Below are 57,671 nucleotides of genomic sequence, written 5' to 3' on the forward strand. Positions count from 1 at the left end.
ACGTGTCCGAACGTTAGTCCAAGCATATCTTGTACAACTAAAACCTGTCCATCTGTATCTGCACCCGCACCTATACCAATGACAGGAATATGCGGAAATTTTTCTGAAACTTCTTTACCAACTTGAGCAGGTACACACTCTAATAAAATAATCGCAGTACCTGCATCAACTAAAATTTGACATTCTTCAATTAAACGATCTGCAGCTTCACGTGTTTTCGCTTGTACTTTATACCCACCAAGCACATGAACCGACTGCGGTGTAAGCCCTAAATGCATACATACAGGTACACCATTACGTGTTAATGACTGTACTGTATCTGCTAGCCAAGCACCACCCTCAATTTTTATCATTTGGGCACCAGCTTGCATGACTTTCTTTGCATTTTTTAAAGCATCTTCTTTTGTGGCATATGCCATAAAAGGAAGGTCAGCCATAATAAAAGCATGCTGATTCGTACGACGGACACAAGCTGTATGGTAAGCAATATCATCAGTTTCAACAGGAATTGTAGAATCGTGACCTTGCATTGTCATGCCTAACGAGTCACCAATTAATATCGTATCAATCTCTGCAATTTCCATTGCTTTTGCCATACTTGCATCATAACAAGTTAAGCAAGAAAACTTACGGCCTTCTTTTTTAAAACGGCGTAAATCGCTTAAGCTAATCATTCTATCTCCTCACAACGAACAGCATATACTTTATAAAAGATATCGTTGTTTACTTTACCCACCAAGATGAGAGAGCAATAGGTTTAAGTGTACTATTTTTCACGACATCTAATTCTGATATACGCTGATTGTGCACTTTTATACTTTCATTTAAATCTAATAACGGTATAAGAACAAAATCTCGTTCTAACAGACCAATATGTGGAATCGTCAATCGTTCATCTGAAAAATGAACATCATCGTATAGCAAGAGATCTAAATCTAATGTTCTTTCACCCCAACGACGTAAGCGGACTCTTCCAGATTCATTTTCAATATGCTGTAGAACATCTAACAGTGCCAAAGGTTCTAGATCTGTCATCAATTCAAGTACAGCATTAAGATAATCTGGCTGATCTTGAGGTCCCATAGGAGGGGTTGAATATAACTGCGATATTCTTATATCCCCATATGCATGTAACTTAGCAACGGCTTCACTTAAAATCTCTTTTGAATCGCCTAAGTTACTTCCTAAACCAATATAGGTGGTTATCATTGCGTAGGCCCGAACACAACATGCTTCAGGTCACGTTGCACACGCTTACGCTTTAAGATTGGGTGTCGTTCATCAATTTCTATATTAGACGACGTATTTACTGCAGTTGTATTACCTTGAGAAGATGTTGCCACTCTTTTCGCTTTTGCACGTCTTGCACGACGTGAATTATTCTCTTGCTCAACAACCAATGGCTCTATAACAGAAGATTCAGTAGATACAGGAACTTCTTCGGCAACATCAGAAGATACCTTACGGCGTTTCTTCACACGTTGACGATTATACTTTGCTATTGCTGACTCTTTCTCATCTGTTGACATGTTCTGGTATATATCCCACCAGTAACCCATATCCTCAGTATTCACATCACCAGACTTCTCACGTAACAATAGAAAATCGAAACCGGCACGGAATCTTGCATGACTTGCCAAAGATTCAATCTGCTGAGGTTTAGGGTTCAATAATCTTGTTTGCATTTCCCAAACTTCACGAATAAAAGTTTCAGCGAATCGTGGAATAACAGTGCGGGTACATTGTCTTTTTAGAATATCGAGGCCAGCTTGAGCACGTGCTTCAGCAGGTACTAAACCTTTGTTTAAATAGAACTGTGTACGCTCTAAAAAGTTTTCCCATAACAATACAGCATAGAAAAATGCTGGATTAATGGTTTTTCCAACCTGTATTCTTTGGTCTGTATTCTTCGCTGCAAGCGTAATAAATGGCGTTAAATTCGGCTTAATGTCTGCAAAAAGTTGTTTCCACACACCAAAGTCAATTAATAACGGTAAAATACGTTGTAACTGCCCCATCGTAAATAATTTTTGGGATTCATCATAAAGTCGATGTGGAGAAACATCTCTAAGTAACATTGCCGTTTCAGCATTAAAAACATTTAAAATCTCTTCAGAAATCTTAAAGTCAAGTTTTGCTGCAAAACGTAAAGTACGCAACATGCGAACAGGATCTTCTTCAAAGCGTTTTGCTGGATCGCCAAGTAAACGCAGTGTTTTACTTTTTATGTCGGCAATGGCATTGCAAAAGTCTAAAACAATCCCTTTTCTTGGCTGATAATACATGGCATTAATTGAAAAATCTCTTCGAGCAAAGTCTTGCTCAATGGTTCCCCAATTATTATCTCGTAGTATCATTCCCTGAGCACTAGTCACCTCTTTTTTAGGAGGTGCACGAAAAGTAGCTACTTCAATAAGGTCTCGTCCAATATAAACATGTGCGAGTTCAAATCGACGACCAATAATCCGACAACGACGACCAAAAACTGCTTTTACCTGTGCTGGTGTTGCATTGGTCACCGCATCGAAGTCTTTAGGATTTAATCCAAGCATTAAATCACGAACACCACCACCAACGATGTATGCTTCGTAACCAGCCTTACTGAGAGCATCAATCACTTCAATGATTGAAGGGGGTAATTTCTTAATGGATAAACCATATTTTGACGCGCGTAAAGTGTGCAAAAGACGCTCTCTCCTACGTCTGTAATGAATATTTTAATAACTGTTGCCCATAATTGAGCATTGCCCTTTTCAAGGACAATTTGCAGTATCTTATACTAAGCGAGAAACACTGTGAAACACTTTTACATAACATTTTTCACAAAAAACCTATCTATGAATATTTGTTTTCAAAATCATATTATTGATTTTATTTATTTTCTATGACCTTTGCTTGTTCCCACAACTCATCCATTTCTTTTAAAGTCATCTCGTCCATACTTTTATTTTGTGCGGTTGCATGTTCTTCAATAAACGCAAATCGATTCCGAAATTTAGATGTTGTCAACAATAAAGACATTTCACTTGAAAGATTAAGCTTCCTTCCTACATTAATAAGTGCAAATAGACAGTCTCCAAACTCAGCCTGAATATCCGCTTGTTGTTGACGACGTATCGCTTCTTTAAGCTCATTTAACTCTTCATCGACCTTTAAAAATGCATCATCTATATTCTCAAAATCAAAGCCCACGGAAGCTGCTCTCTCTTGAATTTCTTGTGCTTGCTGTAGCGATGGGCCATGCTTTACATCTGAAAGCTTTGAAGAAGAAATATTGTTATCAGACTTTTCTTGTTTTTTTATAGTCTGCCATAACAGCCTTACCTCCTCCTCTGAAAGATGATCAAATTTTTCCTTTTGAAAGACATGAGGATGCCGACGAATTAACTTTTGTGTCAACGTATCTACGACAGCATTAAAATCAAACTCGCCTTGCTCAGAATACATTTGCGATTGAAAAACAACTTGTAGAAGTAGATCGCCCAGTTCACTTTTAATATTCTCTATATTTCCTGAGCGAACAGCATCTTCTACTTCATAAGCTTCTTCAATTGCATATTTTGTGAGACTCTTTGGAGTTTGTTTTTTATCCCATGGGCATTCTTGACGCAATACGCTCATCACTTCAAGCAACTGATTTAAAGGCATAACTCTCTCAAATAAAGAGCCAGAAAAGACTGGCTCGTTTAACTAATTTCCTTGTACAAGACGACGCGCGCTAATAATACCTGGTTGCTGTTCCAATCTCGCTAAAAGTCGAGACAACTGAGCAAGACCTTTTACCTCAATAAGCAACTTCATATTCGCAATACCATCGTTTTCTGAAACAGTATTTACTTGGCGAATATTAATTTGGTCAGCAAAAATAACTTGCGTCAGATCTCTGAGTAATCCTCTTCGATCATAAGCTTCTACGACAATTTGAATACTTTGACCACGTGTCGGCTGTAACTCCCAGTCAGCATCTACAGCACGTTCTGGTTCTTGAGTAATCATACGGTTGTAATCAGGGCAACCCTTTTTATGAATACTTACACCACGGTTCAACGTGATATAGCCACAAATCATCTCACCATGAACAGGTTGGCAACACTGTGCGACGTGTAGCTCTACATTATCTAAACCATCGATTAAAATACCATGAGCCGAAAGTGTATGACTCGCACGTGGATTCAGTGCAGGTTTTAAAATCAACTCTGGCTCATCTTGGTCTAGATTCATATGTCTATTCACCTGATTCATCAGGCCATGAAGACTAATATCACCACTCACTAAACCAATAAGAATGTCATCTCCGCACTTGACATTAAAGTGTGAGCAATATTCATTTAGATCAATACTTTTCGGATGAATCGCAAGACGTTGTAATTCTTTCGTGAGTAATTCTCGTCCCACTTCCAGATTTTTGCTACGATCCTGTTGTCTAAACCAATGACGTAATTTATCTCTTGCACGTGAAGTTCGAATATATCCAAGAGAGCTCACCAACCAATCTCGATTGGGATCACGATCTTTTTTTGTTAAGATCTCGACTTGCTCACCTGTTTTCAAAGTATAGGTTAGCGGCACATACCTTTGATTCACACGTGCTGCATAGCAATGATTTCCAACTTCAGTATGAACATGATATGCAAAATCTAGTACTGTTGAGCCGCGTGGTAGCTCTTTAATATCACCATCGCGACTAAACACATAAATCTTTTCAAAGTCTTCAAAATCTTGAATTTTCTCAAAGTCATCATCTTCTTCATCTTTTGCATGTGCACTTGCTTCATTACGCTCTTGGTAATGTTCAAGTACTGCACGTAATGAATGTAAACGATGGTTAAAAGAGAAGTCTGTTGCTTTGCCACCTTCTTTGTAATTAAAGTGAGAACATACACCTAGCTCTGCTTCTTCATGCATCTCATGCGTACGTACTTGTATTTCCAAAGACTTATTTTCTGCAATAACTGCAGTATGTAATGAGCGATAACCATTTGCTTTAGGGTTAGTAATATAATCATCAAATTGATGTGGAATATGCCTCCAAATCTGATGAACAATTCCTAAAACGTGATAGCACTCTGGAACCGTATTTACCAGCACACGTAATGCACGAATATCATATAGTTGGTCGAAACTAAGGTTTTTACTCTTCATTTTTCGATAAATCGAATAAATATGTTTAACACGACCACTAATATCAGCAGTTATATTAATTTTTCCGAGTTCACCTTTAAGTTGCTCAACTACAGATTCAATGTAATGTTCTCGCTCTAGACGTTTTTCATTAAGTAGCTTTGCAATTTCTTTGTACCGATCAGGTGCAAGGTAACGGAATGCAAGATCCTCTAATTCCCATTTTAGTTGAGCAATCCCCAACCTATGTGCGAGAGGTGAATAAATAGTCAAAATCTCTCGAGCAACACGTTCTTGGCGCTCTTTCGGAGAGTTTGCAAGCTCACGCAACTCAAATGTACGTTCTGCAAGTTTAATCAATACCACACGCACATCTTCGGTCACAGAAATAAGCATTTTATAAATGCCAGTGAGATGTTCTCGCTTATTGTTATTAAAATGGTCTTCTAAACGTTTATTTTTTTCAATCAGGTCTGACAATTTACCCATCGCCAGTGTACCCTGAACAAGCTCTAAAACTTCTTGTCCATAGTATTCGGTGACTTCCTCTAAAGAGGTTAAGCCTTCACGTACACTTCGATACAACATCGCAGCAATGAGTGTTGCTTCATCTACATAAAGATGCGCCAAGATATCTGCAATACCAATACCTGTAGTAAAAGTATTATTTCTCCCCGGCTTCTCTATTTTTAAGCCTTTATCTAACGTGCGATGTGCAACTTCTTCGAGTTGAATTAGCTCTGCATCTGTTTGCTGCCTCACACGATTTAACCACTCGGCTAAATCCTGCTGTTGTAAGGCATGCTCTACAGCCGTTTCTTCTGACAACTGAGTGAGTCTCTCAGGTAACTGCTCACGTACCGTGACCATACCCATCTCCTATAATTATGTTATTCACTTTCGTTGCAACGCTGTTCTATTTTTTCAAAAAGAGTAATTGATTCAACATGACTGGTATGCATAAACATATCCATTACTCCTGCTTTTCTTAATTGGTAACCATGTTGTACCAAAATGCCAGTATCCCTTGCCAAAGTTGCAGGGTCACATGAAATATATACAATTCTTTTTGCAGAAAAATTTGCAATATAATGCATCACTTGCTCAGCACCCGCACGAGGAGGATCTATTAATAATGCATCAAAGCCTTCTTTCGCCCAAGATTGTTGTGAGAAATCTTTGGTTAAATCCTGTGAGTAAAAGTGAGCATGTGTAATCTCATTTAACTGTGCATTTCTTTGACCACGCTTGACCATGTCTTCACTTCCTTCAACAGCCACTACTTTGCCTGTATCACCAACACATCGCGCCAAAGGTAAAGAAAAGTTCCCCAAACCACAAAATAAATCTAACACATGCTCACCTTGCTTTAGGTCAAGCAATTTACATGCCAATGAAATCATTTTCTGATTTACCTCAGCATTTACTTGCGTAAAGTCTGTAGGTAGAAATTCTAATTTCAAATTGAATTCGGGCAGTGTATAGAATAACCCAGTTTCATCTTTTTTATTTGTATAAACTTCATGAGCCGTTTCAGGCCCCTGAGGTTGTAAATAAAGCTTCCAACCCTTTTTCTCTGTAAACGTTATTAATTTAGAGAGATCAGATGAAGACACATTGGCAGTATGACGAACCAACAAAGCAATGCGTTTATCACCCATACTTAATTCAATATGTCCGATATGGTTTTTTGCATCTAACCCTTGCAATACTGCTCTTATTTCAGGAAGTGCTGTATTCAATTCTATATTTAAAACAGGACAATGATTAATATTAACCAAACGATTACTTTGTCGCTCTCGAAAACCCATCATCAGCTTTTTCGGTTTATCTAAATAGCGAATACCGACACGTGCGCGACGACGATAATCTTCTCGGCTACCTCGAATAGAAGATAGCCACTCCACAGGCTCCACACCAGCAAAGTGTTGAAAATGAGATTGCAATACATCTCGTTTAAAACGGATCTGCTCGTTTGCTTCCATATGTTGCAAACTACAACCACCACATACTTTAAAGTGATCACAAATTGGTAAGACACGATGCTTAGAGGGTGCCCCAATCACATCAATCGTATCGCCTTCTTCAAATCGCTTACTTTGCCGAGTAATATTAACACTCACTCTTTCATTCGGTAATGCAAATTGAATAAAGACTTTTTTTCCTTGTTTATCTGCTGGATGCTCAGCATGATTTGTATAATGAGCTATTCCTCGTCCTTCATGCGACAATGATTCGACATCAAACGTATACTGAGATGCGAATACCTTGTTCAAACGGGGTTTGGCAATATTTTTCAAAACTGAACCTAATTATTTAAGGAAAAATGTTGAACTGAAAGTCGTACTTTGTGCACTATGTTCCCAGTCCTTTAAAAATTGCTGATGTTTGGATAAATTGGTCAGATATTCTATGGTTTGTTGCACTGCTTTCAAATGGTCAATTGATGACAATTGTCCTTTTAATAAGCTCCATCGCAAATAAATTAGCCACGTATTTAGAACATCGCCTTCACAGTATGCCTCTAGCTGATCCCAAGCATTTTTTTGAATATATGAAGAAATATGCTCACTTATTTTTTCACGCTTTCCAGGCAATCCTAAAAATTGAGCAACATCATCTAATTTCTGAAAATTTCGACCATTAAATACAGCCATCACATCCATTAAATCGACATGTTGATGGTGGTATCTATTCTGATAATTACTAAAACGACGTTGCTGATTCAACTCACCTTGATCAAACAAATTTGGTGCAGATAAACCATGATATAAAGCACGATAAGAAATCACGGGTAAGTCAAACTGTAGACCATTCCAGCTTACTAAGACTGGACGACGTTTTTGAAAAATAGATAAAAATTTCTGTAAAATTTCTGTTTCAGTATTGTCATTCTGACTAAAAGAAAAGAGTCGAAAACCTTTTTCATCTACCCATAAACCAGAGATACAGACAATTTCATGCAAAGGTAATCTTTGAAAATCTGTACCTGATTCCTGACGACGCAATTTTGTTAAAGCGTGTCCAACATCTTCTTCAGATAAACCTTCTAAACCATGAAGGTGTGCACCTGCTTTTAAGTCAGTTACTGTTTCAATATCAAATACAAGAACAGGTAAACGCATTTTTTTCCCTATTGCTTATCTTGAACTGAAAATAAACCAGTCGACAAATAACGATCTCCACGATCACATACAATACATACAATCACAGCATCTGGATTCTCTTTCGCAATTTGTAATGCTGCCCAGACCGAACCACCGGACGATGTACCTGCAAAAATGCCTTCTGTTTTGGCCAATTGACGCATGGTCACTTCTGCATTGTCTTGCGCAATGTCTATAACACGATCTACACGTTCATGCTCAAAAATTGTAGGTAAATATGCTTCTGGCCAGCGACGAATACCTGCAATGCTTGCGCCCTCTTCTGGTTGTAATCCAATAATTTGAATATCTGGATTTTTTTCTTTTAAATACTTAGATACGCCCATAATGGTTCCAGTTGTTCCCATAGAGCTCACAAAGTGTGTCACCTGACCACCTGTTTGTTGCCAAATTTCTGGCCCAGTCGTGAGATAGTGCGCTTGAACATTGTCTGGATTACCAAATTGGTTTAATACAAACCCCTGTCCTTCTTCTTGCATTTTTAAAGCAAGATCGCGTGCGCCTTCCATTCCTTGTTGCTGAGTTACTTCAATTAATTCAGCACCATATGCTAGCATGGCATCTTTACGCTCTTGGCTCATATTGTCTGGCATAATAAGCTTAATGCGATAACCACGCATAGCAGCGACCATTGCAAGAGCAATACCTGTATTTCCACTGGTGGCTTCTATTAATGTATCCCCAGGCTGAATATCCCCTCGTTTTTCTGCTTGTATAATCATATTATAAGCAGGACGATCTTTTACAGAACCTGCAGGATTATTCCCTTCAAGCTTAGCAAGTACAATTGCCTTGGTATCTTTTCCAAGTCGTTGTAGCCTAACTAAAGGGGTCTTTCCAACAGAATGATCTAATAAAAAATCGTCAGAAAAAAAGTCTGGAATATTGTCACTCATAGTATGTACCTGTTTTTAGGTGTGCTTATTGTATGAAAAAAATAATCATCCTGCACTCATTTCACTGTTTTTTCTACAAAGAATACACGCGACCCGCCTATTAAAAGCATGGTAAGATTCTGATCAAGAAGAATCGTTTATTTTCGATTATGGCGCAATTAAGAAAAAACCTATTACAACGCTTACAGCTAAACCATGCCTATGGGCAATTGGTCGCATTTATTTTTATTCCAATTTCAGTACTTGTTTTTGTAGGAACAACCCTTGTTGTTAACGAAACGCGTGTTGCTGCAAAAAGCCAACAGCAGTATGCAGCAATTGCGACCTTATCACGCTATCAACATACAGCCAAACTACTTTCAACAGCAATTGATACTTCACCAAATATTACACCACGTGCAGAAAATATTTTACAAAGCGTTTTAAACGAGCAATATGTGCAGCGCGTTGCCATTATAGACAGCGACAACCATATTAAACTCAACATTGGTCAGCGTAGATATTTACCATGGCCCACAGTGAACGATTCTGCCAGATTTATTGGCCCTATATCGTATAATCACAATACGGTCTATGGCAGTAAAATTATGACCAATAGTAAAGGGATTAGCACATGGTTGCTCATTGAATTAGATGACCAACCTTTAGCATTGGCACATTATCGTATTCTGACTGTATTGGCCATTACAGGTTTTATTACACTTCTTTTACTCATGATGTGTTTAAACTTTTATTCTAGACGATGGATTGCACCCCTCTACGAAATTCGAATGCAATTACAACGATTAAGTGCAGATAATTTAGATCAGCCTATTACACTCAATAGCAGTGGTGAACTAAAACTATTACAGCGCGATATCGAAAATACCTTACAAAGATTGCACCATAGCTTTTTAGAGCTTAAAGACCATACTGAACAAACTGAAGATGATTTACGTCGAACGTTAGATACGCTTGAAGTCCAAAATATTACTTATAGACAAGCACGTGACCAAGCGATATCAGCCAATCAATCAAAATCTGTTTTTCTTGCCAATATCAGCCATGAATTAAGAACGCCTTTAAATAGTATTGATGGCTTTATCCACCTCATGCTCAGACAAGACAATCTTACTAATGATCAGAACCTATATTTACAAACTATACGAAAGTCATCTGCACATTTACTTGCATTGATTAACGATGTTTTAGATTTCTCAAAAATTGATGCGGGCAAACTTGAGCTTGAGACAGCACAGTTTAATCTTGAAGAAACCATCTTCGATGTCATGGATATGTTATCTCCTTTGGCCGCTCAGAAAAATATTAATATGGCATTCTACTTCGCGCATGACCTACCACAGTACGTCATTGGCGATACATTACGCTTTAAACAAATTTTGACGAATCTCATTTCAAATGCAATTAAATTTACCCCTGAGGGTGAAATTATTGTCCGTACTCGTCTGGAAAATAAAAACCATCAGCATTGTCAAATTTACTTTAGCGTACAAGACAGTGGTATTGGGGTAAGTGAACAAGATCGAAAAAAATTATTTGATTCTTTTTCACAGGTGGATGCATCCATTACTCGTCAATTTGGTGGTACAGGCTTAGGGCTTGCAATCTCAAAACAGCTTGTACAAATGATGCATGGTCATATTGGTTTTGAAGACAATCAAGATCGCACGCCAACGGAAAAAGGCTCCACATTTTGGTTTAACATTCAATTCGATTTAGACCAACGTACGCAACACATTCAAAAAGAAAATTTAAGTCATGTAAAAGTTCTATCTTTTATTTCCCATGCAGCCACAGCAAATATTCTTCGACATTATTTAGAAAATTACAACGTCCAACATACAGAGAGTACCTCTCTGTTAGACTTGTTTAACCGCTTAAATCAACTCACCAATCACGATGACACTTGGGTTATTGTCGATCATGCAGGTGATACGCACACATTACTTCAAGAAATTCGTATGCGTTATCAAGGTCATTTAGCCGTCTATGGCTATCAAATGGCTCTAGAACCCAATACATTAAGTCAGTTTCATGCAACTCCACTTTATCAACCTCTGAGTAGACACGCCCTACTTCAGCTACTTAAAAACCAAATCCAAGTAGAAGAGGAGCATGTCAGCAAAACCTTCAATGGTGAAGGTTTACACGTCCTAGCAGTAGATGACCATTTACCTAATCTTATTGTTTTAGAAGCATTACTGGCAGAGCTAAAAGTAAAAACTACCAAAGCACTGAGCGGACAAGAAGCTCTCCGACTGATTCAAAATAATATTGAACAAAAACAACAACCGTTTGATTTAATCTTTATGGATATTCAAATGCCTGTAATGTCTGGGGTAGATACAACTCGTGCAATTCGTTCATTAGAATCTACTTTGAATAAGAGTAAAGAGTTTCCAATTATTGCACTTACAGCACATGCACTTTCAGATGAAAAACAAAACTTACTTACTGTCGGTATGAACGACTATGTAACCAAGCCAATTCAGATAGAGCAGCTTGTACAAATTCTCACTACATGGACAAATAGCCGATTTGAAAACAACCAAACTCCGTTACACAATGAGTTTTCTACCACAATGGATAGCAATATTCTGGACTGGGCACAAAGTGTTAAACTTGCGGCAAATAAGGAGGAATTGGCTGTAGATTTACTTAAAATGCTTACAGAAAGTTTTGACGCTGAAGTTGAGGAAATGCAACAACTCATTGAGCTCGAAGACTTCCCTCAATTAGAGCATGTACTACACCGACTCTATGGGGCTACGCGCTATGTCGGCACACCTAAACTCCAAGAAATTACTGGAGATTTTGAGCAATTTATTTCAACTTTGCGTAAAGAGAAACGGCGGGCAGATCAAAGTTTCATTCAAGAAACTCTTCTACGCTTTAATGAGCTTAAAAAGGTCATTCAACATACACGTGAAGCTGCTCAGAAAAAATTGAGTCAGTACCTTAACCTATAAGAAAATAATTTATATTTAATTAAAAAGCAGTTAGTTACAGGATACTTTCATACAATATTTGAATTGTGTGCGCAAAAACGCTATATTACATACTGAGTAATTGTCAGGAATTATTGACTTCTATGAATTTAGAACCATCGCCCAGCGCTTCTAATTCTCAAGAAAGCGCGATGAATGCGCAAAACGAAAATGTAGCACGCTGTTTAGCCATCGTTCACGAAGCACTCGAAGATGTAAAAGCAAAAGATATCATCGAGTTAGACGTTAGCGAAATTAGTAATGTTGCAGATGCAATTGTCATTGCAAGCGGTACATCAACACGTCATGTCAAAGCACTTGCAGATAACGTTGCAGATGAAGCACGTCAAGCAGGCTTTAGACCTATTGGTGTAGAGGGTGAACTCGATGCTGAATGGGTTCTTATCGACCTTGGCTACGTTGTGGTACATGTGATGCTTCCAACAGCACGTAAGTTCTACGATCTAGAAAGTCTATGGCGTGCCACTCCTGAAAGAGCACTTGCATAAAATCCTTTATGTAAATGATAAAAAGCGACAGAATATGTCGCTTTTTTTATCTTTCTAAAATCTATAACGGAAGTTGAAATTAACTTGGCGGTCATCACCTAAAGCCACAATATTACTGTTTACCCCCCCAGCATAATATTCTTTATTAAAAATGTTCTTTGCATTTAAACTTGCTTGCCAACGTGTTGTGTTATATCCAACTTCCGCATCCCACAGTGCATACCCCGGAACAGTATACGCATATTTATAGCTAGTCTTTTCAGACTCTGCACGCACACCTGCACCAATATACCAACCTGACAGCATTTCACCCAAAAACTCGTAACGCGTAGAGAAATTAAATGCTTGTTTAGAGACGTTGTTTAATCGCTTACCAATATAGCTTGTAATTTCATCATTTACGATTTTAGCGGTAGGCGTATAGGTATAGTTTGCCGAAACAAGCCAATTTGGGCGAATTTTTGCTACAATTTCGGTTTCTACGCCTTTTGAGTTTTGTTTCCCTGTTTGATAATTTACACCATCTGCATCGGAAGAAACGACATTAAAACGAGTAAGATCAAACCATGCTAAACTTGCCTGAATTCGCTGAGATGGTGATTGAATTTTAAAACCAACCTCATATTGGTTTGCCTTTTCTGGTTCAAAAATTTTTCCATTTTCATCAACATCAGTAACTGGTAAAAATGATGTTGAATAGCTCATGTAAGGAGAAATAATATGATGAATATCATATAAAACTCCTATGTTTCCTGAAAATGCATGACTATTTTTACTGTTATCTGACTGATCATAATGACTTAAAGCCGATACTGTGGCCCAGTCATGGCGTACCCCCAAATCTAAATTTAGATTTTCAGTCAAATCTATACGATCTTTTAAATAAGTGCCGACTGTTTTTAATGTAGTTTTCACACTGTCGCTACGCAAAGTTTTTTTAGAACACCAATCATTTCCTAAGTAGTTAGGACGATAAATATTAAAGTTTCCTGCTACGGTACAGGTATAATTCCATATATCACGTGTATCATGAATTGCATCTACACCTACCATCACATGATGGTGGGTCGCCCCCATATCAAATGTTTTAGATAAATTATTATCCACACTAAAATTTAGATCTTTATATAGTTGATCTCTGCCCGAACGTTTAATGGTCTGACTATTTAAACTTGAACTATTTGCAAAAATAACTTGTCCATCTAAGCGTGTTTTCTGAAGTGCGAAATTTTGTTTAAACTCCCATCCTTCATTAAAACGATGTGCAAAATTATATCCAACACGATATACATCTGAAATATAAGGGTCTTGATCTGGCTCTCCAATGAATAAACTACGGTTAAGCTGACCATATGAGTTTGTTAAAAGACTACCGTATACAGGTATGCCTTGTTGCCTCATATACTCTTTATGACTATAACTTGCTATTACAGATAAATCGGTTTGATCGCCTAAATCGAAGGTGTAAGTTGGCGAGATATAAAAATTTTTAAAATAAACATTATCTGTAGAATCATTTTGATCTGAATATGAAGTATTCAAACGCCATGCAGCTTTACTACTTTCATTTAAAGTATGGTTTGTATCGAATATGATTTGGCGTAGATCTTGAGAGCCATAGCGTAATTCAACTGTATTAAAGTTATCCTGTATTGCTCGTTTTGTTACAAGATTTACTAAACCACCCGGTGCACTCAAACCAAAATCCATTGAGCTTGGTCCTTTAATTACCTCTACCCGTTCTAACCCTGTAATATCTACTGGAGAATCGCTTGCTTGTGCTTGCCTAAGTCCATCTATATAAATTGCATCTGAAGCAAGTTGCCCACGAATAATAAAGTCATCTGCACCTCGTCGTCCAAGAGGTGCCGAGATCACACCTGAAACGCCATTGAGTGCATCTGTTAAATTCATGGCTTGTTTCTGCTCAATCTGTTTTTTACTTACCACACTGACAGATCTTGCGGTTTTAAATAAAGTTTGATGTGTTTTAAAACTTTCTATTGTTTTTACAATATCAGGATCATCATTTGAGTTAACCAAAATAGTAGGTAACACAGCCTCGTTGGCAAAAGTTGTTTGTAATATAGAGAACAGAGAGACAGATAAAGCAGTTCTTACAAAATGAGTCAATATTTTCATAAAAATGGAAATTAAGCAGAAGTCTAAGCGAGTGGATATTAACGATAATAAGAATTTTTCTCAATAAAAAAATATTACATTTTATTTTAATAAAATATTATTTAACATATAGTTATCTTTATATAAAAAAATAAGGCACATCTAAAATGTGCCCTATTTCAGTATAATACGACTTAATGACCAGAACCATTAATTGACTTTGTCATATCTTCAACAACTTTTTTTGCATCACCAAAAATCATCATTGTTTTTTCATCATAAAACAAATCATTATCTAGTCCAGCATAACCTGTTGCCATAGAGCGCTTAATCACCATAATAGTACGTGCTTTATAAGCTTCCAAAATTGGCATACCATAGATTGGAGAGCCTGGATTATCTTTTGCAGCAGGGTTTACAACGTCATTCGCACCAATCACTAAAACAACATCTGTAGCAGGAAAATCTGAGTTAATTTCATCCATCTCTAAGATATCTTCATAAGGTACATCAGCTTCTGCAAGCAATACGTTCATATGTCCCGGCATACGACCTGCAACTGGATGAATTGCAAAACGCACTTTTACGCCTTCTTCTTTAAGTAACATCGCAAGCTCTTTCACTGCATTTTGTGCACGCCCTTGTGCCATACCATAACCTGGCACAATTACAACACTGTCTGCATTTGACATAAGAAAGCCTGCATCATCTGCCGAACCAGAACGATAGTTTCTTTCTACTTGTTCACCTGAAGCCACCGCAGCCGCTGTAGTTGCTGAACCGCCAAATAATACATTGAGAATGCTACGATTCATTGCTTTACACATAATGTAAGACAAAATTGCACCAGAAGAACCGACCAATGAGCCCGCAACAATGAGCATGTTGTTTTCAAGTGTAAAGCCAATTCCTGCAGCCGCCCACCCTGAAAAAGAGTTAAGTAATGAAACAACAACTGGCATGTCGCCCCCACCCACAGGTGCAATCCATACCCAACCGAATGCAAGTGCAAAAGCTGTCATAAGCCAAAAAGCAGCCATATTTCCTGTAGTGAAGAAATAACCACCACAAATAATCATGACAATAAATAAAATAGCTTGTAATGGTTTAACCCAACTACCCGCAATAGTTTTTGCCCATTTTTTCGCAGCCAACTTACCATAAGCAAATAATGATGCAGTAAATGTAATTGCACCAACAAAGCAACCCACAAATAGTTCAAAGAAATGTACTTTGCTCATGTGTGGTTGCTCTACACCTGAACTTTGTAAAGCAGTTGTATTTTGCGCAAATAGGTCAACCAAATGGTTATTATGTAAAATTGCAGCAACTGCAATTAATACAGCAGATAATCCAACTAATGAGTGCATTAAAGCAACAGTTTCAGGCATTTGCGTCATAGGAACAGTACGGGCACGTGCAACACCTACAACAGCACCAAGTGCCATTGGTACTAAAATAAGCCATACAACAACATGATCTGCCACAAAAAATGTGGTTAAAACAGCAATTGCCATGGCTACCATACCATAGCGGTTACCTTGAATAGCTGTTTTAGGGCTAGATAGTCCACGTAGTGTCAAAATGAATAAAATTGCCCCAACAAGGTATAACCAACCAGAATATTCTCTTATTAATTCCACTGTTTATACCTCTTCTTTCTTTTTCTGCTTTGGTTTAAACATTTCAAGCATTCTTGCTGTTACTGCGAAACCACCAAAAATATTAATACTTGCTAAAAAGACTGCTATTGCACCCAGTACACTCACAACATTTATGCTCTGAAATGCAACATTTCCTTCAATACCCAACATTGGCAAACCTACGGTCTGCAACATAGCACCCACAATGACAATAGAAGAAAGCGCGTTAGTAACTGCCATTAAAGGTGTATGCAAAGCTGGTGTTACACCCCATACAACGTAATAACCAACAAATACAGCCAAGACAAAAATTGTTATAGTTTCAATCATTTTTTTCGCTCCTTAGCTACGCTTTAACAACAGCTCACCATCATGGGTAACGAGCAGTGCTTTTTGAATTTCATCATCTAAAGTAATATTTAACTTCTTATTTTCATCAAATAATGTACTTACGAAGTTATAAACATTACGTGCGTACAGTGCTGAAGCTTCTGTTGCTACAGTAGATGGAATATTCGGAATACCCAAAATTTGTACTCCATTTTCTGTAACGACTGTTTCATTCTCTACAGAACCTTCAACATTCCCTCCTGTTTCTACTGCCATATCTAAAATGACAGACCCAGGTTTCATTTTTTTCACAGTTTCAGCTTTAATTAGCCTTGGTGCATTTCGCCCTGGTAATAGTGCTGTAGTAATTACAATATCTGCCTGACTCACAGCCTTATCTACAATAGCTGCTTGATCTTTAATATATTGCTCACCTGGCATCCAACCATAACCATTTTTCGCAGCATCTGCTGCACGTTGCTGTTCTTCCTCAGACATAGGCACGTCTAACCATTTACCACCCAAAGACTGCACTTGCTCTTTCGCCGTTGGACGTAAATCGGTTGCTTCAACCACAGCACCTAAACGTTTCGCAGTAGCAATTGCCTGTAAGCCTGCAACACCTACTCCCATAATGACTACTTTTGCAGGTTTTACTGTACCCGCTGCAGTCATTAACATTGGGAATAGTCCTTGGTAAGCATTTGCTGCTAACAGAACAGACTTATAACCAGCAAGGTTAGCCTGAGATGAAAGTACATCCATATTTTGTGCACGTGACAAGGTTCTAGGGAGTAACTCAAGTGCAAATGCGGAAATCTTATGTTGAGCAAAGGCATCTAACTCAGGATTACGAAACGGATCAAACATTGCGACAACAACACTACCCTGTTGAACCTTTTGAATTTCATCAGCCACGGGCGCACGCACTTTAAGAATAATTTCACTTCCCGTATATGCATCTTCGGTAATCTTCGCACCAACAGTTTCATATGCTGAGTCGATATATGCCGATTTAATACCAGCACCACGCTCAATGACCACATTATGACCATTACTGATTAATTTTTTTACGGTTTCAGGCGTAGCAGCTACGCGGTTCTCACCTGCTACTGTTTCAGTTGGTATTCCAATCTGCATGAGTATTCCCCAAGCCAAGGTCGTTATTAAACAATACGAAAGTAGTTTTCGTACGATATGTCACTCTGATTTTATGTAATCGAGAAAGAAATACTACCCATTATTTATTTAATAAATGAACAATATTTCCAAGTTGACATTTTTATACAGCCTTAAAAGCGATAAAATATTAAGGTTTGACTGCAAAAAATAATGGTTTTCCTACCTACTGCACAATTAGCCTTTTGTCTTAGCCAATGTTTATTATTCTTTTTATTTTAAAGACTTATAAAAATAATCTATTATTAAATTAGATAAAATTTAATTTTTAATTAAATATCAATTACTTATTTTTAATAAAAATTTGGTAAATTTTATATGTTTTAAAAAAATTAGATTTTTTTAAAGAAAATTTTTATATAAATAAATATTTTTTCTTATTTTCAAAATTTTATTACGATATTTATGACAAAATTGAATACATATTTTCGGGAGTTAAAATAAATTAAACTGTAATCGTTTGATTTTATCCATCAATTTATTGCATTTCCTACCAATGCCTCAAGAGTTTTCTAATCTATTTTTACAAATAATATTTTTATTTTTTATACTCAGTAATTTAGTTTTCTGATATAAATAAAAATGATATTTAATTTTTATTTATTATTTAATAAAATCAATAATATAAAAGGATATACCTTTAATTGAAACCATATAAAATTTTTTTAATCTTATCATTTATATGGTTCCAGTAAAAAATCTGTAAAGCACATATGTATTACATATCTACCCAAGTTAATACTGTATGAATATATGCCTGAATAGCTAACTTTGCATCATGCTGAGTCATTGACTCGGCAGGATGATGACTAATACCTTTTTCACAACGTACAAAGAGCATGCCTACAGGCCATCGTGTTGCAATCGCAATTGCATCATGCCCTGCACCACTTGGTAAATATTTTGTTATTGGTTGAACTTGGGAAACACCATAGGCAAAACGATCTTGAAGTGATTGATCACAAGCAATTGCCTGAATTCTATAAAACTCATCACTTTCAAAACTCATTGCGTTGTCATTTGCAATCTCATTCGCTTTATCTAATATTTTCTTCAATGCCTGATCTATTTTCGTATCTTCAGGCCCTCGAATATCTAATGATAATGTCACATGTCCAGAAATCACATTCACTGCATTTGGTTTATTTTCTAAATACCCAACTGTAGCGACTAGGTTTGGATCTTCTTTTTGTATTAAATCATCAATCGCAACAATCCATTTGGCAGCAGCCACCAACGCATCTTTGCGGTGTTGCATAGGGACAGTGCCTGCATGTCCTGCATGGCCTTTAAATTGGCACATTAAACGGCGCGCACCGTTAATAGCAGTCACTACACCTAAAGCAAGATGATCATTTTCTAGACATGGTCCTTGTTCAATATGTAACTCTAAGTAAGCGAGAATTTCTTCTTTTTTACGTTGTGCTTGCATAATATTTTTAGGATCTAAACCAAATGCTTCTAATGCTTGAGCAATCGAAACCCCTTCACGATCTTTACGTTCGAGCCAATCTTTTTCCCATTGGCCCGTAAGTGCCTTACTTCCTAATAAAGTAACATCAAAGCGTGTACCTTCTTCGTCTGCAAAGCCAATAACTTCAATAGCCACAGGTAAACGATAGTTATGATGATGTAGAAATGCAACGACTTCAAGTGCTGTAAGGACACCTAAAATTCCATCGTATTTACCTGCATTTCTTACCGTATCTAAATGTGAACCCAATAAAATAGCAGGAGCCTGAGCATCAACTCCTTCATATCGCCCACAAATATTTCCTACTTCATCTTGCCATACATGCATGCCAATTTCACGCATCCATGCTTCGACTTGTATATTTGTCTGTTTGTGTTCCTTAGATAAATAAACACGTGTCATTGCATTCGTATCACTGCTTATTTTTGCAAGCACCTCTATACGTTCCATCACTCTTTGAGCAGCAGATTCAGCATATTCCGAAGAAATTTCAATCATGAATTTACTCCTTCGCCTGCTGACGCATAAATATTCCAAGCTGCTTGCATGGCTTCACCTTGTTTTGTACAAAAACCCAGTCGATTCAGCACAGCTTCTAATGCTGTAAGCGTCTGCAAAACACAATCTTTTCTTGCGTTATAGCCCATCGTACCAATACGCCAAATTTTGCCTTGTAATGGGCCAAACGATGTTCCAATTTCAATTGAAAAATCATTTAGTAACATTTGGCGTACTTGTTCACCATGAATACTTTCAGGAATTTCCACACCAAGTACATTGTTCATACGATGCTCTAAATTACCAAAAGTATTTAGTCCCATATGCTGAATACCTGCCAACAAGGCATTGCCATGAAGTGCATGTCTTTCGATTGTTTGTGTTAAACCTTCTTGTAAAATAATACGTGCACACTCTCGTGCTCCGAAAAGCATTGTAGTCGCTTCTGTATGATGATTTAGACGTTCAGGCCCCCAGTAATCCATAATCATCCCAAGATCAAAATAGTTTGAGTAGATAAACTCATCATCACCTTGTATATGATCATCTGTACGAATCCCTTCTTCTACACATTTACGGCGACGAATAACATCTTCAAAACGTGCATTTAATGTAATTGGTGAACTTCCTGATGGGCCCGCCAAACACTTTTGTAAACCTGCTGAAACAGCATCAATTTTCCATTCATCTACTTTTAACTCATTTCCACCAAAAGATGCTGTGGTATCGGTATATAAAAGCACATCATGACGGCGACAAATTTCACCTAACTCTTGAAGTGGCTGTAGCATGGTTGTCGAGGTATCGCCTTGGACAGTTAAAAGTAGCTTTGGACGTACTTTAATAATCGCATCTTCAATCTGTTGAGGGTCAAATACTTCACCCCATGGGACTTCAATTGTATGTACTTCTGCACGACAGCGACGAGCAATCTCACAAAGTAGCTGACCAAAGCGCCCAAATACAGGGACTAAAACACGATCTCCTGGCTGAATTGAAGAAACAAGTAATGCTTCAATGCCTGCACGAGATGTACCATCGATCAAAATTGTCCAACGATTCTCAGTTTGAAATAATGCGCGATACAACTGCATGACTTCATTCATATAATGAGTCATTGATGGATCATACTGACCAACCAATTGTGTTGACATTGCGCGTAATACGCGTGGGTCTGCATTAATTGGACCTGGCCCCATAAGTAAACGATGTGGTGGATTAATCTGCTTAAAATTATGAATATCTAAATCGTGCATTTCCATGAACCCTTTAATTATCTGCAATATCAATACATCTGAACCATGATCTAACCATCACTGAAACAAAAGTTTCAATAATTATTTTAATTGCAACAAATGTGCCAAAAGACAATTGAGTCTATTCCAGTTCATCTAAACCCGTATAAGCATCAGAAATTTTTTGAACTCTTGATTTTGAGTCATCATAAGATTCATGAAAAAAGGCATTACTTAATAAATTACAAAAACTCATTGCGGTGGCATAACTATCGAATGCCGAGATACTCTCTAAACGAATTTGAATGTGCCAAGATGACAACTCAATAAGCACTGATGCACTCTCTTCTGAAACAAGCAGCACAGGTACATGATGCTGTTTTAAATATTGCAATATGTGTCTTAGATGTGAAGGCCGACGGCGAAAAGCAAATAAAATAAAGAAATCTTTTTCTGTTAAATCAACAATTTCTTCAGAAAGTGTCTGCCCAGAATAGGGATAAAGAGATACATCGCTTCTAACCTGTAACAATTGCTGCCTCAAATGCAAAGCGACAGCATAGCTATTACGAAACCCTGTAATTGCAACTTTTCTTGCAGTTTTTAAGCGATTTAATATCGCGGAAAAATCAGATGCGCGAAGTTGTTGGATAAGTAGATTTAAATTTTTCTTTTCTTGTTCATAATGTTGAAGAAACAGTTGGTCTGTGGCGAGAAAATCCGTACTCTCAACAATAGGAACGCCTTGTTGTCTTAAATGACGTGTCTGTTCACGTAATTCTTTATAATTTTTATAGCCAAGTCGTTTAAATAATCGACTTACTGTCGCTTTAGACACCTGACTGAGTCTTGCAATTTCTGCACTATTATAGGTCACTAAATCATATGTGTGTTCCAAAATGAAGTCGGCAACTTTTTTCTCCTGAGGTGTAAGTGAAAAATAGGCTACTTTTAACTGTTCTTCTAAACTATTCATCATATTCACATCATACAAACATTAAAAACGCGTAAAACCAAATATGTTCTACGCGCTTATATATAAGAAATATTATTATTTATGTACAGCAGTTTCTTTCATGACCACTGTACGAACTTCGGTTTTTCTTGCAATCGTGCGATAAATCATCCCACCTAGAATCACACCGATAAACCATGTAAATGGTGCAAATGCACTTAAAGCTGGGGTAAGAGTAATAACTAGACCAACAATAACAGATAGTAATAATGCAACAACTGCATGGGGGTTAATACCATTTTTATACCAATACGCACCTTGTTTGCTCTCACTAAATAGTGCATCCACATCTACATTTTGTTTTTTTATAAAATAAAAATCAGCAATTAAAATACCAAACAATGGGCCAATAAAAGCTGCAAGTACATCTAAGGTATAGTGAATAATTTCAGGAGAATTAAATAAATTCCATGGTGTAATCACAACCGAACCAACTGCAGCAATCATTCCACCTGTACGAAAGCTAATTTTACTTGGAGAAACATTTGAGAAATCGAACCCTGCTGAAACAAAGTTAGCCACAATGTTAATACCAACCGTCGCAAGTAATACAGTAATAACACCTAAAACAACTGCTGTTGTACTATCAACCAATGCAACCGTTGCAAGTGGATCTGTAATCATTTTCCCTGTAATAGAAAAAGTTCCTGACACCAATATGACCGTAATAAGCGAAAAGAAAATAAAGTTAACAGGTAAACCCCATAAATTTCCCTTTCTTACAGCAGACATATTTTTTGTATAGCGAGAGAAATCACCAAAATTTAATAATGGCCCAGAAAAATAAGAAACAACCAATGCCACCGCAATCACAAATTGCCCTACAGCACTGCCGTGCACAGCATCCTTTTCACTAAGATCAAAATTAATATTGTGCCAACCTGCTTTATTAATAATCCATGCCACGAGTGCAAGCATCACAACATAGATCATTGGCCCTGCCCAATCGATAAACTTCTTGATGGTCTCCATACCTTTCCAAAAAATGACAGCTTGGACAACCCAAATAAAACTAAAACATGCCCAACCTAATAGACTCAAATTTAGAAATGTTGTATGCGTAAAAGCAGAAAGTGTAGGAAAAAATTTTAATAAAATAAGCATAAGTGCATTGGATGCTAACCATGTTTGAATGCCGTACCAAGACACAGCAATCACACCACGAATTAAAGCAGGAATATTTGCACCATATACACCAAATGCTTGGCGACTAATAACCGCATAAGGAACACCAGAGATTTGACTTGGTTTGGCAATTAAGTTTGCACAAACTTGCACAATACAAATTCCGACAACAAGTGCTAAAAGTACTTGCCAACTGGTGAGACCCAGTGTAAATAAACTTGCCGCAACCACATAGCCCCCAATGCTGTGTACGTCAGACATCCAAAATGAAAAAATGTTATACCAAGACCACGTTTTTTTCGCAGGTTGTAAGTCTTGGTTAGATAACCTTGCACTATATTTATTGCTCATAGACCTAACTCACGATTTATTCTTACTCTTTTTGACTAAGCATAAATCGAGCCAAATCATAAAAAATTACCAACAAAAATTTATAAGTATTTAATTTTATAAATAAAATTCAAAAATTACATATAATAAAAAATTAAAAGCTAAAATAAAAATATGCACTTTTTTTGAACAAAATTAAGTCATAAATTGGCATAGATTGTGCTTCTTTCTCAAGAATTAGATAGATTAAAAGCAGGCTACCATTTGAAAATACAAGTCATTAATCCTAATACTTCTAAAGATATGACACACTCTATTGGACTAAGTGCAACACAAGTTGCTCTACCTTCAACTGAAATTATTGCAGTTTGTCCTGAATATGGTGTCTCGTCTATTGAAGGACATTATGATGAGGCCATTGCAAGTGTTGGATTATTAGAACTTATTCAACATGCACAATCTGAACAAATAGATGGTCATATTATTGCTTGTTTTGGTGACCCTGCTTTACATGCAGCAAGAGAAATTGCAACAGCACCTGTTATTGGCATTGCAGAAGCGGCTTTTCACATGGCAACACTTGTTGCAACGAAGTTTAGTATAGTAACTACACTTGCACGTACAAAAATTATTGCTGAACACTTATTGCATGAGTATGGGTTTGTGCAAAAATGTGCAAAAATTCGCTGTATCAATTTACCTGTACGCACCTTAGAAGAACAAGAAGATGTTGCCTATGCAAAATTACGTGCAAGCTGTATCGAGGCAAAAGAACACGATGATATTGGTGCCATTGTATTAGGCTGTGGTGGTATGTCTAAAATGGTAGAACAACTGTCGAAAGATATCGGTATTCCAGTTATTGATGGTGTAACAGCAGCCGTAAAACTGCTTGAAGGTCTACATGCACTCAATATCCAAACAAGTAAGTGGGGAGACTATGCCCCACCTACCAAAAAATAACTTACTTATGCGTCAGGATAGTGATTTTGATACCAATGATCTGCAATATCCTGTCGACGGCAAATCCATACGTTTTCGTGAGACTGAATATAGTCTAGAAATTTTTGTAATGCTTTAAATCGTGCAGGACGCCCTAAAATACGGCAATGCATGCCAATAGATAGCATTTTAGGAGTATGACTCCCTTCCTCATACAGTACGTCAAATGCATCCTTCAGATATTGATAGAACTGGTCTGCATAACTAAAACCATTTGGAGAACAGAACTTCATATCATTGGTATCTAATGTATAAGGAATAATAAGATGCGGTTTTTTCTCGCCCCCTAATGATGTCCAAAATGGCAGATCATCGCCATAATAGTCACTGTCATACTGAATCTCTGAAAACTCTGCAAGTAAGTCGCGTGTATTCGGGCTATCTCGCCCTGTATACCATCCCATCGGTGCTTGACCAAAGAGTTCTTTTAGCACAGACATGGCCTGATGCATGTACTGGCGCTCTTGCTCTATGCTCATATTCTGATAGTGAATCCAACGCTGCCCATGCGAAACAACGTCGTAATTTGCTTGCTTAATCGCTTCCACAATAGGCATATGACGTGCCAACGCCATACCGACACCAAATATAGTAAGCGGTAAATTTCTTTTTTGGAACTCCTCATGAATACGCCAAAAACCAGCACGAGACCCATACTCATAAATAGAATCCATAGATCGATGAATATCGGGATAACTTGCAGCGCCAATAATTTCAGACAAGAACTGTTCTGAGCCTTCATCACCATGTTCTATATGATTTTCACTGCCTTCTTCATAATTTAAAACAAACTGCACTGCGATTTTTGCACCATTTGGCCAATTGGCTTTCGGATATTTGCCAGCGTAGCCAATTAAATCGCGTGAAGATGCCTGTGCTTGTATATCTTCAATAAGTGCTTGCCCTGTTAAATATGAATTGGTCACTGTCTATTCCTATCTTTTTATTCCATTTGTTGAATTAGATACAAGCAAGAAATACACCAAACTGTTTTTACGCTTGGATCAATCCGCTATAATATATCCGCCTTTTCCTCTCTATTGTAAAAACATACTTCTAGGTGAACTATATGACTGAAGCACATAAAGATTTTATTGATTCTAAAAACTTTAGAGTTTCAGTCGCCCCGATGATGGACTGGACCACCAAAGATTATCGATTCTTTGCCCGTCTATTTAACCCAAATATTATTTTATATACAGAGATGGTAACGACTGGTGCAATTTTATTTGGAGATGCAAAACGTCACCTAGACTTCAATAAACAGGAACACCCTCTTGTACTTCAACTCGGTGGCTCAGATCCTAAAGATCTCGCTTTATGTAGCAAAATGGCACAAGATTGGGGATACGACGAAATTAATCTTAATGTCGGTTGCCCAAGTGACCGTGTACAAAACAATAAAATTGGTGCATGTCTTATGGCTGAACCTGAGCTTGTCGCAACATGCATAGCGCAAATGCAACAAGCTGTTCAAATTCCTGTACATGTAAAACATCGTATTGGCATCGATGACATGCAGTCTTATGAGGAAATGCTACATTTTGTAGATACCGTTGCCAAAACAGGTTGTACTTACTTTGTTGTTCATGCACGGATTGCACTACTTAAAGGACTATCACCAAAAGAAAATAGAGATGTCCCCCCTTTACGCTATGAAGATGTGTACCGCTTAAAACAAGAACGCCCACATTTAACGATTGAAATTAATGGTGGAATTAAAACTGTCGAGGAAACACAGCACCATTTAAAATATGTCGATGGTGTGATGATTGGCCGTGAGGCATATCATAATCCCTATTTACTTGCGGAGTTAGGTGAATCTCTTTGGCAACTTCCACCGCCTGACCGTTTCGATATTATCGAACAAATGATTCCTTATATTGAGAAACGTTTAGCTGAAGGTGCACCACTTTCAATCATTACTCGTCATATATTAGGTTTATTTCAAAATTTACCTGGTGCAAGAAAATGGCGTCAAGCACTCAGTGGTGGACAAGCAAAATCTCTACAAGATATTCAAAATGCTGTAAAAAATATGAAAGAAGCCATTATTCGTACAGAAGCTTACTTAGCTGACAAACAAGATTAATTTTAACTGACCTCAGGATTGCAATTTCAATATTGAAATTGCATGATATTTCCAAGAAGAATGTAGAGAACATATGTGAACCTCTTTCAAGGCTGGACAACATTTGAAAAAACTTGGCTGACTGTATTTACTGTTATTCAATTCATTTTATTTTTTTGGTGGCAACAAACCACAATTGATCTAATTTGTGCATTGACCAATATGCTTTGCGTAGTGCTTGTTGCAAAAGGAAGAATGGAAAACTTTTTCTTTGGTATTATTGCTACTACCCTTTATGCATATATTTCATATAACAATAAAATTTACGGCGAAGCAATGCTCAGCGGGCTTTTCTATCTACCCATGCAATTTATTGGCTTGTTCTTTTGGCTAAAACATAAGAATAATGAGTCGAAAAAACAAACTGATATTCAAGTCAAAAATCTTTCTGTAAAAGGTTGGCTCATCATGCTTACCGTTGTGCTGACTTGCTCTTTTGCATATGCAGAGTTACTTTCATATCTTAATGCACAACAGGTTCACTTGGATTCATTTACAGTTGTCATCTGTATTATTGCTCAAATACTCATGACTATGCGCTATTCAGAACAATGGTTTTTATGGATCAGCTCTAATATTCTAGGTATTATTATTTGGATAAACGCAGGCAATTATGCCATGGTCATGATGACATGTGCCTCTTTATTTAATGCCCTTTATGGTTGGTATCATTGGCATAAAAACGCGCTAAATAACCAAGAAGTCATTTAAATTTAACCCCAAACGTTTATTTTATTTATCCGAGTTAAATGTTTTGATTGAGTAAAATCATGAGCTGCATCTTCTGTAAAATAGTTAACAAAGAAATAGAACATCACATTGTTGCAGAAGATGAAAAATTTCTTGCCTTTTTATCTTTGTATCCAAATACACTGGGTACAACAGTAGTTATTCCCAAACAGCACTTTAGTAGTTATGCATTCGACTTAGATGATGATATCTTGTGCGATTTAGTCAAATTTACCAAGCAAGTCGCTAAAAAATTGGATCATTATTTTAATGATGTTGGGCGGACTGCTATGGTTTTTGAAGGTTTCGGAGTCGACCATGTTCATGCAAAACTCTTTCCCATGCATGGAACTGCCCAAGCACAAGAGCACTGGCAATGTATTAAATCCTCTGTAGACCATTATTTTGAACAATACGAAGGCTATATTTCATCGCATGATTACAAGCAAGCAGATCATAAAGATCTAGCTATACTTGCTAAAAAAATTAGGCATAGCCAAACCTGATAAATCTCTACCTATCGATGATAAATTACGGTACTTTTTTGTCTAATTTTTTTAAAACTTCTGCAACTGCAACCATAGCAAAACTTGATGTGACGACTACTGCCGAGCCATAACCACCACAGCGTAAACCAGCTGTTGCACAAACATCTGCACTCGAAAATGGATTATCAATTGAATAAACACACGTAATGCCAAACTTTTCTTTTGGCTTTTTGCATATGCCCTTTGCACGCAGTTGGCTACGTAATTTTGCAAGCATTGGGTCTTGCTCTGTTTTAGATAAGTCCGCCACTCTAATTTTGAGTGGATCTAATTTCCCACCTGCACCACCTGAAACAATAAGTGGAATTTTATTAAAGCGACAATGTAGCATCAATGCAAATTTTGCTTTTACATCATCTATGCAATCTAAAACAACATCAGGCTTAGATGCCATTATTTCTTTTAGATTATCGTCAGATAAATAATCATCTACTAAATTGATTTGAATTCGAGGATTAATTTCGCGGCAACGCTGTGCCATCACTTCAATTTTTTCATGCCCCAAAGTCGAAGTCAGTGCAGGTAATTGACGGTTAATATTCGATGCAGCAAGTACATCCATGTCGATGAGTGTAAGCTCTCCAATACCTGTTCGTGCTAATGCTTCGACTGCCCAACTGCCAACCCCGCCAATACCAATGACCATGACATGACTTTGAGTATACTGCTCAAAAGACGATGCTGTATAAATCTTTTCTACACCTGCAAAACGGCGTTCATATTCATCATCTTTAGTTAAATCGGTCATGCAGTCTCAATCTTATTCATCTCTAACACGTATATTTTAACGTGTTTTTATATAATCGTCAGCGTATTTAGCCTTAAGGTTTGAACCGAATTATTCCAAAGTAACTTTGCTAAGATATCTTTATCTATGTTTAAAGCTTGTGCCAAGGCTTCTAAAACATAATATAAATTTTCAGGAGTATTTCTGGTTCTAGTCGCATCTGAAACTTGGCAACAAAGAGGTGTCATATCTGGGCAATCAGTCTCAATTACTAAGTTTTCAGCGCCAACTGTTTGAATCACTTGATGTAATTTTTTCGCATTTGGATTAGTCACTTGTCCTGTAATTCCAATTTTAAACCCAAGTTTTACAAATGCTTTTGCTTCTTCAACACCACCACTAAATGCATGTGCGATTCCCCCTTGTTTAAACTTTATTTTTTTCAGTTGCTGGAGCACATCGGCATGTGATTTTCGAATATGTAATAGCACTGGTTTATCGTATTGATCTGCCAGTAATAATTGTTTAAGAAAATAGTCTTTCTGTTTTTCGTAAACTTCTGGAACCTTATGTTGTTTTAAGAACGTATCTAAGCCAATTTCTCCAATTGCAATACACTCATGTGTTTGCAAAAACTGCTCAAGGATATCTAAATCTTCAGGTCTATGCTGTTCGATGTAAAATGGGTGTAAACCAGGTGCCAAATGACTTGTCGGTACAATATTTCCCTGATTATTTAACCATTCATGTGTATGAAGTAAATCATTAAATCGTTCGCGTAGAAAACCGATTAAGATCAATGCATTTACACCAGATTGTTTTGCTTGTTCTGCAAGAATTTGACGGTCTTCATCAAATTCAGGCACATCAAAGTGTGTATGTGTATCAAATAATTGTAAGCTCATATAACTTACATATTCTTAGGTAAATAATTTGGCTTTACAATGCCGACCAGTTGCTCATACCCTATGGTGAAACTTGGCATTCCTACCACATAAGGCCCAATCTCATATTCTCCATATTGTAATACCAACCCCTTGTCATTAAAGTAGAAATTATGAGAAAGCTTAAAAGTCCATGCTTCTTCATAGTCACTGGTACTTTCTGCCAAATTCTCACGTTTGATCCACTTTTCAAACTGATCATGTGCAAGTTTTTCCAATGCTTTTTCTTGTTCAGGTTGTAAAATATCTTCTAAATGCAGTTGTTGTTTGGTTGCTAAATCAAAGTTGAAATATTGCTGAGAAGCTGAGCCATGTGCACCACCTAAAAAACTGTCCGTACTCAATTGCACAACAACCATTTGAGAGGTTTGCTTAATAATTTTAGGCTCGACATGCAAACTAATATTTCCATTTGCACTCAGCTTTTTAAGTGCCTCATCAAGTGCCATGAATGAGTCGGCATACTTTTGAACCTGTATGCGATAATCATTTTCGGTGGTCTCTGGTATACTAGCGCTATTAGATGCTGATACGGCTGTTGTATCTGAACTTTCTAGAATTTCTTTCAGTTGATCTAAAGAAGCCTGTTGAATGGTCTGATCGATAAAAGGAGCGTTGCTCTGAATATGTTTCACAGAAAATTCAGGACAGTTTCGCCCACTACATTCATTCAAGTGTACGGGCGTGGTCACAACATTCCCCGTAAACTTAAATGTAGGTGCTTCATGTTTCACTTCAGAGACTGCAGGCTTTTCAGAAGTGGATGGCTCTTTCTTTTGACAGCCTGTCGTTATAAAACTTAAGCCGATTACTGAACAACATAAAAACAGAAGCTTGTGTTTAGAATAATCCATTTTGCCTTCCTACAGAATCTAACCAATTACGCTAAGATGCAAAAAACCAATATACAATAGTGGTTATGTAATTTACAGATAAAAAATATAATTCATAATAAAAAACAGCCTCTTAAAAGAAGCTGTTCTGTTTTAATAAATCGTCTGTTTAGTGCTCACGCGTATTTCTAAATTCAACGTCTGGCCAACGTTCTTGCATAATTTGTAAATTCACACGACTTGGTGCAAGATAAGTTAAGTGTCCACCACCATCAACAGAAAGCTGATCATGTGCTTTCTTCTTGAAGTCGTTTAACATTTTCTCATCGTCACAGTAAATCCAACGTACTGTATTTACATTCACGGGCTCATATATACAGTCAACTTTGTATTCTTCTTTTAAGCGATATGCCACCACATCAAACTGTAGCACACCTACTGCACCTACAATCAGATCATTGTTAATTTGTGGCATAAATACTTGTGTTGCTCCTTCTTCAGAAAGTTCCTTTAAGCCTTTTTGTAATTGCTTCGACTTTAAAGGATCTTTTAAGCGAACACGGCGAAACATTTCAGGTGCAAAGTGTGGAATACCCGTAAAATGAAGCTTTTCACCATCGGTAAATGTATCACCAATCTGAATTGTCCCATGGTTATGCAAACCAATAATATCGCCTGGCCATGCTTCTTCTAAATGCTCACGTTCACCTGCTAAAAAGGTTAAGGCATCTGAAATACGAATATCCTTGCCAATACGTACATGATTCATTTTTAAACCACGCTCATATTTACCTGAGCAAATACGCATAAATGCAATACGGTCACGGTGTTTTGGATCCATATTGGCCTGAATTTTGAAAACAAACCCTGAAAAACCTTCTTCGGTCGAAGATACTTCACGTTCTTGTGCTGGATGATCTTTTGGTGTTGGTGCCCAGTTTACGAATGCATCCAATACATGATCTACCGCAAAGTTACCTAATGCTGTACCAAAAAGTACAGGTGTTTGTTTACCTTGTAAGAAAAGATCTTGATCAAATGGATCAGATGCCATTTGTACGAGTTCTAAAGACTCCTCAAAAGCTATAAACGCCATATCGCCAATTTTGTCACGAATGTCTGGATAGTCATATCCATCACGAACTTCTATATCTGTAATGGTTGAACCAAAACCAGCCTTATACAAATACGTTTTATTTTCAGCAATATGGTATACGCCTGCAAAATCGCGCCCCATACCAATTGGCCATGTCAATGGAACACAACGAATTTTTAAAACGTTTTCAATTTCATCAAGTAGCTCTAATGGCTCTCGAATCTCACGGTCCATTTTATTTACAAATGAAATAATAGGTGTATCACGCATACGACAAACATCCATCAGTTTAATCGTACGTTCCTCTACCCCTTTTGCTCCATCAATAACCATTAATGCAGAGTCAACCGCAGTTAAAGTACGGTAGGTATCTTCCGAGAAATCCTCATGCCCGGGGGTATCAAGTAAATTAATCGTATGCTGTTTATATGGAAATTGCATGACAGACGTAGTAATCGAAATTCCACGCTCTTTTTCCATTTCCATCCAGTCAGATGTTGCTGAACGATCTGACTTACGACTTTTCACCATACCCGCAACTTGAATTGCTTTCCCCCATAACAAAAGTTTTTCTGTCATAGTGGTTTTCCCCGCATCGGGGTGAGAAATAATCGCAAAAGTTCTACGTGCTTTTACTTCTTTCGCTAACTGCTCTTTAAACATTTAAATCATCTTCAATCTGTACACACATCTGTAAGCTTTCAATAAAGCAACTCAATATGTGAAATGCATATAAAAAAACTAAAAAGATTATATCTGATTCGATACCCTGTCGCTATCTTGAACCAGAAACTGCATCAACCTATTGAGAACTCACATGATCTTTACTACCCTTTTTCCAGATTTAAGATGAAGTATCATCTTGGTCTTTTTTGATTACATTTTCTTCGATTTTACTCGAAAGGAATTGAATCTTTAATACCTCTTTTGGCACAGGCTTACCAAATAAAAAGCCCTGAAAACTCAAACATCCAAGTTTTTTAAGAATCTCAAATTGTGCTTCCGTTTCCACACCCTCTGCTGTTACAGATAAGCCCAAATGCTGAGTTAACTTAATTAAACTTTCCAAGATCGCTTCATCCTTAGACTCTGGGGTTAAGTTTTCAATAAAGGCACGATCAATTTTCAACTCATTAACAGGTAAATCTTTTAAATATAAGAAGCTAGAGTGTCCCGTCCCAAAATCATCAATCGATAATCGAATACCTAACTCACGAATTCTTTCAAAAATATGAATACTGAAATCGATGTGATGCATTGCTGTGGTTTCAGTCACTTCAATCATTAAATGTTCAGGAACAATATTATAAACAGCGATTTTCTCTTTTAAGGTTTGGATTAACAGCTTATGCTCAATTTGAATAGTCGATAAATTAATAGATACAGGATATAGCTTTAGTCCTTGCTCTTCCCATAAAGCAATTTGCTTACATGCTTGTTCTAATACCCAATAACCAATTGCAATAATAAACCCAGTTTTTTCTGCCAAAGGAATAAATTGATTCGGCGTAAGTAGCCCAAGTGTAGGATGTTGCCAACGAATAAGTGCTTCTACACCGCATATCTGTCGATTTTGATCAAATTTAGGCTGATAAAATAAAATAAACTGATCATTTTCTATCGCAGCAAATAAATCATTCATCAAACGTGACTGATATCTTTCTGCATATTCTTCCGTTTGATAATTGAAGATACTATAAGTATTTCGGCCATTATCTTTAGCAACAAGCTTTGCAATATCTGCATGCATCATTAAATCTTGCAAATTTTCCCCATAATCAGGAAAAAGAGAGATCCCTATACTTAGCGTAATATTCACCATATGACCAGAAATACTAAACCCATCATGCATCATTGCTAAGATTTGCTGTGCAAGCTGTTCTGCTTGTTCTAGGTTTGTATGCTCAGATACTAAAAGGAATTCATCACCATTAATTCTAAAAATTTTCTTATGATGCGTTGAAAACTGACTCATACGCTGAGCAAATTGAATCAGAAGCTCATCGCCAACATGATTACCAAAAGCATCATTTATCGATTTAAAGCGATCTAAATCGATAAAAAGTATAGCCAAACTTTCGCGATGTAAGCGATGCTCAGACAAAGCCACTTTTGCATAGTTAATTAAATAAGCTCGATTAGGCAGCTGTGTAAGATTGTCATGAAACATAAAATGTTTTAGTTTTTTATTGGCCTCATGAAGCTGTATATTTCTTTTTTCCAAACAACTTTCAAGTAAAAATATAAATGACACAACAACGAACACGGCCAAGATAATAAACAATAATCCTAGAATAAGCGCGTTATCTTGATTAGGAACGGTCTGATACATTTCATTTGGCAAAGGCTGTATACCGACTGCAATCATTCCTAAAAAATGAAGTCCCAATATGGTTGTTGTTAGCAATAACGTTGCAGTTATTCTTAAGAAGAGAATATAGTTTGTTTCTGTTTTTATTTTATACGCAATCCACAAAGTACAACCTGAGCCTAAGATTGTCCAAATCATAGACATGAATATTATTTTACCATCATAATCAAACACATAGTTTGGAATTTGTATCGCAAGCTGTCCAATATAGTGCATACCCACCATACCAGAACCTAAAACAAAGCCTCCAAGCATGAGTTTGACCCATGAAAGTTTTGGTCGCGTTGTAATCCAAATCGCAAAAATAGCAGCAATTAAAGCTACCACATAGGAGGCAATAACTAGTTTGTTGTCAAAATAAAAACCTTCTGGATAGTCACATGCATACACAGCAACGAAGTGCATACACCAAATAGACGCACTTAGTAAAATTCCAGTGGTTAAAATAACGAGCTTTTCGTCTTTATTATTATAAAAATGCTTAAACAGAATTCTTTTGGTTGCAAATGTTGCATAGCAAGTAATCAAAGTAACTAAGACTGAGCCAATGACCAACCAAATGTCATACCCTAATGCCAACATATTCAACCCAAACTTAAACTGGCTTTACTCATATTCTATGAATAATATAAAAAAGAAAATACTTCAAAAAAATATTAAAAACAAATTATACATGAACAGTAAATCAGACCTTCTAAAATTACAATCAATATCATGTTATATCTGTGCTTATTATATCTTATATATTATACAGAAATATGAAGTTCTATAAAATTCAAAGATGTATATACTATACATCTTTGAATATAATCATTTATTTATGTTGTAACTTGGCATAATCAAGTAATATATTGGCAGCTTCTGTTACAAAAGCCTGCTCTTCGGGTAAAGGCGGACGTTGCCCTACTTTCATTTTGGCACGTGACTCAGCCAATGCATCCAAAGATGCTTGATAAGTCTCCCAATTGCTATATGGCTTCAGATCTGTCAATTTACGGCGTTGGTTTTCTGCATCGAGCGTTTTTTGCTCCATGCGGTCAATTTCACTGCGACGATTGTCAATATCTAGCTCTACACGTTTTGTGTCATCTTCTTTCTTCGTAATTTGACTACGTGTTTGTAAATAATTGAACTGAGGATCTTGCGATACACGTGTAGCAGAAAGTTTATCTAGTTGTGGCATATATTGTTGCCAGTCTCCTTCTCGCTTAAATGCAGCAGTTGGAATGGTATCCCATTTAAGTGCATTTTTCGCTTTACGTTCACCAAACTCTTCATTGTAAATATCGACAAGTTTAATATCTGGAATTACACCTTTATTTTGCGTACTTCCACCCGTAATACGATAGAATTTTCTTTGCGTTAATGTCGCTTGACCATAAGCAATGTTATCTAACTGTACTTGGGCAGTTCCCTTACCGAGTGTGGTACTGCCAATAATCACACCACGGCCATAATCCTGAATAGCTGCTGAGTAGATTTCACTGGCAGATGCAGAGCCTAAATTCACTAAAACAGCAAGAGGTCCAGAATAAATCTGCTTACCATTGTCATTATCTTCAAAAATATTCACGTTGCCATTACCATCGCGAATTTGAACAACAGGGCCAGTTTTAATCACTTGCGCAATCATTCTCGCTACTTCTTCCAAAGAGCCACCTGGGTTATTACGCAAATCAATAATAATCCCTTCAACCTGCTGACTCTTTAAAGATTCAAGTGCTTTTGCCGTATCTTGAGCAACTGAACGATAGTCGGCACCATCACGGCGTGCGCGATAGTTTAAATAAAATGATGGAATTTCAAGCACACCAAACTTATGCACTTCACCATTGCGTGAGATATCAACGGTACGTGAACGTACCCCTTCATCCTCTTCTTTAATAATGTCACGCGTCAATGTTACATTACGTGCTTGGCTCATCGGTACACCTGTACCCCACACACGAATCGTAACTTTGGTTCCTCGTTTTCCACGAATCAGCCCGACAATTTCTTGACTTGACCAACCCACGACATCTTCCATTTTTTTGCCGTCTTGAGCAACACCAATAATTCGGTCACCAGGATGAATTTGTCCTGACTTACTTGCAGGTCCACCCTCAACAATAGTTTCTACTTTTATATAATCTTCATTTCTACGTTCTGGACGTATAGAAACACCAATACCTTCCAATTGCAAAGTTGTTTGACGATTCAACTCCATTGCATCAATTGGTGGAAAGTAATTGCTATGAGGATCGTACGTTAACGTCATCGCGTTTAGAATTTTTTCTAAAACATCATCGCTCTTTAGACGATTAATTCTTTCTAATTTACGTGTATAACGTTTTTTTAATGTTTGCGCTGGTGTTAAATCTTCACTACTTGTTAAGTCTTGGCCGTTCGCTAAAGAAGGATCTGCCTTAAGTACCTTTTGTTTTGCATCATCTTCTTGCTTGGTAATCGTAAGATTAATAAGCTGCGATACTAAAATTTTATGCCAGTAGTCTTTTCGTTCACTGTCATTTTGAAAGTAGGCTGCTTTCTCGCGATCAATATCTAAATATACACCTTTTTGATTTAAGTTCTGTGGTGTTTTCAACTCCTCAAGCATGTAGTTATAAAAGTTAACTAAATGCTGACGATATTGTGCATGAATTTCATAAGCAGCCGATAAGTCACCTGCCTTTAAAGCAGCCCCTAGTGTCGCCCCGTACTTTTGCTTATAACCATTTACTTCTGATGCTAGAAATAAAGTATGGTCAGGATCGAGACTATCCAAATACATATCTAAAATACGCTGAGAAGTCGTCGCATCTAATCGCATATTTAAATAATGTTGACGGTCTACAAGTGTTGCCAATTGTCTTGTAACTAGCTTTTGTGCCTGTGTAGGTTCTATAGTTTGGCGTGTGACTTCTGCGGTATTCGCTGCAACCGCATTAGACATGGTGTTATTAAAAAACAAACCACCAGTTGCTAAAGCAATGGCACAAGCGATTATTTGAAGTTTCATAAACGAATTATATTTCCTTGGTGTTTACCCAATTTTCATAAATTTATAAATATATGAAGTATGAAAATGTTAAATACACTATACCTTCTACATCATGTAGTTTTATCATATTCTCTACTAGCAGAATGTAGCAAATCATTGCAAAATTTACTCATTTTTTAAATCTATACAATAAACGGACAATATTATTATGATTGGCGCACTCATGTTTGACATAGAAGGTACCTCTTTAAATAAAGAAGATATTGAAATTTTAACAAACCCTCAAGTGGGTGGAGTCATTTTATTTTCTCGAAACATTGAGTCACCTCAGCAAGTGCGTCAACTCACTGACCATATGCGCCAAGTTAGACCAGATATTTTAATTGCTGTAGACCAAGAAGGTGGTCGTGTACAACGATTAAAAGCTGGATTTACACGCTTACCTGCTATGGGTCAGTTGGGCGAACTCTATTTATCAGACCCAACAGCAGCAATTGAACTTGCAAAAAATTGTGGTTGGCTAATGGCAACTGAAGTACTTGCTGTTGGAATTGACTTTAGTTTTGCACCAGTATTGGATTTAAATAATATTAGTGATGTGATTGGAGACCGTAGTTTTTCAACACGACTTGAAGATATTCCTATATTGGCAGGTGCATTTATGCAAGGTATGCATGATGCAGGTATGCCAACCACAGGCAAACACTTCCCTGGTCATGGTTCAGTGAAAGCAGACTCACATATCAGTGCAGCAACAGATCATCGTAGCTATGATGAAATTTCAGACAATGACATGCAGGTATTTAGTGAGCTTATACCTCAATTAGATGCCATTATGCCTGCACACGTCATCTACCCTCTTGTAGACCGTAATCCAGCAGGATTCTCTAGTTATTGGTTACAGGAAATTCTAAGAAAACATTTAAGCTTTGAAGGTGTTATTTTTTCTGATGACCTGTCAATGCAAGCGGCATGTGTTGTAGGTGATGCTGATGAGAGAATTAAAGCAGCTCTTGAGGCAGGATGCGATATGGGTCTTGTATGTAATAACAGAGATGCAGCCAAACTTGCACTTTCAGCAATACAAAACTACCCGTTACCTAACCAAACCAGATTAGAACGTATGCGAGGGAAAATTCCTGAAAAAATGATGATTGACAATGAACTTTATTTAGATTCGACATGGGAAGAAGTTCGTAGTCAAGTCAGTGGATTCGTTACAAAATCAGTTATATAAGCATCTAAACTTGTTGAAGTGAATTTCATTTTAAGAAATCACTTCAGCTTAAATCTGTAATAAAAAATAAACGATTTGAACAAATCTGCTATGTCTGAAACATAGAATAGAATATAAAATAATATTTTATTTATTTTAAGTATTCTTCATGTCAAAAAACCTAATTTCTCATACTGATGACAAAATTCCCTATGAAAATGAGTTGCGCCTTGCTCACCTCAAAGAAAGAATTAAAACAAATTTTGACTCAGATACGTCCCTGCAACTCATTCAAGTATTGAATGAATTAAATGACTTCGAATTAGGGAAATTTTTAATTCAGCATGAAGGGTTAAATGGGCACTGGACCCATGAAGTCGTTACATGGAATGAGAAAAAAGCTGTAAAAAATAAAACTGAGAAAGCATTATTTGCAGAAATTCCTGCCACACTTGCGACTCGACAACGCTTTCATACCTTTAAACAGATCATTCGTTCTTTATTATCAGCCCCCAATCAAGTTATTGCCTCTATTCCATCAGGCTATATGTCTGAAGTGCTGTTACTAGATGCTGAAATACTAAAGCATACTCAAATGATTGCTGTAGACTTAGATAAAGATGCGCTAGATGGTGCATTTGCGCTTGCTCAAAATCAAAAAATTTCCGAAAAATTAAAATTAATTCATGAAGATGCTTGGAATATTCAGCTAACTGAAGAGGTCGACATCATTACAAGTAATGGCCTCAATATCTATGAACATGATAATAACCGTGTGATTAAGCTGTATGAAAAGTTTTACAGAGCACTAAAGAAAGATGGAACACTCATTACCAGTTTTCTTACGCCACCGCCTACACTATCACCGGCATCTCCATGGAAGATGGAAAATATCAATTTAACTGCGCTTCAGTTACAAAAAGCAATTTTCTTAGATATTTTAAATGCAAAATGGAGTGCTTACAGAACTGAAGACCTAACAAAACAACAGCTCGAACATGCTGGTTTTAAAGAAATAAAATTTATTTATGATGATGCTCATCTTTTCCCAACTGTAGTTGCAAAGAAATAATCTTTTACGAAAGATGGCGAGTTTTTTCTAGAGATAACTGGATGTCTCTGAATTAAAATTTGCATTATTTCAATAGACTGCTACTATTTAAATAAGATTTTTTGATTTAATTTTAGTCATGCAGCAATCTATCGAACAATATATGCAACACATCGGAAAGCAAGCACGAAGTGCATCTCAAGTGCTTGCTTTTGCCTCTACTAAAACTAAAAATAATGCTCTACAAGCCATTCATGATGCTTTAGTTGCTCATCAACCTCAAATTTTAGCAGCCAATAAAATTGATATGGAACGAGGTCAAAGTAACCAACTTGATGCTGCTTTACTTGATCGCCTAGAGTTAACTCATCAACGCTTCCAAGGCATGCTAGATGGACTTAAAGATGTTATCAACCTGAAAGATCCGATTGGTGAAATTACTGATTTAGCGTACAGACCTTCAGGAATACAATTGGGTAAAATGCGTGTTCCTCTTGGCGTCGTTGGTATGATTTACGAATCACGCCCAAATGTTACGCTTGAAGCTGCTTCTTTAGCATTAAAGTCAGGCAATGCCATTATTTTACGTGGTGGTTCTGAAGCATTAGAGTCAAACAAAGCATTGGCTCAAGCTATTCAATCTGCACTCAAACAAACTGAACTTCCTTATGAGGCTGTACAGGTCATTGAAACTGCAGATCGTGCTGCTGTGGGTGAACTTATTACACTTACCGACTATGTAGATGTCATTATTCCACGTGGTGGCAAAGGCCTTATTCAACGCATTACCAATGAAGCAAGAATACCTGTCATTAAGCACTTAGATGGCAACTGCCATGTCTATGTAGAAGCTCAAGCAGATATGAATAAAGCTACTCCAATTGCGATTAATGCAAAAACACATCGTTATGGTGTATGTAATGCCATGGAAACACTTTTAGTTGATCAAGCAGTTGCAGATCAATTTTTACCTCATATTGCAACACTATATGAAGAAAAAGGTGTTGAACTTCGTGGTTGCGAGAAGACACAGCATATTCTAGGTGATCGCGTTCATCCTGCAACAGAGGAAGATTGGTATACGGAATACCTCGGCCCTATTTTGGCTGTCAAGGTTGTCGACAATATGAATGAAGCTATTGTTCATATCAACCACTATGGTTCTCATCATACAGACGCCATCATTACCGAGAATTTTAGTTTGGCACAAGAGTTTTTGGCTCGTGTAGATTCAAGCTCTGTTGTTATTAATGCATCAACAAGATTTGCAGACGGTTTTGAATACGGTTTGGGTGCAGAAATTGGTATTTCAACAGACAAAATTCATGCAAGAGGTCCAGTTGGCTTGGAAGGACTCACTTCGCAAAAATGGATTGTATTAGGCCACGGCGAAATACGTCAATAATTAAATAATCGCAATCTTATTTAAAAACTCGATTATAAAAGATAAAGATGAGAGTTGTATGTTCATTTATACGCAACATACAGCTCTCATTTTTTTAGTTCTTTATTCTATAAAATTGAAATTTTTTATAAGTTGTCACACCATGAAATAAGACCAAAATTTACTTTATTGTTGTACAATTTATATAAGCCAATAATATCTATGAGCCTTGAATTTAAATACTGTATGCTTATATCTCACACTTTCGCATTCAAATAACTCATGCACTGACTCAAATAAAATATAGGTTAAATAATTTGTTTTCTTAAATGCAATACTTCGATATCTAATGATAATGGGTTACCTACATCCGCATCTATCGGATAAGGATCACGCTCACCAGTTAATTTATAACCTCTTCTTTCATAAAAATGAATCAGTTCCTTTCTTAAAGAAAGTACCGATATTTCAAATGTATTAATAGAATAATTTTTTATTGAGAACTCTTCTGCTAATTTTAATATTTTTTTACCTATTCCCATATTCTGAAATTTTGGGTGAGATGTCAGCATTCCTATATAACAGGAATTATATTTTTTCTTAATATGAACACAACCAATGAGCTCTTGACTACTAAACATTACGAATAATTTAGAATCCTCTTTAAATAGTTTTTTTAGTTGTTCATAATTGATTCTATTACCATCAATAATATTAGCTTCAGACGTCCAACCTTGAAGATCTTTCGATCTATAGGAAATGTTTACAAGATCTACAATTTGATGAATATCTTTAAAATTAGCTTCTCTGAAATTTATTAAGTCCATTGTTTTATGCTCTTGAATTTTTCTTAATCCAGATTCATATCTAAAAAAGATGAAACCATATATTAAATTAGTATACTCATAGCTTGATCTTTTATAACCAATACTATCATTTTTTCTAAAATCGATAATTTTTTCTAAAATTTAAAATAAAATCCTCAGACTTCATTTTAATTGTCATTGTGGATATCTTTACCCGATATACTTATGAAAAATAATGACTATTTTTTATATGTAGAAATAGCACAATTAAGATCATTTTTTAAATGGCGGCATGAGTTAATCACGAGTAAAGCAACCGAAAACTATGCAAGAGTTTTCACTAAAACATGTTCATTTTACTCAATCTAAAAATTTTGGTATAAGCTGATATTTCAGCTTAATCTATTTACTCTTTTGTCAATGACTCAATCATCATTTTATACGCATAGATATCATCAAAGATGTATGATTTCGATTTTCCTGTTCTTTCTTTTTCTTTCTGACAATAATTAATCATTTTATCAGTTGGAATTTTAGGTGCATATATTCCATCATCTTGAGAATTCACTTCAGATGTCTCAGATAAATGAGCACTCGTCTCACTTAAAGCAGCACGTGCTTGCCACGTTTCCCAACACTCTTCAATAGAAGCAATACGATACACACTCTCATCCCCATCTTGCTTCTGAGTCAGTATTTTTGCCGAACGGTGCGGATATTTCCCAATGATGTAACGCTCAAAAGCATTACGTTCTTTATCTAAATCAAACATAATATGGCGCTGAAAATTTATTCACTTATAGATTAAAAAGTATAATAACATCATAAATACGAAAAATTGATGACTTTATCTACTTAACTTAGTTTTTTATATTTCTTTATATTTTATTCTTAATTTTTGCATGAATTTTCACATTTATGGAATAAAGGAGAATTCATTTTTCTATAGGTATTTAGGGATAGTTCGGCTCAGAACACCACAACCTATTTATTTTATTTTATAATCTGAATCGCTAGCTAACAGCCCGCCTACAGAGAATTTTGAATATGACCACTATTATCAAGCAAGAAGACTTGATCACATCAGTCAAGGATGCGCTTCAATTTATTTCTTACTACCATCCCCAAGATTTTATTCAAGCCATGAGCCGTGCTTACGATCATGAAGAAAACCAAGCTGCAAAAGATGCTATTGCACAGATTTTAATTAACTCTCGTATGTGTGCAGAAGGGCATCGTCCAATTTGCCAAGACACTGGTATTGTTAATGTATTTGTAGACGTAGGGTTAGATGTAAAGTTTGATCTGCAACTTAGTCTTGATGATGCAATTAATGAAGGTGTTCGACAAGGCTACTTAGAAAACTCTAATATTTTGCGTGCTTCCGTTTTGGCAGATCCTGCTTTTGGTAGAAAAAATACAAAGGATAATACACCCGCAGTTATTCATTATAAGCTCGTTCCGGGCAACAAGGTTGATATTACTGTTGCAGCTAAAGGCGGTGGTTCTGAAAACAAATCAAAACTTGCAATGCTTAATCCATCAGACTCTATTGTTGACTGGGTATTAAAAACTGTACCGACTATGGGTGCGGGTTGGTGTCCACCGGGTATGCTTGGCATTGGAATTGGTGGAACTGCTGAAAAAGCCATGATGCTGGCAAAAGAAGCACTCATGGAAGAAATAAATATGCATGAGCTTTTAAAGCGAGGCCCGCAGAATAAAATTGAAGAGCTTCGTATTGAAATTTTTGAAAAAGTAAATGCATTAGGCATAGGAGCACAAGGTCTAGGTGGCCTAACCACAGTTCTAGATATTAAAATTAAAGACTACCCTTGTCATGCGGCAGGTAAACCTGTAGGTATGATCCCTAACTGTGCAGCAACGCGCCATGCACACTTCCAGCTTGATGGTTCAGGGCCTGCACATATTCAAGCACCAAAGCTCGATGATTACCCTGAAATCACATGGTCTACGTCTAAAGCAAAACGTGTTAATTTAGATACCATTACTCAAGAAGAAATGAATACATGGAAGCCAGGCGACACCTTGCTGCTCAATGGAACAATGTATACTGGACGTGATGCAGCACATAAACGTCTCGTAGAAATGATTGATCAGGGACAACCTTTACCTGTGGATTTAGCGGGTAAATTCATCTATTACGTTGGACCTGTAGACCCTGTAGGAGACGAAGTCGTTGGTCCTGCTGGTCCAACCACAGCAACACGTATGGATAAATTCACACGTAAAGTATTAGAAAATACTAAGCTCTTTGGCATGATTGGTAAAGCAGAACGTGGACCACTTGCAATTGATGCAATTAAGGACAATCAAAGCACTTATCTCATGGCTGTAGGAGGTGCGGCATATTTAGTTTCAAAGGCTATTCGAGAAGCTGAAGTAGTTGCTTTTGAAGATTTAGGTATGGAAGCAATCTATAAATTTGTTGTTGAAGATATGCCGGTCTCTGTGGCTGTAGATGTAAATGGTACATCTATTCACGCAATTGCCCCTAAAATTTGGCAAGAAAAAATTGGAAAAATCCCTGTTATCGATGCGATGATACTTTAATCCAATAAAGTAGACATTGTGTTTATAGCTGTTACACGATGTCTACTTAATTGTAATCAGCGGAATTGATTTCATTATTCAGTCATAGTATTTTAAATCAAAAGTTCTATCATAACCCTATATAATCATAAGGCATTTATAATGACTAAATATATAAAATCATTTCTGTTATCCGTTATTATCTCTCAATCAATTACTACCGCTTTTGCTAGTCCTGCTCAACCAGCAACAGCACAAAAGATTGTAGAACTAACCCAACTAGAAAATGAGTTCAATACTAATATTAGAAACTTACAATCTATGTATATTAACCAAGCGACAGAACTGGTTAAACAACAAACAAACCATCAAACATTAACAGCAGCCGATAATCAAGCTATTGAAAAAATTATGCAAATTTTCAATAGAAATACTACAACTATTTCTAAGTCTGTAGATGTGAAACAAATTGCTAGTGAACTCTATCGTCAATCTTATACAGAAGAAGAGTTACAAGCCTATAAAAGATTCTTAGAGTCTCCTGAAGGTTTATCTGTCGTGAAAAAAATTCCTATTTTCACTGCAAACTTAAATCAAGCAATTATTCAAAAAACTCAAGTTATTAGTGCTCAACACAATATGACAGAACAAACGAAACGAGAAATCAGTCAGATTCTCTCTGCACTACCAAAATCAAAATAATGCATTAAGGGAGTGTATGATAAATCGCATACACTTCCGCTTTAAACAACTTTTCATCATCTTGCTATCGTCCAATATCTATAAATGCCTACTAGCATCAGCCTTAAGCCACTTTTCATTCGTTCATCTATTTTTTGTCCCACTACCACTTCAAGAAAACTTAATTAAAGAAGCTATTCGACGTTCATACCTCAATGAAATGTTTACAAAAACACCCAGATATATTTGAACATCAGCTACTCAAATTATTCTTAAAAAGCAGAATACTCTGGCGCCTATAAAGAGATTAAAACCTTTATCTCTCGGAGTATTGCAAATCCTATCCAAACACTAAAGATAGCGTTAATTCTCAAAGATATTTTTAGAAATCATTAGATACAAGAAGATAAACTCTTCATATCAAAAATATCACTCAGTAGATAATAAAAAACTTTACTGCCTACATAGAAAATGATGCTCAAGAAAGTTTAAAATTCATACGACTTTCAAATGACTACCTCTTCAAAATACTTGCACTTATATATAGAGTTGTTATTACGTAATTACATCAAAAAATTGCAGTTGTTACTTCCATTTGGGTTAAATTGAATATCATTTCTCTAAGAGTTTTGCTCATGCAACTTAAAAGTATTCATCAAATTATTTTACTACTTGGTGGAATATTCTTTTGTCAGCTTAGTCAAGCGACTCCTGCCTCTCAAGCCTCTATCGACCAGTTATTTAAGGTATTACAGATTAAAGAAAATACTCAAGCAATGATTAAACCTCAGGAGCTGAAATTACTAGGTTTAGACAAAGAATCTTATTGGAATAATATAGAACCACAGCTTAAAGAGCTTTACAAAAACAACCTATCCGAAGAAGAACTTCAAGCACTTAACCGTTTTTACCAAACACCCGAAGGTCGTAGTTTATCTGAAAAGATGCCTCAATTGAGTCAGCAAACCTACAAAATTGTTATTAAAAATATGATGAGCAATAGTAATATTAGTAAAGGGCTTTTTAATATGCTTGGCATTCAACCATAAATAGACTAAGGTTAAAATGATAAAATATCCATTTAAATAAAACACTCATTTTAAAGGAAATGGGATGACCAAAAACTATTTTACATCTACTTTAGCCATATTTACTTTTGCAATAACATCCATGAGCTATAGTCATGCAGCATCACCAACCGAAGAGTTAATGACGCTCACACATGTACAGGACACGATTAACCATACATTTGACAGTATTGTGCCAATGTATAGACAGCAAGCTACTCGTCTTGTCCAACAACATACAGGTCATACAAATTTCACTATAAAAGATCAACAGGCCGTAGAAAGAATTACACAAAGTATGCTTTCGAACTCTCAGGCATACTTACAGCGTATGAATATCATGCAAAGTATCCAAGGCGTATATGCAACTTATTATAGTGATCAGGAAATACAAGCCTATCTTAAGTTTCTAAAATCGCCTGAAGGTCGCTCAATTATGAGCAAACAAGGACAGATTAATGGTGCAGTAGAACAACAACTTGCTATGGCCATTTCTACAGTTGCAAAGAGCCCTGGTTTCCAACAGAAAATTGCTCAAGATACTCAGGCTATTTTAAGTCAGTTATTATCAAAAAATTAAGAATATAAAAAAGCGCGCCTATTGCGCGCTTTTTTACAATCTATCGAATTAAGCAGATTTTGAGCCTACAACTTTTAATTCAGATTTTTCTGGTTCTTCAATATCAGCTTTAGGCTGACGTGTCGACTTAAATTCAGGTTGAGCACCTTTATTGACAACATCATCTGTTACAACAACAGTACCCACATCTGTACGGCTTGGTAAGTCATACATTGTTTCTAAAAGCACATTCTCTAAGATAGAGCGCAAACCACGTGCACCTGTATTTCGATCTAATGCTTTTTTCGCAACAGCACGTAACGCAGATGGTTCAAATACTAAATCTACATCTTCCATATCAAATAAATGTTGATATTGACGTGTTAATGCATTTTTAGGCTCAGTAAGAATTTGCATTAATGCTTCTTCATCAAGCTCTTCTAGAGTCGCCAAAACAGGTAAACGACCGATAAACTCTGGAATTAAACCAAACTTTACAAGATCATTGGCTTCAACTTGACTAAAGAGTTCAGATACTTGTTTTGCATCATCTTTCTTTTTGACTTCTGCATTAAATCCAATACCACCTTTTTCTTGGCGCTGTTGAACAATTTTTTCTAAGCCAGCAAATGCACCACCACAAATAAATAAAATATTTGAGGTATCTACTTGAATAAGTTCTTGCTGTGGATGCTTACGACCACCTTGTGGTGGAATAGATGCAACCGTACCTTCAATCATTTTTAATAATGCTTGTTGTACACCCTCACCAGAAACATCACGTGTGATCGATGGGTTTTCAGCTTTACGTGTAATTTTATCAATTTCATCAATATAGATAATGCCTTTTTCGGCCTTTTCTACATCGTAATCTGATTTTTGCAGTAATTTTTGTACAATATTTTCAACATCTTCACCTACATAGCCTGCTTCTGTAAGTGTAGTTGCATCTGCCATCGCAAAGGGAACATCTAATAAACGTGCCAAAGTTTGAGCAAGTAATGTTTTTCCTGAACCCGTTGGGCCAATCAGTAGAATATTACTTTTCGCAATTTCAACGTCATCGCGTTGGCGTTCAGTATCAGAAACTTTTAAACGTTTATAGTGGTTATATACTGCAACAGACAATGTTTTTTTCGCAGTATCTTGCCCAATGACGTACTGATCTAATGCAGCACGAATTTCATGTGGTTTTGGCAGTGGCTTATTCGCCCAATCACCTGAATCCGCTTGTTGACTGGTCTGAACTAAATCTAGGCATACGTCCACACATTCGTTACAAATATATGCGTCCTCACCTGCGATTAACTTACCTACTTCAGCTTGTGTTTTACCGCAAAATGAACAATGCTTTTGTCCTTGAGGATTGTCGGACATACTTACTCCAATAAATGATATTTAACTTATGGGCGTTTATTTAATACAGCATCAACAAGGCCGTATTCTTGAGCAGCTTGAGCCGTCATGAAGTTGTCACGATCTGTATCTCTTGCAACTGTTTCATAGTCTTGTCCGCTATGTTCAGCCATCAAGCGGTTTAAACGCTCTTTAATAAATAAAATTTCACGTGCATGAATTTCAATATCAGATGCTTGACCACGGAAACCACCAAGTGGTTGGTGAATCATAACACGTGCATTTTCTAAGCAGTAACGCTTACCTTTTGCACCTGCATTTAATAAGAAAGCACCCATAGATGCCGCTTGTCCCATACAAATTGTAGATACATCTGGTTTAATAAATTGCATTGTATCGTAAATTGCCATACCAGCAGTAACAGAACCACCTGGCGAGTTAATATAAAGATGAATATCTTTATCTGGATTCTCAGCTTCTAAAAATAACATTTGAGCGACAATCAAATTCGCCATATTATCTTCAACTTCACCCGTTAAAAAAATGACACGTTCACGAAGTAAACGAGAAAAAATATCAAAAGAACGTTCTCCACGAGAGGACTGCTCTACCACCATTGGAACGAGTGCATTTTCTATATTTGGAACATACATGAGTTTATTTATTCCTAAAATTTTTTGTTACTTACTTACGATAACAATATGAGGGATAATCTCTCAAATTGCAAAACTATTCCTTGTTTTAATTGTGAATAGCTTCCAGTAATTGGACTGATTTTATACAGCATTAACAAATCTGTAACATCACAAAAAAAGGCGCTCGATTGCGCCTTTTTTTACACACAAGAAATTAACCTTGTTGCTGACGAGCTTGTTGTTCTTTTAGTAATTCTTCGTAAGAAACTGCTTTTTCAGTAACTTTTGCAGAATTTAAGATATGGTCAACCACTTGATCTTCTAAAATAACAGCTTCAATTTGTGAACGTTGTTGCTTGTCATTTTTGAAGTATTCAATAACTTCAGTTGGATCTTCATAAGAAGAAGCCATATCGTCAATGTAAGCATCAACACGTGCTGCATCAACTTCAAGTTTAGCATCTGCAAGTACTTTGCTTACAAGTACACCTAATTTCACAGAGCGTTCTGCTTGCTCTTTGAATAAGTCATCTGGAAGCATGCTTGAGTCAAATGCTTTTGCACCTTCAGCACCAAACTGTTGAGTAAACTGTTGAATCATTTGCTGACGTTGACGATCAATTTCTTGAGCAACCATAGCAGAAGGAAGTTCAACTTCATTTGCTGCAACAAGTGCATCAAAAGTTGCACCTTTCACTTGGTTACGTAGACCATTTTTCACTTCACGTTCCATATTTTTACGAACGTCAGCTTTTAATTTTTCTACGCCATCTTCTTCAGTTAAACCAAATGTTTCTAAGAATTCAGCATCAATTTCAGGAAGTTTAGGTTTTTCAACTTTCTTCACATTAATTTTAAATTGCGCTTGTTTACCTGCAAGGTTTTCAGCTTGGTAATCTTCTGGGAAAGTTACATCAATTACTTTCTCTTCGCCAGCTTTCATACCAATGATGCCGTCTTCAAAGCCAGGAATCATTTGACCTGAACCTAACACAAGTGTGTAATCTTGTGCTGCACCACCTTCAAATTTTTCACCGTCAATTGAACCTTCGAAATCGAAAGTCACTTGCATGTCTTTTTTCGCCATACCCTTGGTATTTGCCCAAGTTTGACGCTGTTTACGTAAGTTTTCGATCATTTGATCTACATCTTTATCATTGATTTCAGATGTTTTACGTTCAACTTCTAAGCCATCAAATGCGTTTACTTCAACTTCTGGGTAAACTTCTACAGTTGCTTCATAAACCAAAGCATCATCTTTATTTTCAACTTTTTCAATATTTGGCATACCAACAGCATTAATTTTTTCTTGTTGGATTGCTTCAAATACTGTGTCACGGATTACGTCATTGACAACTTCTTGATAAATGCCAGCACCATATTCACGGCGCACAACATTTAAAGGAACTTTACCTGGACGGAAGCCGTTGATTTTTGCAGTTTTGGCAGTGCGCTTTAGACGAGCTTCAAACTGCTCGTTAACACGGCTCGTCGGTACAGATACGTTTAAACGACGGGCAACGCCCGAAACCGCTTCAGTCGTTACTTGCATGGCTTCCTCTATTCACTTAACTGGTTAGTAATAACAAAATTTTAAAAGTGCCACATTATATTCTATAGCAACAAGATATACAAAGTTTTGCTTATTTTTTGTCTGACCATAGTAAAATTAAGGCCATAATTGAATAATTTCGACAATTTTAAAGGGAGATCCCTTTCTTCTTTTCATATAGGCGTTCATCTTAAAATACAGATAAGTTCTAATTTAAAAACAAGCAACAATCTAATTTTTTTTTAGATGTAATTTTTAAATTTAAAAGAAATCTCCAGAAAAACATGATTAATAGGAAAATCTTTTAAATCTCAAATAAATTTGAACCAGTTCACATTATTTAGTACTATTATTGTAAATTTTAACACTTAATTGTAACTATGACTTTACATAAAGATTTACTTAAAAATGTGGAGTGGAAAGATTTACTTATTTTAAAACCTAAAGATATTTTATTAGAGCTGAGTCTTTCTCTCCCATGGCTTATGCTTTCATTTTATTTTGCGTATAAAAATAATTATCTCTTTGCTTTACCATGCTCTTTTATGTTTTTTCTTACAGGCTTAAGACAAGTACATAATGCTTTTCACTTTGCTTTAGGTATAAGTAGACCATTCACACATAAGTTCATGTATATGTTAAGTCTATTAATGCTTGGGTCAATGCATGCAATACAAATCAATCATTTAAGACATCATCAACATTGTATGACTGAAGAAGATATTGAAGCAAAAAGTGCAAAAATGCGCTGGTGGCAAGCAATTTTATTTGGCCCATTCTTCCCCATCCTATTACATAAAAAAGCCCTTGAAGTCGCCACACCTTCTCAAAAAAAATGGATTACTCTTGAGCTAATCGGAAATATAGTCATCTTAACTATTGTATTTACTGTTTTAGATATTTCTTTTATCAAATATCATTTTATAACCATGCTTATTGGACAGTGTATGACGGCGTTCTTTGCAGTATGGACCGTACATCACGATACAGAAGACCATGTTTATATGGCACGTACATTACGTCACCCTATAAAAAGATTTATCACTTATAATATGTTTCTACATGTTGAGCATCATTTATTCCCTGCAGTACCAACGTGTAAATTACATATTTTATCTAAACGTCTTGACCAATATTCCCCCAATGTAGAAATTCGTAAAGTCTTTTAAATTCTTCAATCATTATCCGAATTAACACCTTCTTAATTTGGATAATTCAAATAATATATTATATATAAAACATATAAATTACATAGTAAAATTAATTGAGACTTAATATGCTATGAATAATAATTCTTATTATTTAAAATATTATTGTTAATAAAAATAAACAACAAACCATTGATTTAAAATATTTTTTTAATTTTATTTGAGAAAAATAAAAATCTAAGGATTTTTTAATACTGAATGTGTAGATAAATTAACAATTATCATTATTATCTAATAATTAATTACATTACCACACTGAATACACTCATGTCCTTCATAAAAAATCATAAGAAAATTGTTACTTCCACAATCGCTTCATCGCTTTCAATTATTGCAGGCAATGCAATTGCGCAAGAGAATACCAGTCAATTACCGACCATTGACTTACATGCTTCACCTTCTACTCCATATAATGACTTTCAAAGTTTTAAAACAGATCGGTCTGCAAATACAAAATATGTAGCTCCCCTATTAGATACACCTAAAAGTATTGATGTTATTTCACAAAAACTATTGGCAGAAACGCATTCAAATACTCTAACCGAAGCACTACGAAATACCCCAGGAGTTACCCTAGCTGCGGGCGAAGGAGGCACACCGTTTACAGATATGCCCTATATTCGAGGTTATAGTGCGCAGTCTTCTATTTATGTAGATGGCATTCGTAACTCTGTTTCACAAAATAGAGATATGTTTGATGTAGAAAAAGTAGAAGTTACTAAAGGTTCTAGCTCAGCAATTTCTGGTGGAGGTGGTGCAGGCGGCAGTATTAATCTTATTACCAAAGAAGCACATGCAGGCGATAGATATCAAGGAACCATTGCAGGTGGTACAGATGATTATCGCCATATTACGCTAGATGCAAATAAAGATTTTGGAAATGGCATTGCCGGCCGTGTGGTCGTAATGGGACATCAGAATGAAAAGCCCGGTGAGAAAGATGGTGCCGAATACAATCGTGTAGGTATTGCGCCAAGTATTGTTTTTGGCTTAGGTACGCCAACAAGAGCACGCCTCAGTTACTACTATTTGCAAAGTGATGATAACCCAGATGCAGGTATTCCTTTCCCAATAAAAGGTGGTGCACCTTATAACGTTGCGAAAGGAACATATTATGGTTGGAAAGGGCGCGATTTTGATCGTAGACAAAATCAGGTTGGTACTTTTAAACTAGAGCACGACTTTAATGAAGATCTCAATTTATCAAACACACTTAATTATAATTATGCCTCTACAAACTATATCATGACGAATCCAGATGACTCACAAGGAAATATTGCGAATAATAATCGTATATTTCGTCGTGCAGTCAGTCAAATTTCGTCTACCAATGCTTATAGCGACCAAATGGCGTTATCAGGAAAATTTAATACAGGAGGTATAAAACACAGCTTCAGTACAGGAGCAGATTGGACTTACCAAGAAACAGATACTGGAATTTATGCATTCAATGGCTTTAACCCTAATAAGAGTTTAGATATTCAAGATCAGACAAATAATGGCAACTCAGAAAGTTGTAAGAATCCCACAATAGGCTACTGTACAACACTGAATAATCCAAATCCATATGATACTTATAGTGACAAGGCGACAGCAGTTAAAGGCTTTGCAACAACACGTAACCGTAATGTAGGTTTATATGCTTTAGATAGTATTGAATTTTCTCCACAATGGTTATTAAACTTAGGGTTACGATGGGATCAGTTTAATACAAGTATTAAATACAACTATCCAATTACACTAAGAGGTACACAGTACACAGCTGGACAAGGTGCTTCTAACGATAAAAGCTTCTTTTCTTATCAGGCAGGTTTAGTATTTAAACCAACTGAAAATGGTAGTATTTATGCCAGTTTTGCTACCTCTGCAATTCCTGTTGGATCAGATCAGTTTGACCAAACCGCAACAAGTGCCATTATGTCTGCAAATGACCTAAAACCAGAAGAAGCACGCACTTATGAAGTGGGAACCAAATGGAATATCTTTAAAAATCGTGCAAATGCAACCGCGGCTGTATTTAGAACAGAAAAGCAAAATACACGTATTGGTGTAACAAACTCAGCAACAGGTATTACAACACTTTCAAATGTTGGAACAAGTCATGTAAATGGCTTTGAGCTTGGTCTGAATGGGAACCTTACTGAAAAGTGGGACATCTCTGCAGGATATAGCTATTTAGATAGTAAGTTGACTAAAACTTCTTCAGATCTTAGATCACTTGCAGGATTAGGCAAAGCTCTTCCATATGTTTCTAAAAACAGTGCAACACTGTGGACAACCTATAAAGTACAACCACAACTTACCTTAGGTGTAGGAACACAATATAACGATCGTTCAGTCGTATCGTATGTTGCAAACAGCAATGTGCCAAAATATATTCCAACTTATACCCTTTATAATGCAATGATCAAATATAACGTAAACCGTAATATCGATTTACAGCTCAACATAAACAATATTACAGACAAGCGTTATTTCTCTACAGGACATTATCACTATGCTATGCAGGGTGATGGCCGTAATGCCGTACTTGCTTTAAATTTTAAATACTAAAACGAAGAACACAGTATGGCCAGTTGAATACTTGCCATACTGTCATAAACTATAAATTAATTAGACGTTTCAGAGAAAAACTCAAGAATCATTACGCCCACTACAATAAACCCAATACCAATATAGGCAGGAAAACTCAATTTCTGATCTAAGAAAAAATGTGCAACAACGACACAACCTATCGTTCCTAGACCTCCCCACAATGCATAAACAATTCCAGTAGGTAAATATTTTAAAGCCATTCCTGCAAATACAAATGTAATCGCATAAAATACTAAACTTAATGCAGTCGCCTTATAATTGGTAAACCCATTGGCCTGCGTCAAAAAAAACATCATCAAAACATCGACGACAATAATTCCAAATAAATAAAGATACCCCATATTGGAAACTATGAATGTGCGCATAAAATTCTCAAATTAACTTTTTTTGATACTGTACTTTATCTAACAGTAGAAATAAGATAGATATTTCATAGTTTTAGATATTTTCTAAAAAAGTATATAGTTTATGAGTTTTGTACGTATGCGAACCAAAAAGTTATCGCTTGTGGTTGTTCCATTGTTATTGACTGCATGTAGTCAAAATAATGATATCTTACAACAAGATGTATATAATAATCAGTACAACTGCCAACAAGATTGGCACCCTGATCTGTGTGAGCAGCAACCGAATTCAAATGCCAGCGCTAAAATACTTTTTCTTGGACCTCAATATTATAAAACAGTTCGCAAGGTTCGCTACTTAGGAAGTATTATTACTCGTTCAGGAAATAATTATAAAAGCTATCGACCAATTATATCAGCAGCTATTCATACTGGGGCTAAATCAACACCTGTTGCACGTAGGGGCTTTGGCAAGTCTGATCAAATCAATGGCTCAGGTGGAGGATAGCCATGAAAAGAATGATTCTACCAAAGCGTGACCAATGGGAAAAAAAACACATAGATATTGGTTTTGACTATTTTAATCTTCCTTCACGAGACGGCTCACTTTATTGGTCAGAGGGTGTGGCTTACGAATTTACTTTAAAACAAATTGAACAACTTGAAGATGCTTCTAATGAATTGCATCAAATGTGTCTTCACCTTGTAGAAGATATGATTCAGCAAGGTGACTACCCAAATTATTTCCAACTGCCACAACAAGCGATTCCTTTTATTGAGCACTCATGGAAAAATCAAGCGCCTACACTGTATGGTCGTTTTGATTTTTCATACGATGGTCAAGACATCAAAATGCTTGAATATAATGCAGATACACCAACAGGATTACTCGAAGCTTCAGTAGCGCAGTGGCTTTGGATTGAGGATGTTCAGTCTATTCCAAATCGAGATCAATTCAATAGTATTCATGAAGCATTGATTGACCAATGGAGGAATTTATATCCTTCTACAACTACAGTACATTTTGCAGCATGCCAAAGCGCAGGCCGCGAAGATTGGGGAAATTTAGAGTACCTTATGGACACTGCTTTTCAAGCAGGCCTCAATGTCAATGAATTATCTATGGAAAATATTGGATGGGATGGAAAAGAATTCGTCGATCTAAATAACCAAACCATTGAACATCTATTCAAGTTATATCCTTGGGAGTGGATTTGGGATGAAGCCTTTTCACAGCATATCAGTACAAAAACAAATTGGATTGAACCATGTTGGAAAATGCTTTTGTCCAACAAAGCTCTTCTAGTTGAACTATGGAAAAAGTTCCCAAACCATCCCTTCTTACTTGAGTCTTATGCATATGATTCTCAAACCAATTACGCTGGTAAATGGGTACGTAAACCTATCTTGGCTCGCGAAGGGGCTAACATTCGCATAATACAAGACAATATCGACTTAGGCGAAGCATCGGGTAGCTTTTACTTTAAAGATTACGACCAAAGTGGTTATATTATGCAACGCTGGGTAGATACTCCACTACATCACGGTATGCTACCTACCTTGGGATTATGGATGGTTGGTGATAAGTGTGCCGGCTTATCTTTACGCGAAGATGTATTTGACATCATTGGGAATGATGCACATTTTGCAGCACACTATTTTGTTGAATAATCAAATATTTATGACTAAATTGAATGTAATGCAACACGTTTCATATAAAATACTAAACGTGTAAAAAAGAGAATTTGTAAAAAAATTGTAAATGCAGAGATACACCATTCATACCAATCGTCAAAAGCTGTACCAGACAAATGAAGCATGGAATAAAGACCCAATAACACTAAACCAAATATAATACCTGCAACTGTTGTCTGTACTAGTATTGGGAAAGATAGTGCAGTTATTCTCCCTAAGAAGTGACTTCCATTGTCACCACCATTGGCTTTATACGCACGCTGAATACCATATACGATAATCGTGATGGTTAAAGCACCTTCTACTCCAATAATACGAGTATCCACATAAGGAGAATACATACCATAGTAATAAACCAAGGTAACTAAAACTGCTGTGACCAAGTAATAGTTCTTATAATGTTTTTTTTCTAAAGTATTGGCTGATAACTCATGTGCTAAAGCTTTCGTATTCCAAAAATACATTACTTTATATTCTCATATCTTATATGCTCATATACTTTACGCATGCCTTTCAAAAATTTAAAGTTAATTTTTAAAAATAAGCACTTCAAATTTAAAAAAGCCCATCTAAATTGATGAGCTATTTATTTTAATTAATTACTTCTTTTCTAGGACTTCAACAGGCCCATGATTATCGCAATGGCCATTGTGTTGATGATGTAAATGTCCATCAACTAAATAGTCCACATGATCTCCATGTGGGACAGCTTCATGCCCACAGTTTGGTCCATGCACATGTCCTTTTTCATGACCTGAGCATTCATGCCCTTGAGTACACTCTTCAGGATTCTGATCATTTACAGACAGCACATGTTCACCTTGTGTTTCATTTTGCAAGTGACCATCTACCAGATAATCTACGTGGTCATCGTGTTTAATTGCAGTATGTCCACAGCTTTTTCCATGTACATGATGATCATTATGTTCTGTTGTCATTTCTATTCTCCATCATTAAGTTGCACATTTTATAAACTACACAACCACCTTAACATAGTTTTTTTTAGATTGTAATCTCACTAAAGCACTTCGCGATATCAAGTCATAGTCAGTAATTCATGAATAATATAATCCAAAATTTTAGTATTTATGTTGATCTAACATCTTATTCATTTCGATTTTAGTTTTCTTAGGTTTTCCTTAGGAAATTCATAAAATATTCATAATTATTGAAATATTCAATTACAACAATAATAGCATTGGAAATATAGATATAAAAAAATAATATTAAACAAAAACTTACCTAGAATTAATCAATTTTTTCCAATTTTGTAAATACTAATAATTATCATTTATAATAACACTAGCAGTACATATATTAACAAACGGATTGATAAATCTCTTAATTCGTACATGAGGAATCAATGGGATGACGAAGAAAGCCATCAACAAACGTAACCACACCGCAAAAACTGTTGCTCTGGCAATCACTTTGCCTAACCTTGCATTGGCTGCAACATCAGAGGTAACGGACTTACCTACGATTGAAAGCTCCTCACATTCAAACAGCCATTATGCAAAACAAAGCTCCTCTGACAAAAGAACACAAGTTTTAAGAGATACCCCACGTACCACACAGATCATTACCGAAAAAACATTAAAAGAACAAAACCTACTCTCTCTACAAGATGCGCTTTCGACCACACCGGGTATTTCTTTTGGTGCTGGTGAAGGAGGTGGCGGTTATGGTGATAAAATTACGCTACGCGGATATGATGCAACAAGTAACATTACAGCAGATGGCTTAAGAGATACTGCCCTCACCACACGCAGTGACTTATTTAACTATGATGCTGTTGAAGTCACAAAGGGCGCTAATTCCGTTGAAAACGGCGCAGGTCAAGTCAGTGGCGGGGTCAATCTTGTGACTAAAGCAGCTAAAGATCAAGATTTTAACAATCTTTCTGTAGGCGTAGGTACCGACCATTACACTCGTATAACAGGTGATTTTAATAAAGTTGTGAATGATGATGTTGCTT

49 protein-coding genes (2 of these 49 cut by a window edge) are annotated in these 57,671 nt (G+C 36.4%); 18 read left to right on the forward strand and 31 right to left on the reverse strand.

All coding sequences use genetic code 11. The features are described from left to right. The 8 genes from panB to cysM all read right to left on the reverse strand — a co-directional run. Positions 1-674, reverse strand: the 5' portion of a protein-coding gene (gene panB, locus OZX61_RS09345) for a 3-methyl-2-oxobutanoate hydroxymethyltransferase (protein ID WP_277094632.1). The gene continues 136 nt to the left of window position 1, outside the view; the window shows 674 of its 810 coding nt (coding positions 1-674); the start codon lies at positions 672-674; the stop codon falls past the left edge of the window. A 49-nt stretch (positions 675-723) separates the two neighbouring features. Beyond that, on the reverse strand, positions 724-1,209 hold the full coding sequence (gene folK / locus OZX61_RS09350; protein WP_277094633.1) for a 2-amino-4-hydroxy-6-hydroxymethyldihydropteridine diphosphokinase: 486 nt from the start codon (positions 1,207-1,209) through the stop codon (positions 724-726). Then, on the reverse strand, positions 1,206-2,684 hold the full coding sequence (gene pcnB / locus OZX61_RS09355; protein ID WP_277094634.1) for a polynucleotide adenylyltransferase PcnB: 1,479 nt from the start codon (positions 2,682-2,684) through the stop codon (positions 1,206-1,208). The genes folK and pcnB overlap by 4 nt, the downstream gene beginning before the upstream one ends. Positions 2,685-2,871: 187 nt before the next feature. Further along, complete coding sequence (gene mazG / locus OZX61_RS09360) at positions 2,872-3,648, reverse strand: nucleoside triphosphate pyrophosphohydrolase (protein ID WP_277094635.1); 777 nt, start codon at positions 3,646-3,648, stop codon at positions 2,872-2,874. 42 nt (positions 3,649-3,690) lie between these two features. Continuing rightward, the gene (locus OZX61_RS09365; RefSeq protein ID WP_195771039.1) at positions 3,691-5,991 is read right to left on the reverse strand and encodes a bifunctional (p)ppGpp synthetase/guanosine-3',5'-bis(diphosphate) 3'-pyrophosphohydrolase; all 2,301 of its coding nucleotides are present in this window, start codon (positions 5,989-5,991) and stop codon (positions 3,691-3,693) included. A gap of 20 nt (positions 5,992-6,011) precedes the next feature. Beyond that, a complete protein-coding gene (gene rlmD, locus OZX61_RS09370) occupies positions 6,012-7,421 on the reverse strand; it encodes a 23S rRNA (uracil(1939)-C(5))-methyltransferase RlmD (protein ID WP_195771038.1) in 1,410 nt (469 codons plus the stop codon). Between the two features lie 12 nt (positions 7,422-7,433). Further along, the gene (locus OZX61_RS09375) at positions 7,434-8,246 is read right to left on the reverse strand and encodes a 3'-5' exonuclease (protein ID WP_195771037.1); all 813 of its coding nucleotides are present in this window, start codon (positions 8,244-8,246) and stop codon (positions 7,434-7,436) included. A gap of 8 nt (positions 8,247-8,254) precedes the next feature. Further along, complete coding sequence (cysM, locus tag OZX61_RS09380) at positions 8,255-9,184, reverse strand: cysteine synthase CysM (protein WP_277094636.1); 930 nt, start codon at positions 9,182-9,184, stop codon at positions 8,255-8,257. Between the two features lie 149 nt (positions 9,185-9,333). Here cysM and OZX61_RS09385 point away from each other — a divergent pair, with 149 nt between their 5' ends. After that, entirely contained in the window at positions 9,334-12,153 is a 2,820-nt protein-coding gene (locus OZX61_RS09385; RefSeq protein WP_277094637.1) for an ATP-binding protein, read from the forward strand. Positions 12,154-12,275: 122 nt separating this feature from the next. Then, positions 12,276-12,680 (forward strand): ribosome silencing factor, encoded by a 405-nt coding sequence (gene rsfS, locus OZX61_RS09390; RefSeq protein ID WP_195771034.1) that lies wholly within the window; start codon positions 12,276-12,278, stop codon positions 12,678-12,680. Between the two features lie 54 nt (positions 12,681-12,734). Here the strand turns inward: rsfS and OZX61_RS09395 are convergent, their stop codons facing one another. The 8 genes from OZX61_RS09395 to OZX61_RS09430 all read right to left on the reverse strand — a co-directional run bounded on the left by OZX61_RS09395 (position 12,735) and on the right by OZX61_RS09430 (position 23,651). Continuing rightward, entirely contained in the window at positions 12,735-14,822 is a 2,088-nt protein-coding gene (locus tag OZX61_RS09395; protein ID WP_277094638.1) for a TonB-dependent siderophore receptor, read from the reverse strand. A 173-nt stretch (positions 14,823-14,995) separates the two neighbouring features. Beyond that, entirely contained in the window at positions 14,996-16,444 is a 1,449-nt protein-coding gene (locus OZX61_RS09400) for an NAD(P)(+) transhydrogenase (Re/Si-specific) subunit beta (RefSeq protein ID WP_277094639.1), read from the reverse strand. Positions 16,445-16,447: 3 nt separating this feature from the next. Then, positions 16,448-16,774: a proton-translocating transhydrogenase family protein gene (locus tag OZX61_RS09405; RefSeq protein WP_277094640.1), complete on the reverse strand. Its 327-nt coding sequence runs from the start codon at positions 16,772-16,774 to the stop codon at positions 16,448-16,450. 12 nt (positions 16,775-16,786) lie between these two features. Beyond that, on the reverse strand, positions 16,787-17,914 hold the full coding sequence (locus OZX61_RS09410; protein WP_277094641.1) for a Re/Si-specific NAD(P)(+) transhydrogenase subunit alpha: 1,128 nt from the start codon (positions 17,912-17,914) through the stop codon (positions 16,787-16,789). Positions 17,915-18,671: 757 nt separating this feature from the next. Further along, complete coding sequence (gene hpxK, locus OZX61_RS09415) at positions 18,672-19,925, reverse strand: allantoate amidohydrolase (RefSeq protein ID WP_277094642.1); 1,254 nt, start codon at positions 19,923-19,925, stop codon at positions 18,672-18,674. After that, on the reverse strand, positions 19,922-21,181 hold the full coding sequence (locus OZX61_RS09420; RefSeq protein ID WP_277094643.1) for an alanine--glyoxylate aminotransferase family protein: 1,260 nt from the start codon (positions 21,179-21,181) through the stop codon (positions 19,922-19,924). Before OZX61_RS09420 ends, hpxK begins: the two co-directional genes overlap by 4 nt. A 121-nt stretch (positions 21,182-21,302) precedes the next feature. Continuing rightward, positions 21,303-22,136 (reverse strand): MurR/RpiR family transcriptional regulator, encoded by an 834-nt coding sequence (locus OZX61_RS09425; RefSeq protein WP_277094644.1) that lies wholly within the window; start codon positions 22,134-22,136, stop codon positions 21,303-21,305. Positions 22,137-22,211: 75 nt separating this feature from the next. Next, the gene (locus tag OZX61_RS09430) at positions 22,212-23,651 is read right to left on the reverse strand and encodes an NCS1 family nucleobase:cation symporter-1 (protein ID WP_277094645.1); all 1,440 of its coding nucleotides are present in this window, start codon (positions 23,649-23,651) and stop codon (positions 22,212-22,214) included. A 282-nt stretch (positions 23,652-23,933) separates the two neighbouring features. On the opposite strand from OZX61_RS09430, the gene OZX61_RS09435 reads away from it, so the two are divergent. Beyond that, on the forward strand, positions 23,934-24,593 hold the full coding sequence (locus tag OZX61_RS09435) for an aspartate/glutamate racemase family protein (RefSeq protein WP_277095654.1): 660 nt from the start codon (positions 23,934-23,936) through the stop codon (positions 24,591-24,593). Between the two features lie 5 nt (positions 24,594-24,598). On the opposite strand, the gene puuE is transcribed toward OZX61_RS09435, so the two are convergent. Further along, positions 24,599-25,558, reverse strand: coding sequence for an allantoinase PuuE (puuE, locus tag OZX61_RS09440; RefSeq protein WP_277094646.1), 960 nt, complete (start codon positions 25,556-25,558; stop codon positions 24,599-24,601). A 143-nt stretch (positions 25,559-25,701) separates the two neighbouring features. On the opposite strand from puuE, the gene dusA reads away from it, so the two are divergent. The 3 genes from dusA to OZX61_RS09455 all read left to right on the forward strand — a co-directional run bounded on the left by dusA (position 25,702) and on the right by OZX61_RS09455 (position 27,998). Next, the gene (gene dusA / locus OZX61_RS09445) at positions 25,702-26,724 is read left to right on the forward strand and encodes a tRNA dihydrouridine(20/20a) synthase DusA (RefSeq protein ID WP_195772646.1); all 1,023 of its coding nucleotides are present in this window, start codon (positions 25,702-25,704) and stop codon (positions 26,722-26,724) included. A 75-nt stretch (positions 26,725-26,799) separates the two neighbouring features. Beyond that, positions 26,800-27,474 (forward strand): nicotinamide riboside transporter PnuC, encoded by a 675-nt coding sequence (gene pnuC / locus OZX61_RS09450; RefSeq protein ID WP_277094647.1) that lies wholly within the window; start codon positions 26,800-26,802, stop codon positions 27,472-27,474. 59 nt (positions 27,475-27,533) lie between these two features. Next, positions 27,534-27,998 (forward strand): HIT family protein, encoded by a 465-nt coding sequence (locus OZX61_RS09455; RefSeq protein WP_277094648.1) that lies wholly within the window; start codon positions 27,534-27,536, stop codon positions 27,996-27,998. A 25-nt stretch (positions 27,999-28,023) separates the two neighbouring features. Here the strand turns inward: OZX61_RS09455 and OZX61_RS09460 are convergent, their stop codons facing one another. From OZX61_RS09460 to OZX61_RS09485, 6 genes are all read right to left on the reverse strand, one after another. Then, positions 28,024-28,788 (reverse strand): tRNA threonylcarbamoyladenosine dehydratase, encoded by a 765-nt coding sequence (locus tag OZX61_RS09460; protein WP_195772649.1) that lies wholly within the window; start codon positions 28,786-28,788, stop codon positions 28,024-28,026. 47 nt (positions 28,789-28,835) lie between these two features. Further along, the gene (locus tag OZX61_RS09465; RefSeq protein WP_277094649.1) at positions 28,836-29,672 is read right to left on the reverse strand and encodes a TatD family hydrolase; all 837 of its coding nucleotides are present in this window, start codon (positions 29,670-29,672) and stop codon (positions 28,836-28,838) included. Between the two features lie 5 nt (positions 29,673-29,677). Further along, positions 29,678-30,565, reverse strand: coding sequence for an RsiV family protein (locus tag OZX61_RS09470; protein WP_277094650.1), 888 nt, complete (start codon positions 30,563-30,565; stop codon positions 29,678-29,680). Between the two features lie 148 nt (positions 30,566-30,713). Further along, positions 30,714-32,303 carry a peptide chain release factor 3 gene (locus tag OZX61_RS09475; protein WP_277094651.1) on the reverse strand — a complete coding sequence of 530 codons (1,590 nt, stop codon included), beginning with the start codon at positions 32,301-32,303 and terminating at the stop codon, positions 30,714-30,716. A 181-nt stretch (positions 32,304-32,484) separates the two neighbouring features. Continuing rightward, entirely contained in the window at positions 32,485-34,593 is a 2,109-nt protein-coding gene (locus OZX61_RS09480) for an EAL domain-containing protein (protein WP_277094652.1), read from the reverse strand. 232 nt (positions 34,594-34,825) lie between these two features. After that, the gene (locus OZX61_RS09485; RefSeq protein ID WP_277094653.1) at positions 34,826-37,009 is read right to left on the reverse strand and encodes a carboxy terminal-processing peptidase; all 2,184 of its coding nucleotides are present in this window, start codon (positions 37,007-37,009) and stop codon (positions 34,826-34,828) included. Between the two features lie 190 nt (positions 37,010-37,199). Here OZX61_RS09485 and nagZ point away from each other — a divergent pair, with 190 nt between their 5' ends. From nagZ to OZX61_RS09500, 3 genes are all read left to right on the forward strand, one after another. Further along, positions 37,200-38,228 carry a beta-N-acetylhexosaminidase gene (gene nagZ / locus OZX61_RS09490; RefSeq protein ID WP_277094654.1) on the forward strand — a complete coding sequence of 343 codons (1,029 nt, stop codon included), beginning with the start codon at positions 37,200-37,202 and terminating at the stop codon, positions 38,226-38,228. Between the two features lie 148 nt (positions 38,229-38,376). Continuing rightward, positions 38,377-39,279 carry a class I SAM-dependent methyltransferase gene (locus OZX61_RS09495; RefSeq protein ID WP_277094655.1) on the forward strand — a complete coding sequence of 301 codons (903 nt, stop codon included), beginning with the start codon at positions 38,377-38,379 and terminating at the stop codon, positions 39,277-39,279. Between the two features lie 118 nt (positions 39,280-39,397). Then, positions 39,398-40,663 (forward strand): glutamate-5-semialdehyde dehydrogenase, encoded by a 1,266-nt coding sequence (locus OZX61_RS09500; RefSeq protein WP_277094656.1) that lies wholly within the window; start codon positions 39,398-39,400, stop codon positions 40,661-40,663. Positions 40,664-40,950: 287 nt separating this feature from the next. Here OZX61_RS09500 and OZX61_RS09505 read toward each other — a convergent pair whose 3' ends face one another. Further along, positions 40,951-41,469 carry a GNAT family N-acetyltransferase gene (locus OZX61_RS09505; RefSeq protein WP_277094657.1) on the reverse strand — a complete coding sequence of 173 codons (519 nt, stop codon included), beginning with the start codon at positions 41,467-41,469 and terminating at the stop codon, positions 40,951-40,953. Between the two features lie 385 nt (positions 41,470-41,854). After that, complete coding sequence (locus OZX61_RS09510; RefSeq protein ID WP_195772658.1) at positions 41,855-42,220, reverse strand: hypothetical protein; 366 nt, start codon at positions 42,218-42,220, stop codon at positions 41,855-41,857. A 275-nt stretch (positions 42,221-42,495) separates the two neighbouring features. On the opposite strand from OZX61_RS09510, the gene OZX61_RS09515 reads away from it, so the two are divergent. The 4 genes from OZX61_RS09515 (at position 42,496) to OZX61_RS09530 (ending at position 46,329) form a co-directional block, all read left to right on the forward strand. Next, positions 42,496-44,022 (forward strand): fumarate hydratase, encoded by a 1,527-nt coding sequence (locus OZX61_RS09515; RefSeq protein ID WP_277094658.1) that lies wholly within the window; start codon positions 42,496-42,498, stop codon positions 44,020-44,022. Positions 44,023-44,163: 141 nt separating this feature from the next. Beyond that, positions 44,164-44,703: a DUF2059 domain-containing protein gene (locus OZX61_RS09520; RefSeq protein WP_277094659.1), complete on the forward strand. Its 540-nt coding sequence runs from the start codon at positions 44,164-44,166 to the stop codon at positions 44,701-44,703. Positions 44,704-45,317: 614 nt separating this feature from the next. Further along, entirely contained in the window at positions 45,318-45,731 is a 414-nt protein-coding gene (locus OZX61_RS09525) for a DUF2059 domain-containing protein (protein WP_277094660.1), read from the forward strand. A gap of 64 nt (positions 45,732-45,795) precedes the next feature. Further along, complete coding sequence (locus OZX61_RS09530; protein WP_277094661.1) at positions 45,796-46,329, forward strand: DUF2059 domain-containing protein; 534 nt, start codon at positions 45,796-45,798, stop codon at positions 46,327-46,329. Positions 46,330-46,377: 48 nt separating this feature from the next. Here the strand turns inward: OZX61_RS09530 and clpX are convergent, their stop codons facing one another. The 3 genes from clpX to tig form a co-directional block, all read right to left on the reverse strand. Beyond that, positions 46,378-47,685, reverse strand: coding sequence for an ATP-dependent protease ATP-binding subunit ClpX (clpX, locus tag OZX61_RS09535; RefSeq protein ID WP_195772067.1), 1,308 nt, complete (start codon positions 47,683-47,685; stop codon positions 46,378-46,380). Between the two features lie 26 nt (positions 47,686-47,711). Further along, the gene (clpP, locus tag OZX61_RS09540; RefSeq protein ID WP_195772068.1) at positions 47,712-48,317 is read right to left on the reverse strand and encodes an ATP-dependent Clp endopeptidase proteolytic subunit ClpP; all 606 of its coding nucleotides are present in this window, start codon (positions 48,315-48,317) and stop codon (positions 47,712-47,714) included. Positions 48,318-48,513: 196 nt separating this feature from the next. Next, the gene (gene tig / locus OZX61_RS09545) at positions 48,514-49,851 is read right to left on the reverse strand and encodes a trigger factor (RefSeq protein WP_195772069.1); all 1,338 of its coding nucleotides are present in this window, start codon (positions 49,849-49,851) and stop codon (positions 48,514-48,516) included. A gap of 380 nt (positions 49,852-50,231) precedes the next feature. Here tig and OZX61_RS09550 point away from each other — a divergent pair, with 380 nt between their 5' ends. Then, on the forward strand, positions 50,232-51,020 hold the full coding sequence (locus OZX61_RS09550) for a fatty acid desaturase (protein WP_277094662.1): 789 nt from the start codon (positions 50,232-50,234) through the stop codon (positions 51,018-51,020). A 306-nt stretch (positions 51,021-51,326) separates the two neighbouring features. Next, complete coding sequence (locus OZX61_RS09555; RefSeq protein WP_277094663.1) at positions 51,327-53,612, forward strand: TonB-dependent siderophore receptor; 2,286 nt, start codon at positions 51,327-51,329, stop codon at positions 53,610-53,612. 56 nt (positions 53,613-53,668) lie between these two features. Here the strand turns inward: OZX61_RS09555 and OZX61_RS09560 are convergent, their stop codons facing one another. Next, a complete protein-coding gene (locus OZX61_RS09560) occupies positions 53,669-54,019 on the reverse strand; it encodes a multidrug efflux SMR transporter (RefSeq protein WP_277094664.1) in 351 nt (116 codons plus the stop codon). A gap of 118 nt (positions 54,020-54,137) precedes the next feature. On the opposite strand from OZX61_RS09560, the gene OZX61_RS09565 reads away from it, so the two are divergent. Both OZX61_RS09565 and OZX61_RS09570 read left to right on the forward strand, forming a co-directional pair. Continuing rightward, positions 54,138-54,506 carry a hypothetical protein gene (locus OZX61_RS09565; RefSeq protein WP_195772073.1) on the forward strand — a complete coding sequence of 123 codons (369 nt, stop codon included), beginning with the start codon at positions 54,138-54,140 and terminating at the stop codon, positions 54,504-54,506. A gap of 2 nt (positions 54,507-54,508) precedes the next feature. After that, the gene (locus OZX61_RS09570; protein WP_277094665.1) at positions 54,509-55,669 is read left to right on the forward strand and encodes a glutathionylspermidine synthase family protein; all 1,161 of its coding nucleotides are present in this window, start codon (positions 54,509-54,511) and stop codon (positions 55,667-55,669) included. Between the two features lie 14 nt (positions 55,670-55,683). Here OZX61_RS09570 and OZX61_RS09575 read toward each other — a convergent pair whose 3' ends face one another. Together OZX61_RS09575 and OZX61_RS09580 are read right to left on the reverse strand one after the other, a co-directional pair. Continuing rightward, positions 55,684-56,157, reverse strand: coding sequence for a hypothetical protein (locus OZX61_RS09575; protein WP_195772075.1), 474 nt, complete (start codon positions 56,155-56,157; stop codon positions 55,684-55,686). Positions 56,158-56,292: 135 nt separating this feature from the next. Beyond that, positions 56,293-56,631: a hypothetical protein gene (locus OZX61_RS09580; protein WP_277094666.1), complete on the reverse strand. Its 339-nt coding sequence runs from the start codon at positions 56,629-56,631 to the stop codon at positions 56,293-56,295. A 430-nt stretch (positions 56,632-57,061) separates the two neighbouring features. On the opposite strand from OZX61_RS09580, the gene OZX61_RS09585 reads away from it, so the two are divergent. Next, on the forward strand, positions 57,062-57,671 hold the start of the coding sequence (locus OZX61_RS09585; protein WP_277094667.1) for a TonB-dependent siderophore receptor. 1,637 nt of this gene lie beyond the right edge of the window; 610 of the gene's 2,247 nt are visible here — the first part of the coding sequence; its start codon is at positions 57,062-57,064; its stop codon lies beyond the right edge, outside the window.

It is taken from the genome of Acinetobacter sp. ESL0695, assembly GCF_029392135.1.
Lineage (GTDB): Bacteria > Pseudomonadota > Gammaproteobacteria > Pseudomonadales > Moraxellaceae > Acinetobacter > Acinetobacter pollinis.

Bases quoted from the DNA above. Each gene is read 5' to 3' on its own strand.
- hpxK (WP_277094642.1), bottom strand. From the start codon at position 19,925: ATGATTGAAATTTCTTCGGAATATGCTGAATCTGCTGCTCAAAGAGTG.
- OZX61_RS09575 (WP_195772075.1), bottom strand. From the start codon at position 56,157: ATGTATTTTTGGAATACGAAAGCTTTAGCACATGAGTTATCAGCCAAT.
- OZX61_RS09430 (WP_277094645.1), bottom strand. From the start codon at position 23,651: ATGAGCAATAAATATAGTGCAAGGTTATCTAACCAAGACTTACAACCT.
- nagZ (WP_277094654.1), top strand. From the start codon at position 37,200: ATGATTGGCGCACTCATGTTTGACATAGAAGGTACCTCTTTAAATAAA.
- OZX61_RS09530 (WP_277094661.1), top strand. From the start codon at position 45,796: ATGACCAAAAACTATTTTACATCTACTTTAGCCATATTTACTTTTGCA.
- OZX61_RS09520 (WP_277094659.1), top strand. From the start codon at position 44,164: ATGACTAAATATATAAAATCATTTCTGTTATCCGTTATTATCTCTCAA.
- tig (WP_195772069.1), bottom strand. From the start codon at position 49,851: ATGCAAGTAACGACTGAAGCGGTTTCGGGCGTTGCCCGTCGTTTAAAC.
- rsfS (WP_195771034.1), top strand. From the start codon at position 12,276: ATGAATTTAGAACCATCGCCCAGCGCTTCTAATTCTCAAGAAAGCGCG.
- cysM (WP_277094636.1), bottom strand. From the start codon at position 9,184: ATGAGTGACAATATTCCAGACTTTTTTTCTGACGATTTTTTATTAGAT.
- dusA (WP_195772646.1), top strand. From the start codon at position 25,702: ATGACTGAAGCACATAAAGATTTTATTGATTCTAAAAACTTTAGAGTT.
- OZX61_RS09385 (WP_277094637.1), top strand. From the start codon at position 9,334: ATGGCGCAATTAAGAAAAAACCTATTACAACGCTTACAGCTAAACCAT.
- OZX61_RS09525 (WP_277094660.1), top strand. From the start codon at position 45,318: ATGCAACTTAAAAGTATTCATCAAATTATTTTACTACTTGGTGGAATA.
- OZX61_RS09460 (WP_195772649.1), bottom strand. From the start codon at position 28,788: ATGACCGATTTAACTAAAGATGATGAATATGAACGCCGTTTTGCAGGT.
- OZX61_RS09565 (WP_195772073.1), top strand. From the start codon at position 54,138: ATGCGAACCAAAAAGTTATCGCTTGTGGTTGTTCCATTGTTATTGACT.
- OZX61_RS09550 (WP_277094662.1), top strand. From the start codon at position 50,232: ATGACTTTACATAAAGATTTACTTAAAAATGTGGAGTGGAAAGATTTA.
- OZX61_RS09420 (WP_277094643.1), bottom strand. From the start codon at position 21,181: ATGCACGATTTAGATATTCATAATTTTAAGCAGATTAATCCACCACAT.
- OZX61_RS09425 (WP_277094644.1), bottom strand. From the start codon at position 22,136: ATGAATAGTTTAGAAGAACAGTTAAAAGTAGCCTATTTTTCACTTACA.
- OZX61_RS09570 (WP_277094665.1), top strand. From the start codon at position 54,509: ATGAAAAGAATGATTCTACCAAAGCGTGACCAATGGGAAAAAAAACAC.
- OZX61_RS09485 (WP_277094653.1), bottom strand. From the start codon at position 37,009: ATGAAACTTCAAATAATCGCTTGTGCCATTGCTTTAGCAACTGGTGGT.
- OZX61_RS09495 (WP_277094655.1), top strand. From the start codon at position 38,377: ATGTCAAAAAACCTAATTTCTCATACTGATGACAAAATTCCCTATGAA.
- OZX61_RS09375 (WP_195771037.1), bottom strand. From the start codon at position 8,246: ATGCGTTTACCTGTTCTTGTATTTGATATTGAAACAGTAACTGACTTA.
- OZX61_RS09515 (WP_277094658.1), top strand. From the start codon at position 42,496: ATGACCACTATTATCAAGCAAGAAGACTTGATCACATCAGTCAAGGAT.
- clpX (WP_195772067.1), bottom strand. From the start codon at position 47,685: ATGTCCGACAATCCTCAAGGACAAAAGCATTGTTCATTTTGCGGTAAA.
- folK (WP_277094633.1), bottom strand. From the start codon at position 1,209: ATGATAACCACCTATATTGGTTTAGGAAGTAACTTAGGCGATTCAAAA.
- OZX61_RS09435 (WP_277095654.1), top strand. From the start codon at position 23,934: ATGACACACTCTATTGGACTAAGTGCAACACAAGTTGCTCTACCTTCA.
- OZX61_RS09410 (WP_277094641.1), bottom strand. From the start codon at position 17,914: ATGCAGATTGGAATACCAACTGAAACAGTAGCAGGTGAGAACCGCGTA.
- OZX61_RS09395 (WP_277094638.1), bottom strand. From the start codon at position 14,822: ATGAAAATATTGACTCATTTTGTAAGAACTGCTTTATCTGTCTCTCTG.
- OZX61_RS09475 (WP_277094651.1), bottom strand. From the start codon at position 32,303: ATGTTTAAAGAGCAGTTAGCGAAAGAAGTAAAAGCACGTAGAACTTTT.
- OZX61_RS09480 (WP_277094652.1), bottom strand. From the start codon at position 34,593: ATGTTGGCATTAGGGTATGACATTTGGTTGGTCATTGGCTCAGTCTTA.
- OZX61_RS09580 (WP_277094666.1), bottom strand. From the start codon at position 56,631: ATGACAACAGAACATAATGATCATCATGTACATGGAAAAAGCTGTGGA.
- OZX61_RS09470 (WP_277094650.1), bottom strand. From the start codon at position 30,565: ATGGATTATTCTAAACACAAGCTTCTGTTTTTATGTTGTTCAGTAATC.
- mazG (WP_277094635.1), bottom strand. From the start codon at position 3,648: ATGCCTTTAAATCAGTTGCTTGAAGTGATGAGCGTATTGCGTCAAGAA.
- OZX61_RS09465 (WP_277094649.1), bottom strand. From the start codon at position 29,672: ATGAGCTTACAATTATTTGATACACATACACACTTTGATGTGCCTGAA.
- OZX61_RS09560 (WP_277094664.1), bottom strand. From the start codon at position 54,019: ATGCGCACATTCATAGTTTCCAATATGGGGTATCTTTATTTATTTGGA.
- OZX61_RS09500 (WP_277094656.1), top strand. From the start codon at position 39,398: ATGCAGCAATCTATCGAACAATATATGCAACACATCGGAAAGCAAGCA.
- OZX61_RS09555 (WP_277094663.1), top strand. From the start codon at position 51,327: ATGTCCTTCATAAAAAATCATAAGAAAATTGTTACTTCCACAATCGCT.
- OZX61_RS09405 (WP_277094640.1), bottom strand. From the start codon at position 16,774: ATGATTGAAACTATAACAATTTTTGTCTTGGCTGTATTTGTTGGTTAT.
- clpP (WP_195772068.1), bottom strand. From the start codon at position 48,317: ATGTATGTTCCAAATATAGAAAATGCACTCGTTCCAATGGTGGTAGAG.
- OZX61_RS09505 (WP_277094657.1), bottom strand. From the start codon at position 41,469: ATGGACTTAATAAATTTCAGAGAAGCTAATTTTAAAGATATTCATCAA.
- OZX61_RS09455 (WP_277094648.1), top strand. From the start codon at position 27,534: ATGAGCTGCATCTTCTGTAAAATAGTTAACAAAGAAATAGAACATCAC.
- OZX61_RS09510 (WP_195772658.1), bottom strand. From the start codon at position 42,220: ATGTTTGATTTAGATAAAGAACGTAATGCTTTTGAGCGTTACATCATT.
- OZX61_RS09365 (WP_195771039.1), bottom strand. From the start codon at position 5,991: ATGGTCACGGTACGTGAGCAGTTACCTGAGAGACTCACTCAGTTGTCA.